Origin of the sequence: Nostoc sp. FACHB-280 (assembly GCF_014697615.1) — a bacterium.
In the GTDB taxonomy this organism is placed as follows: domain Bacteria; phylum Cyanobacteriota; class Cyanobacteriia; order Cyanobacteriales; family Nostocaceae; genus Nostoc_B.
This window is the reverse complement of sequence record NZ_JACJSD010000012.1, coordinates 1-57,671: the sequence shown is the minus strand read 5'-3', so window position 1 is coordinate 57,671 and position 57,671 is coordinate 1. Positions and strand designations below refer to the sequence as shown.

At 38.9% G+C, this 57,671-nt stretch carries 35 protein-coding genes and 2 pseudogenes (1 of these 37 running past the window's edge); 15 read left to right on the top strand and 22 right to left on the bottom strand.

All coding sequences use genetic code 11. The features are described from left to right. The 12 genes from H6G75_RS11235 to H6G75_RS11180 form a co-directional block, all read right to left on the bottom strand. Positions 1-2,013, bottom strand: the start of a protein-coding gene (locus H6G75_RS11235) for a type I polyketide synthase (RefSeq protein ID WP_190980020.1). It extends 2,514 nt beyond the left edge of the window; 2,013 of the gene's 4,527 nt are visible here — the first part of the coding sequence; the start codon lies at positions 2,011-2,013; its stop codon lies off the left edge, out of view. Between the two features lie 169 nt (positions 2,014-2,182). After that, positions 2,183-5,659, bottom strand: a complete 3,477-nt coding sequence (locus H6G75_RS11230) for a non-ribosomal peptide synthetase (RefSeq protein WP_190980019.1) — start codon at positions 5,657-5,659, stop codon at positions 2,183-2,185. Continuing rightward, positions 5,656-8,415, bottom strand: coding sequence for a non-ribosomal peptide synthetase (locus H6G75_RS11225; protein WP_190980018.1), 2,760 nt, complete (start codon positions 8,413-8,415; stop codon positions 5,656-5,658). Before H6G75_RS11225 ends, H6G75_RS11230 begins: the two co-directional genes overlap by 4 nt. Positions 8,416-8,452: 37 nt before the next feature. Continuing rightward, on the bottom strand, positions 8,453-9,709 hold the full coding sequence (gene ectB / locus H6G75_RS11220; protein ID WP_190980017.1) for a diaminobutyrate--2-oxoglutarate transaminase: 1,257 nt from the start codon (positions 9,707-9,709) through the stop codon (positions 8,453-8,455). Positions 9,710-9,786: 77 nt separating this feature from the next. Continuing rightward, a complete protein-coding gene (locus H6G75_RS11215) occupies positions 9,787-15,573 on the bottom strand; it encodes a type I polyketide synthase (protein WP_190980016.1) in 5,787 nt (1,928 codons plus the stop codon). 127 nt (positions 15,574-15,700) lie between these two features. After that, on the bottom strand, positions 15,701-16,771 hold the full coding sequence (locus tag H6G75_RS11210) for an HAD family hydrolase (RefSeq protein ID WP_190980015.1): 1,071 nt from the start codon (positions 16,769-16,771) through the stop codon (positions 15,701-15,703). A gap of 3 nt (positions 16,772-16,774) precedes the next feature. Further along, positions 16,775-17,962: an acyl-CoA dehydrogenase family protein gene (locus tag H6G75_RS11205; protein WP_242051507.1), complete on the bottom strand. Its 1,188-nt coding sequence runs from the start codon at positions 17,960-17,962 to the stop codon at positions 16,775-16,777. Between the two features lie 4 nt (positions 17,963-17,966). Beyond that, positions 17,967-18,215: an acyl carrier protein gene (locus tag H6G75_RS11200; RefSeq protein ID WP_190980014.1), complete on the bottom strand. Its 249-nt coding sequence runs from the start codon at positions 18,213-18,215 to the stop codon at positions 17,967-17,969. Between the two features lie 18 nt (positions 18,216-18,233). Then, positions 18,234-19,088 carry a 3-hydroxyacyl-CoA dehydrogenase NAD-binding domain-containing protein gene (locus H6G75_RS11195; RefSeq protein ID WP_190980013.1) on the bottom strand — a complete coding sequence of 285 codons (855 nt, stop codon included), beginning with the start codon at positions 19,086-19,088 and terminating at the stop codon, positions 18,234-18,236. A gap of 47 nt (positions 19,089-19,135) precedes the next feature. Further along, on the bottom strand, positions 19,136-20,527 hold the full coding sequence (locus tag H6G75_RS11190; RefSeq protein ID WP_190980012.1) for an acyltransferase domain-containing protein: 1,392 nt from the start codon (positions 20,525-20,527) through the stop codon (positions 19,136-19,138). 150 nt (positions 20,528-20,677) lie between these two features. Further along, on the bottom strand, positions 20,678-21,439 hold the full coding sequence (locus H6G75_RS11185) for a class I SAM-dependent methyltransferase (RefSeq protein ID WP_190980011.1): 762 nt from the start codon (positions 21,437-21,439) through the stop codon (positions 20,678-20,680). 51 nt (positions 21,440-21,490) lie between these two features. Continuing rightward, a complete protein-coding gene (locus H6G75_RS11180) occupies positions 21,491-26,905 on the bottom strand; it encodes a non-ribosomal peptide synthetase (RefSeq protein ID WP_190980010.1) in 5,415 nt (1,804 codons plus the stop codon). 1,074 nt (positions 26,906-27,979) lie between these two features. Here H6G75_RS11180 and H6G75_RS11175 point away from each other — a divergent pair. Next, positions 27,980-30,643 carry a TonB-dependent siderophore receptor gene (locus tag H6G75_RS11175; protein ID WP_190980009.1) on the top strand — a complete coding sequence of 888 codons (2,664 nt, stop codon included), beginning with the start codon at positions 27,980-27,982 and terminating at the stop codon, positions 30,641-30,643. Between the two features lie 147 nt (positions 30,644-30,790). Further along, positions 30,791-31,795 carry an iron-siderophore ABC transporter substrate-binding protein gene (locus H6G75_RS11170; RefSeq protein ID WP_190980008.1) on the top strand — a complete coding sequence of 335 codons (1,005 nt, stop codon included), beginning with the start codon at positions 30,791-30,793 and terminating at the stop codon, positions 31,793-31,795. A 21-nt stretch (positions 31,796-31,816) separates the two neighbouring features. Here the strand turns inward: H6G75_RS11170 and H6G75_RS11165 are convergent, their stop codons facing one another. Together H6G75_RS11165 and hisD are read right to left on the bottom strand one after the other, a co-directional pair. Further along, positions 31,817-32,563 carry a phosphatase PAP2 family protein gene (locus H6G75_RS11165; RefSeq protein WP_190980007.1) on the bottom strand — a complete coding sequence of 249 codons (747 nt, stop codon included), beginning with the start codon at positions 32,561-32,563 and terminating at the stop codon, positions 31,817-31,819. Positions 32,564-32,658: 95 nt separating this feature from the next. Continuing rightward, on the bottom strand, positions 32,659-33,948 hold the full coding sequence (gene hisD / locus H6G75_RS11160; protein WP_190980006.1) for a histidinol dehydrogenase: 1,290 nt from the start codon (positions 33,946-33,948) through the stop codon (positions 32,659-32,661). Positions 33,949-34,189: 241 nt separating this feature from the next. Here hisD and H6G75_RS11155 point away from each other — a divergent pair, with 241 nt between their 5' ends. Together H6G75_RS11155 and H6G75_RS11150 are read left to right on the top strand one after the other, a co-directional pair. After that, positions 34,190-34,606: a XisH family protein gene (locus tag H6G75_RS11155; RefSeq protein ID WP_190980005.1), complete on the top strand. Its 417-nt coding sequence runs from the start codon at positions 34,190-34,192 to the stop codon at positions 34,604-34,606. Then, positions 34,594-34,929, top strand: coding sequence for a XisI protein (locus tag H6G75_RS11150; protein ID WP_190980004.1), 336 nt, complete (start codon positions 34,594-34,596; stop codon positions 34,927-34,929). Before H6G75_RS11155 ends, H6G75_RS11150 begins: the two co-directional genes overlap by 13 nt. A 100-nt stretch (positions 34,930-35,029) precedes the next feature. On the opposite strand, the gene H6G75_RS11145 is transcribed toward H6G75_RS11150, so the two are convergent. Further along, positions 35,030-35,854 carry a M90 family metallopeptidase gene (locus H6G75_RS11145; protein WP_190980003.1) on the bottom strand — a complete coding sequence of 275 codons (825 nt, stop codon included), beginning with the start codon at positions 35,852-35,854 and terminating at the stop codon, positions 35,030-35,032. A 100-nt stretch (positions 35,855-35,954) separates the two neighbouring features. Between H6G75_RS11145 and H6G75_RS11140 the strand changes: the two genes are divergently transcribed. From H6G75_RS11140 to H6G75_RS11130, 3 genes are all read left to right on the top strand, one after another. Further along, positions 35,955-36,614: a Uma2 family endonuclease gene (locus H6G75_RS11140; RefSeq protein WP_190980002.1), complete on the top strand. Its 660-nt coding sequence runs from the start codon at positions 35,955-35,957 to the stop codon at positions 36,612-36,614. Positions 36,615-36,740: 126 nt separating this feature from the next. Next, positions 36,741-38,252, top strand: coding sequence for a threonine ammonia-lyase, biosynthetic (gene ilvA / locus H6G75_RS11135; protein WP_190980001.1), 1,512 nt, complete (start codon positions 36,741-36,743; stop codon positions 38,250-38,252). 124 nt (positions 38,253-38,376) lie between these two features. Continuing rightward, positions 38,377-38,748 (top strand): zinc ribbon domain-containing protein, encoded by a 372-nt coding sequence (locus H6G75_RS11130; RefSeq protein WP_190980000.1) that lies wholly within the window; start codon positions 38,377-38,379, stop codon positions 38,746-38,748. A 164-nt stretch (positions 38,749-38,912) separates the two neighbouring features. Here the strand turns inward: H6G75_RS11130 and H6G75_RS11125 are convergent, their stop codons facing one another. Then, a complete protein-coding gene (locus H6G75_RS11125; protein ID WP_190979999.1) occupies positions 38,913-39,599 on the bottom strand; it encodes an HAD family hydrolase in 687 nt (228 codons plus the stop codon). A gap of 40 nt (positions 39,600-39,639) precedes the next feature. Continuing rightward, a complete protein-coding gene (locus H6G75_RS11120; protein ID WP_313934827.1) occupies positions 39,640-40,725 on the bottom strand; it encodes a DMT family transporter in 1,086 nt (361 codons plus the stop codon). Between the two features lie 583 nt (positions 40,726-41,308). On the opposite strand from H6G75_RS11120, the gene H6G75_RS11115 reads away from it, so the two are divergent. Further along, positions 41,309-41,698: an aegerolysin family protein gene (locus H6G75_RS11115; protein WP_190979998.1), complete on the top strand. Its 390-nt coding sequence runs from the start codon at positions 41,309-41,311 to the stop codon at positions 41,696-41,698. A gap of 164 nt (positions 41,699-41,862) precedes the next feature. After that, positions 41,863-43,758: an MAC/perforin domain-containing protein gene (locus tag H6G75_RS11110; RefSeq protein ID WP_190979997.1), complete on the top strand. Its 1,896-nt coding sequence runs from the start codon at positions 41,863-41,865 to the stop codon at positions 43,756-43,758. Positions 43,759-43,827: 69 nt separating this feature from the next. Here the strand turns inward: H6G75_RS11110 and H6G75_RS11105 are convergent, their stop codons facing one another. From H6G75_RS11105 to H6G75_RS11095, 3 genes are all read right to left on the bottom strand, one after another. Further along, complete coding sequence (locus H6G75_RS11105) at positions 43,828-50,028, bottom strand: AAA family ATPase (protein WP_190979996.1); 6,201 nt, start codon at positions 50,026-50,028, stop codon at positions 43,828-43,830. Positions 50,029-50,403: 375 nt separating this feature from the next. After that, a complete protein-coding gene (locus H6G75_RS11100; RefSeq protein WP_190979995.1) occupies positions 50,404-51,186 on the bottom strand; it encodes an ABC transporter ATP-binding protein in 783 nt (260 codons plus the stop codon). Then, a complete protein-coding gene (locus H6G75_RS11095) occupies positions 51,176-52,309 on the bottom strand; it encodes a branched-chain amino acid ABC transporter permease (RefSeq protein ID WP_190979994.1) in 1,134 nt (377 codons plus the stop codon). The genes H6G75_RS11100 and H6G75_RS11095 overlap by 11 nt, the downstream gene beginning before the upstream one ends. A gap of 199 nt (positions 52,310-52,508) precedes the next feature. Between H6G75_RS11095 and H6G75_RS11090 the strand changes: the two genes are divergently transcribed. The 3 genes from H6G75_RS11090 (at position 52,509) to H6G75_RS11080 (ending at position 54,767) form a co-directional block, all read left to right on the top strand. Next, the gene (locus H6G75_RS11090) at positions 52,509-52,706 is read left to right on the top strand and encodes a hypothetical protein (protein WP_062296557.1); all 198 of its coding nucleotides are present in this window, start codon (positions 52,509-52,511) and stop codon (positions 52,704-52,706) included. Positions 52,707-52,817: 111 nt separating this feature from the next. Beyond that, entirely contained in the window at positions 52,818-53,075 is a 258-nt protein-coding gene (locus tag H6G75_RS11085; RefSeq protein ID WP_062296559.1) for a hypothetical protein, read from the top strand. A 105-nt stretch (positions 53,076-53,180) separates the two neighbouring features. After that, a complete protein-coding gene (locus H6G75_RS11080) occupies positions 53,181-54,767 on the top strand; it encodes a glucose-6-phosphate isomerase (RefSeq protein ID WP_190979993.1) in 1,587 nt (528 codons plus the stop codon). 129 nt (positions 54,768-54,896) lie between these two features. Here the strand turns inward: H6G75_RS11080 and H6G75_RS11075 are convergent, their stop codons facing one another. After that, a complete protein-coding gene (locus H6G75_RS11075) occupies positions 54,897-55,553 on the bottom strand; it encodes a Nif11-like leader peptide family natural product precursor (protein ID WP_190979992.1) in 657 nt (218 codons plus the stop codon). A 639-nt stretch (positions 55,554-56,192) separates the two neighbouring features. On the opposite strand from H6G75_RS11075, the gene H6G75_RS11070 reads away from it, so the two are divergent. The 3 genes and pseudogenes from H6G75_RS11070 (at position 56,193) to H6G75_RS11060 (ending at position 57,478) form a co-directional block, all read left to right on the top strand. After that, on the top strand, positions 56,193-56,687 hold the full coding sequence (locus H6G75_RS11070; protein ID WP_190979991.1) for a hypothetical protein: 495 nt from the start codon (positions 56,193-56,195) through the stop codon (positions 56,685-56,687). Positions 56,688-56,717: 30 nt separating this feature from the next. After that, complete coding sequence (locus H6G75_RS11065; RefSeq protein WP_190979990.1) at positions 56,718-56,972, top strand: translation initiation factor; 255 nt, start codon at positions 56,718-56,720, stop codon at positions 56,970-56,972. A 188-nt stretch (positions 56,973-57,160) separates the two neighbouring features. Continuing rightward, positions 57,161-57,478, top strand: a pseudogene (locus tag H6G75_RS11060) (hypothetical protein). Positions 57,479-57,551: 73 nt separating this feature from the next. On the opposite strand, the pseudogene H6G75_RS11055 reads toward H6G75_RS11060, so the two are convergent. Further along, positions 57,552-57,671, bottom strand: a pseudogene (locus H6G75_RS11055) (IS630 family transposase); the annotation flags it as partial.

Here is a 57,671-nt window from a genome sequence, read left to right as displayed (position 1 = left end):
TAAAGCATCTGTTAAAGACAAAACCTCAGCCAAAGTGGCGGCGACATATTCACCAATGCTGTAACCAATCATCGCCGTCGGGCGAATTCCCCAAGATATCCACAACTGAGCCACAGCATATTCAATCACAAACATGGCTGGTTGCGTCAACACAGTTTGGTTCAGCCTTTGCGTGGCAACATCAGTTGATTGCCCTCCTCGTCCCAGCATTTTCCGCAAATCTAGCCCTTTTTGGGTTTGCTGGTTGTTATTTTGATGATTTCGGTTGGGATATAAAACATCTCGCAAATCCAAACCCAACAGTGGTTGAAGCAGTTCACAACATTCATCCACACAGCCGCGAAATGTTGACTCAGTTTGGTAAAGTTCCAAAGCCATATCAACATAGTGAGTTCCCAGCCCAGAGAACATAAAAGCAACTGGACGCGGTTGAGTTTTGTGGGCGACTGGTGGGGAATTTTGCAGCGCCTTGAGTGCATCGGGAATATCTCTACACACCACAGCACGCCGATAGTCAAAAGTTCTGCGTCCAAAAAGCAATGTGTAAGCCGCATCAGCCAGGTTTAAATCAGGATGTGCTTGCAAATAATCTGCTAAATTTGTGGTTGCTTTTTCTAGTGCTGATGCTGTTTTGGTAGATAAAACCAACAACTGATACTTTCTCCCCTGCCCCCTGCCCCCTGCTCCTTGTCCTTCCAATACTGGCGCTTCTTCCAAAATCACATGGGCATTAGTTCCCCCCAACCCAAAGGAACTAACTCCCGCACGCCGGGGAAGATTGTTAGTTTGCCATTCTGTAAGTTTGGTATTGACGTAGAAAGGACTATTGGCAAAGTCAATTTCAGGGTTAGGGGCAGAATAATGTAGGCTTGGGGGTATTTGTTTGTGCTTCAGGGCGAGGACAGTTTTGATTAACCCCACCACACCTGCGGCTGTGTCTAAATGTCCAATGTTGGTTTTGACGGAACCAATGGCACAGAAATTTGTTTTTTGGGTGCTGCTGCGGAAAGCTTGGGTGAGGGCGGCAATTTCAATGGGGTCGCCTAAAGCGGTGGCTGTACCGTGAGTTTCAATGTAGGTGATAGTTTCCGGTTCAACTTCCGCGACGATTTGGGCAGTTTTGATGACCTTAGCTTGAGTATCAATGCGGGGTGCAGTGTAGCTGACTTTGAACGCCCCATCATTATTAATCGCTGAACCTTTGATGATGGCATGAATTGTATCGCGATCGCTCAACGCATCTTCCAATCGCTTTAACACCACAATTCCCACACCCTCGCCACCTACAGATCCCTGAGCATCAACATCAAAAGCACGGCAATGCCCATCAGGAGACAGTATTCCCCCTTCTGTATATAAATATCCTGCTTTTCTGTCAGCATTGATGGCAACGCCACCAGCCAAAGCCATATCACACTCACCATTGAGTAAGCTTTGACAAGCCAAGTGAACTGCTACCAACGAAGTTGAGCAAGCTGTTTGAACTGCGTAACTTGGCCCTTCTAAGTTGAGTTTATAAGAAACACGAGTAGTTAAAAAATCTTTATTCCCAGCCAGAATAAGTTGCTGTGGATCAATAGAACCAATAATATTTTGATTTAAATAAATATTTAGTAAGTAGGTGTTCATCCCAGAACCAGCATAAACACCAATCGCACCTGGATAATTTTGGGAATCATACCCGGCATTTTCTAAAGCTGACCAAGCACATTCGAGAAAAACTCTGTGTTGAGGATCGGTAATTGTAGCTTCTCTGGGATTAAAGCCAAAAAACTCGGCATCAAAATATTCTGCGTCTTCTAATATTGCTTGGGCTTTAACATAATTAGGGTCATTTAATAAAGATGAATTTATTCCGGCTGCCAAGAGTTCTTCATCAGTAAAAAATGCAACTGTTTCCTTGCCTTGCTGAAGATTTTGCCAAAACTCATCAGTATCTTTAGCTCCCGGAAATCGACCCGATAAGCCAATAATTGCTATTTCTGAACCATTTAATGATGTACTAATACTCATGATTTTAAATACTAAACAAAATTAATCACACAATAACTCTCTGAAACTCTCTTTTCTTAACTCTCTAAAACTCTCTTTCCTTCGTGTCCTACCCTGCGGGAAGCCGCTATCGCGTCTATGCGCCCTTTGCGGTTCGTTTCTTAAAATTCTTCTTCATACATGACTGGTATTAAATATTTTGAATAGACTTAAGTTTTTGTAAACGTTTTCTTTGTTGAGCCTTGCCATCAGCAATTTTTTCGGTAACAATCTCTGTAATTTCAGCCGTTATTTTTTCCGGCTCAACTTGCGTTAAATAATTAGCTAAAGAGTTAATTGTGGGATATCTAAATAAATCAAGAACCGCTAAATCTTTGGTAAATACTTCACGTAATTTGCTATGCACTTGCACCAACAGCAATGAATGACCACCGAGTTCAAAGAAATTATCATGAATACCCACATTTTCTAATTGCAAGACTGTTTGCCAAATTTCGGCAATAGTTTGTTCAACTTCAGTTTGGGGTGGTTGATAAGCTGCGGTTAATTGGGGGCGAGTTGTATCAGGTGCAGGTAACGCTTGGCGATCGACTTTACCATTTGCTGTCAGGGGGAATGCTTCTAACAAGATAAAAGCAGCAGGAATCATATAGTTGGGTAACTTCGATTCCAGAAATTGACGTAGTTGCTCAATTGCAAGTGTTTGCTCAGTTTGGGGGACTAGATAGGCGACTAGACGTTGAGATAATGCTAATACCAAGGTTTCGCGTACACCTGGATATTGGCTAATGATGGCTTCAATTTCTCCCAATTCAATGCGAAAGCCGCGAATTTTCACTTGATTGTCAATTCGTCCCAAATACTCAATCTCTCCACTAGGGAGATAACGCCCCAAGTCACCAGTTTTATAGAGACGTGCGTTTGGGCGATCGCTAAAGGGATTGTCAATAAATCTTTCGGCTGTTAATTCTGGTCGATTTAAATAACCCCGTGCTACACCCGCACCACCAACATACATCTCACCCTTGACTCCCAGCGGTACTAGTTGCTGATAGCGATCTAATAAATAGACTTGCAAGTCAGGAATAGGACGACCAATCACACTCCCTAATCCGAGTTCTAAGTCTGCTTTGGTGAGTGGACGATAGCTAACATGGACGGTTGTTTCGGTAATACCATACATATTGACTAACTGCGGCAGTTGCTCTCCATGACGCTCAAACCAAGGTCTTAAGGTCTCCAGTTGCAAGGCTTCGCCACCAAAAATCACCAATCGCAGACTTAGCTGTTGGCTATTTCCCCAAGCTGCTTCTAGTTGAATAAGTTGGGTAAAGGCGGAAGGTGTTTGATTGAGTACTGTTACTTGCTGTGTGACCAACAACTTATAAAAGTCTTCGGGGGAACGACTCAGCCAGTAAGGTACTATGACTAGTCTCCCACCATACAGCAAAGCGCCCCAGAGTTCCCAAACGGAAAAATCAAAGGCGATGGAATGGAATAATGTCCAGACATCATTTTGATTAAATTTATACCAAGCTTCTGTAGCTGTAAATAACCGCGCTACATTGTTGTGATTGACTAATACGCCCTTGGGTTTCCCTGTTGAACCGGAAGTATAGATTATATAAGCTAAGTTAGCTGTTGTACATTCACTGGCGGGGTTAGTTTTGTCTTGCTTATTTATACTGTTATTATCCGTATCTAAACAAACAAGATTAGCTTGATGTGGCGGCAAATTCTCAATCAAATGCTGCTGAGTGAGTAGTACTGACACTTGAGCATCTTGCAAGATAAAAGCTAAACGTTCTGGTGGATAGGCTGGATCTAGGGGGATATATGCACCACCAGCTTTGAGAATAGCCAAGATACCGATTACTATATGGAGCGATCGCTCTACATAAATTCCTACTAATGTTTCTGGTTTTATGCCTAAAGTTTGTAAATAATGTGCTAATTGATTAGCTTTGGCGTTGAGTTCGCTATAAGTCAACTGCTCATCTTCAAATACTACTGCTACTGCATCCGGCGTGCGTTCTACTTGCGCTTGAAATAACTCATGAAGACATTGTGTTTGAGGATATATAATTTGCGGATCATTCCACTTATATAAAAGCTGCTGACGTTCTGATGTTGTTAATAATGGTAATTCTGATAATCGTAAATCTGGGTTAGTCACAATACCTTCCAGTAAGGTTTGTAAATGTGTCACCATCCGATTAACAGTAGTGTCATGAAATAAATCAGTATTATATTCAAAAGCGCCCACTAATCCCGCTTCTGTCTCTCGCATATCCAGGGTTAAATCAAACATGGCTGTGTGTGTTTGATTTTCCAAGAAATTCAAACTTAAACCTGATAGTTCTAATTCAGACTTAGGAGCATTTTGTAGCACAAACATAACTTGAAAGAGAGGCGGATGACTCAAATTGCGTTGTGGCTGCAATTCTTCGACTAATAAATCAAAAGGTAAATCTTGGTGAGCATAAGCCGCTAAAGTTGTCTCACGCACCAGTCGCAGTAATTCTCTAAAAGTGGGATTACCAGTGAAGTTAGTCCGCAGCACCAATGTATTGACAAAAAAACCAATGAGTTGTTCAGTTTGTGGTGAGTTACGATTTGCGATCGCAGAACCAACTAAAATATCTTCTTGACTGCTATAGCGATGCAATAGTGTCTTGAACCCTGCTAACAAAGTCATGAAGAGAGTTGCATCTTCATGACGGCTAAGTGTCTTTAACGCCTCAGTTAAATCATTAGATAAAGCAAATGATTTTCGTTTACCTCGAAATGTCTGAATTGGCGGACGAGGATAATCTGTAGGTAATTGCAATATCGGAATATTGCCACCAAGTTGTTTCTTCCAATAATTAAGCAGATTTTCCCGCACTTCTCCCTGCAACCATAGACGTTGCCAAACTGCAAAATCTACATATTGAATTGGTAATTCTAGCAATGGAGAAACTTGATTTTGAGCAAAAGCTTGATAAAGTGCTGCGACTTCCTGAATCAGTATCCCCATCGACCAACCATCAGATATGATGTGATGCACAGTAAAAAGTAGTACATATTCTGTTTTTGCTAATTGCAACAGAGTACATCGCAGCAAGGGAGCTTTATCTAATTTAAAACATTGGGAAGTTTCTTGCAGAATCAGTTTTTTAACTTCTGCTTCTCGCTCTATCTGTGGTAATGCTTGTAAATTAATTATAGGTAAGTTAAACTGCAAATTCTGGTTAATAATTTGCACTGGTTGTCCTTGATGGACAGCAAAACTTGTTCTTAAAATTTCATGTCTTCGGACAATTTCATTGAGAGCATTTTCCAATGCTTTTACATTGAGCGAGCCTTGAATTTGAATAGCCGCAGATAAATTATAAACGTTACTACCTGGTTGCAATTGGTCAATAAACCAGAGTCGTTGTTGAGCAAAAGATAGGGGTAAGTTATCCTGGCGAGGAACAGAATTAATCAGACATTTTCCAGACTTTAAAGCCAAATTATTATTACCAATAAAAGTAATAATTTCGGCTTTGCGTTCTGCTAGTTCAGCTTTAATTACTGGTGTGAGCGCACCTTTAGGGGCGTTACAACGCAGACGATTTTCTTCAACCCACAGCTTAATATCGAGATGACAAAGTTCAGCTAAAAACTCTGCAATAGTTTTCATATTTCTATCTCCTCCCGCTCTAAATCGTTCGCATCGAGAGAAATTAACTGTAATTGTTGAACTGTCAGTATCTTCTCGATTCGCTCGACTAATTGCGCGACTGTAGGCGCTTCAAATAAACTGCGTAAAGGTAACTCTACTTTAAATGCTTCTCGTAACCGAGAAATAACTTGAGTCGCTAATAAAGAATGTCCACCCAAATCAAAGAAGTTATCGTGAATCCCTATCTGTTCACGCTTTAATATCTGCATCCAAATATCAGCAACTATTTCCTCGGCGGGGGTACGGGGTGCAACAAAACTAACTGCTTCATTTTGGAAATTAGCTACAGGTAATGCCCGTCGGTCGATTTTTCCACTGGGAGTCAATGGTATTGCTTCCAGAGGTAAAATTGCCGCAGGTACCATATATTCTGGTAGTCTTTCTTGGAGTAAGTTGCGTAATTCTAGGATGACTTTGCTAGTGGCTTTATCATCTTGATGAAACTCAAAATCCAGCACAATATAAGCAACTAAACGTTTATCATCGGGATTTATCTCTTGCACAATCACTACAGTTTCTTTAACAGCAGAATGTTGGCTGATCAGAGCTTCAATTTCTCCCAATTCAATGCGGAAACCTCGAATTTTTACCTGATGATCAATACGTCCGAGAAATTCAATATTTCCATTAGGTAGCCACCTCCCTAAATCCCCAGTTTTATAAATTAAATCCTTATCTATTCCTGGTAGGGGTTTAGCATTAGTCGCAAATGGATTAAGTACAAAATTGGCTTTTGTCATTTCTTCATTCTGCCAATATCCCTCAGCCACCCCATATCCAGACACACAAATTTCACCGGGAAATCCAATAGGTACGAGTTGCATTTGAGGATCAAGAATATAGATATTTAAGTTAGCTAATGGTTTACCAATGGGAACAGTACGTTGATTTTCTGGTAAAGGTTGATCAACGATAAACTGAGTAATATCATCAGCCGCCTCACTGGGGCCATAAGCATTAACTACCTTAATTTCCGGGTACATCCTCAGCCATTTGTTGATTAGTTCCACGGAAACAGATTCGCCTGTCACCATCATCCATTGCAAATAAGGTAATAATCTTGCATCTGAGGGTAGTTGAGCAATGTAATCTAATAAACTTGATAGAATAACTGGGACTAATTCAACAATAGTAATTTTTTCTGTTTGAATAATTTGGAATAGTTTTGCGGGATTACAAATGGTCTCAGTATCGATAATGACGGTTTTACCACCAATTAAAATAGGCGCTAAAAATTGCCAAACGGAAATATCAGATGAGGCGGGAGCAGTTTGCAGAAAAGCAAAATTTTCATCCAAACTCAAAGCGTCAAATTCACCATAGATATGGTTGATGGCGCTACCATGTCTAATAATTACTCCCTTGGGTAGCCCGGTGGAACCAGAGGTATAAATCATATAAGCTGGATCAGTTCCTTGGTGCTTGACCTCTAAATCTTCGAGAGGTAAGTTACCAAAATCCAGTTCATCGTAAATGTTGATAGTATGAGTTGCGGCTAATACTTGCTTATCGGATTTAATATCTAAACAAATTAAACATTCTAAAGACAGGCAATGCTCTTGAGAAGCAACTAAAATATCTAAATACGCAGCATCTGTTAATAAAATTCTAGCGGCGCTATTAGATATCATGTATTTGATTCTATCTGGTGGATATGTGCTATCTATAGGGACATAAACACCGCCAATTTTGTGTATAGCTAGTATGCCGATAAGAAAATTAATATCCCGCTCTTTAATAATGCTAACAAAATCACCTGTTTGGACTCCTAATTTTGCTAACAATATGGCTAATTGATTAGCTTTAGCGTTTAATTGTTGGTAAGTTAATCGAGTATTACCAAAAACGGCAGCAATTTTGTTTGGTGTTTGTTCTACTTGTTTGGCAAATAATTGATCTATGGTTTGATTAATGGGATATAGTTTGGTATTGTCGTTAAATGTTGTTAATAAATTGGTGCGATCGCCTGCACTTAAAATGGTAATTTTAGAAACTCGAATTAAACAATTATTGAGAACAGCATCTAAAATATTAATGTAATATTTAATAATAACTTGAATACTTTCTTCTGTAAATAACAAATCGTTATAGTAGATATTGCCAGTAATTAAATTACCATTAACTTTAAAAGCAAAAGTTAAATCATTCTTGAGTGATTTGACATCTGCTAAACAATGTATATTCTCTAATAACGCTACTACGTCAAAAATAGGACAGCGATTCTGAGTATGCGGTAAATCTAATAATTCCATCAATTCATCAAAAGCATAGTTTTGATGTGTATAGCCATTGAGTGCTATTTCTTTAACTTGGACTAGTAAATCTTTAAAAGTTAGTTGATGATCAACATTAAACCGCAGAGGAATGACTTTGGTGGGTAAATTCTCAATCTTTTTGGCTGGTTGATAAATTGGCGAGCCAACTATCACATCATTAGTATTATTATATTTTCCTAGAAAAATAATTAATCCTGCTAACAGTACTAAGTAAAGAGCAAAATGAGAATTATTGGTAAATTTAATAATTTTTTGTGATAACTCACTGGGTATAACAAAGCTTACCGTCTTTTTTGTACCTTCATAGATTGCGGGTCTGACATAATCTGCAATCAAATTAGTTTCAGGTAATTCGCCAGCAAGTTGATTCAACCAGTAAATTTTCTGAGGAAATAAATTTTCAGCAGTCAAGTTATTTTGCGTTTTATTGGCAATCATAATTTACTTCCTCACTCTAATTAAAGAATTTCCCAATTTATGCAGCGACTAAATCATTAAAAGCGGATTTGAGAATTGCACAGCCTTTTTGTAAGGTGTCCATATCAATTACCAACGGTGGCAAAATTTTAATGACAGTATCATTTCTTCCTGCTAACTCAACTATTAAGCCTAGTTCAAAACAACGGGATGTTATTTTTTTAGCAAAATCATTACCGCCAAAGTTCTTGACATCAATTCCCCAAATCATCCCAATGCCACGAATGTCTATTTTGTTGCTCATAACGGCAATTTCTTGAGTGAGAAAGTTATTTAAATATAGTTCTTTAGCTTTAACATCTTTTTCCAGGTTACTACTTTCTCTATACTCTAAAGCTGCCGTTGCTCCAATAAATGCTAATTGATTACCGCGAAAAGTACCGTTATGTTCGCCTGGTTCCCAGATATCCAATTCAGGCTTAATTAATAATAGTGACATGGGGAATCCATAGCCACTAATCGATTTAGATAGAACCACCATATCAGGCACAATATCAGCTCTTTCAAAGGAAAAGAAAGACCCCGTTCTACCACAGCCAACTTGAATATCGTCACAAATTAACAAAATATCATGGTCATTACATAACTTGCGGAGGCGCTGCATCCACTCAACAGGTGCGACAATTACACCACCTTCAGCTTGCACTGTTTCAAAAATAATTGCTGCTGGTTTTTCAATACCAGAATTAACATCATTTAAAACTGTTTCGATATATTCTATAGTGTCAAACGTTTCCATGAAGCCATAGGGATAAGGCATAAAAGTTACATGACTTGCTGTACCAATTGCCCCGGCTCGAATTCCTACATTACCACTAATAGATAGACTGCCTAAAGTCATGCCGTGATATGCTCCCATAAAGGAGAATATGCCCGGTCTTTGCTTAACTTTTCTAGCTAATTTTAAAGCTGCTTCTACAGCATTTGTACCTGTAGGGCCGCAAAATTGCAGGCGATAATCTAGTTTTTTAGAGCTTAAGACTACCTCATCAAATTTAGATAAAAACTTCTCTTTGGCAGAAGTGTACATATCTAAAGCATGAGCTATACCATCAGCATCTAAATATGAAATGACTTTTTGTTTGATATAGTCATGATTATGTCCATAGTTTAAAGCACCTGCACCCGCAAAAAAGTCTATATATTCTTCGCCTGATTCAGCATAAACAATGGAATCTTTCGCTCGATGAAATATAGCAGGGAAATTCCGGCAATAGCTTCTGACGTTGGATTCACATTTTTCAAATGTATTCATATATGGAAATCCGTGTAGGAGTTAAAAAACCACAGAATCACGAGAAATGTTAAGTAATCAAGATTTTCGCAAATGACTTATGAGGCAGAAGACCAATCAAATGATATTTCTTGTTCTAAAATTGTAGAATTTTGTTGTTGTTCTGGTGTTTCTAAGGGTAAGTTTTTAATTTGGAAATGGGGATTAGTTATTAATCCTTGCAGCAGCATTTTAATATCTTGGAGAATACCAGTAATGGTAGTAGTTTCAAATCTTCTAGAATCATAGGAAATCGCTAGTAATAGCTCTTTGTTGGGGTAGACAACCAAGTTTAGAGGATAGTTATTGCGGTAATATATCTGTTTGTGTTGAAATTCAATATTGCCTTGCCAATCTCGGATAAATTCGCTGACGGGAAAGTTTTCAACCACGACAATACTTTCAAACAAAGCGAGTTTTTGGGGAATTTCGCTCCATTTATGAATTTCAATTAATTGAGAATATTCATAATCTCGGACTTCAACTAATTGCAGTTGAAAACGCTGTAGCCATGATAAGAAAAGCTGTTCAGTATCGATGCTCACATGGATGGGTAAGGTATTAACAAACATACCCACCATTGATTCTACTCCCTGTAAATCTGCTGGTCTACCAGTGACAGTACAACCATACAATACATTGTTGCAACAAGTATAACGACTCAAAAGCACAGCCCAAATACCGTTGATAATTGTTGCTAGGGTTAGACGATGTTGAGTCGCAAATGATTGTAATGCCTGTGTAGTTGTTGCTGATAGTTGAATTATCTCCTCGCTATATCTAACTTCTTGGTTATAAGATGGCTCAATTTTGTCAATTTTTTCGATATAAGTTAGAGGAGTTGGTGCTTTTATACCTTGCAATGCTTGTCGCCAAAAATTTTCGGCTTTGGTTATATCTTGCTGCTGTAACCAATCAATATAGTCTTTAAACGGACGAGTCGGTGCAAAACTGGGTTCTTTACCTTGACAAAGTATTCCATAGGTTTCGACAAACTCTTGGAATACTAATGAACCACCCCAACCATCAATAATGAGATGATTTAAACTCCATACATATAAATACTTATCATCGGTAAAACGAATTAAATTATGACGCATTAAACATGGTTGGGAAAAGTCAAAACTTTTTTGGCGATCGCTTACAATAAAAGCGTCAAGTTGTGCTTGCTGTTCTGCTGAATTAAGATTAGTCCAATCATAGCAATTCAGAGTTACTTCTACTTGTTTATAGACAATTTGTAAGGGATGTTCTAGTTCTTCCCAATAGAACCTAGTCCGTAAAACGGGATGTCTATCCATTACTAATTGCCAAGCTTGTTTAAAAGCTTCGATATTCAAATTGCCCCGGATAGTAAAGAGATGCTGGAAAAAGTATAAAGATAATTCACTATCAAACAGACAGTGGAATAACATTCCTTTTTGTACAGGTGTGAGTTCGTAAATGTCCGCAACGTTTTCTAATAGATTGGGGTCATCACAAACTCGTTGAATTTGCAACAATAAAGACTGCTGGGAATTATCTAAATCTGGTTCGTTATTTGACGGTGATTCTGTGGCTGGAATGGTGGGAGTAATGGCTAAATCTGTAGCTAATTCAGCAATTGTTTGGTAGTGGAAAAATTGTTGAGACGTTAATTGCAACCCGGCTTGATTCGCTTTAGCCGCAATTTGAATTGTATTGATAGAATTTCCACCTAATTCAAAAAAGTTGTCGTAGATACCTATTTTGTCAATTCCGAGAATTTCTTGCCAAATCTCAGCGAGGATTTGCTCAATTTCAGTTTCGGGAGGAATGTAATCGTTACCTAAATTGGGACGAGGATGTTTAGCTTTAGCAAGATTAACGGAAGATGATTTAACATCTAAAAGCTGTAATTGTTCTTGTAAATATTGGGGTGAGTTATTTTGCTTAATTAATTCTGGTAAATCTTGGGTGGAAACAACAATATGAGGTAGGTTACTGGCAAGAATGCGATTAAATACCTCGATACCTTCTGCTGGTAAGATACCTTTTTTGATAATTTCTGCGCGTTCTTGTTGCAGTTTATCTGGTAAGACGGTTTCTACTGCAAAGCCGACTTCTTGCCAAGTGTCCCAACTGATAGATACTGTGGAGCGATCGCTGATACAATTCCGATGAGCATACGCATCTAAAAAGGCATTGGCTGCACAATAATCTATCTGGCCAAATTCACCCAAAATAGAAGTTTTGGAAGAACAAAGAACCAAGAAATCTAAATTGATATCTTTTAAAACTTCCTCTAAAATTAACGTTCCTTGGACTTTAGCAGCTAAGACACGATCAGCCATATCCCGCGTTTTCAGTTGGGTAACACCACCACCAGGAACACCAGCCGCATGAATTACACCATGAATTTGACCGAATTTTCGGAATGTTTGCTCGATAACTGCTTGCATTTGTGCTAAATCAGTTACATCAGCACTAATAACTTCAATTTCTGCTCCTAATTCTTCCAGCGATCGCACTTTTTGAATTTGGCGGCTAATAGCATCTTGGCTATCATGATTTTCTAGCCATTCTTCCCACTCTGATCGTTTTGGTAATCCTTTTCTGCTCACCAAAATCAACTTAGCTTGCAATGTCTTAGCCAAATGTTCTGCTAATACTAAACCAATACCTCCAAGTCCACCAGTAATTAAATAAACGCCACCTTTTCTTAACTTGCTCTTGCTAAGAATACTCTCTTCTAAAGGAACTGTATCGAAAGTTTGCACCCAACGGTGTGAACCACGATAGGCAACTATTTCGTTAGTTTGTGCTAGTGTTAATTCTGCTACTAATTTATCGATAATTTTGGCAGACAAAGGCGTTTGATTAGCCGATACCATGACATCAACAAGGCTACAACTAATATTTGGATATTCCTTGGGAATTACTTTACAAGGGCCTAACACTGTAGCCTTCTGGGGAGATAAATTCTCTTCACCAGTGACATCATATAAATTACTGGTGACAACCATCAGCTTTAAGGCACCCCAAATATCTTGTTTGCCAATTGCTTGGGACAGAAACAACAGGCTATAAAAGCTCAAGTTCTCATGCTGCTCATCGAGCGTAATATATTTAGGTGTAACACTCCAAAAATGGGCAATTGTATTTAGTTTCAAGTCTCGATTTTGCAGTTCTTTTAACAACAAATCATAATCACCTAGTTGTTGAGGATTGATGCAATATACTTGCTCATCAAGCTGATGAAATTCTTCACCTAAGCGCACTGTAATGACATTTTGATGTTGTTGTGTCAGTCGTTTGACAAATTCCGAACCTACTCCATAGTTATCTACAAAAACTAAGCAATTTAATTGCTGTTGGCTCAGTTCTTCTGCTGCAAAATATAGTGGTCTTGATTGCTTCCATACTGGAATATAAAACCATTCAGCAATATTTGGTTTTTTCTCTAATAATTTTCGGGAATATTTTTCAGAAGTAGATGAATCTAACTCAATCGCATAACGCTGATTTTCGATGCCATGATGAGATACTGACTCTAATGATTCTTGAGTATTTGGAGAATCCAGCCAATAACGCTGACGCTCAAAGGGATAAGTTGGTAAGGGAAGACGGTAACGGCGTTCATTAGCATAAAAACTCGACCAATCAATCTTGATTCCCAACATCCATAAGCGTCCCAATTCGTTGAGTAAAAATGCTGTTTCTGAATGCTGTGGTTCTTGTAAGTTAATTTCTAGTACAATTTGCTGTTTATCTTGCAGTAACTCAGAAATTTCTGGCTGTAAATCTGCTTCTATTTCTGTCCAATATTGGGGGTTTGTTGCTTCGGTTGGAGTAATCCAAGTTCCACTTACATGAGAGATGAAGGGAATTTGTGGTGGATAAAGTTGGACTTTTTCTAACAACTGAGGAGCAGATTTCGCCACAATTTTTAAAGCATCTTCTAGTGAAAATACTCCTGCTAAAGTTGCAGCTACATATTCTCCCACACCTTGACCAATCATGGCTTGTGGAGCAATCCCCCAAGACATCCACAGTTGCGCTAAAGCATACTCAATCACAAACAAAGCACTGTCAGGCAAGCTTGTTTGTTGCAGTTTTTCTAATGCAATTTCCTGTTCGGATGGGTTGGGATAAATTACAGAACGTAAATCTAATTCTAAATGTGGTCTTAATATTAAGCAGCACTTTTCTATATGGGCGCGAAATACTGACTCCGTTTCGTAGAGTTCTTTACCCATATCTGTATACAGTGCATCTACACCAGGAAAGATAAAAGTTACAGATGGAGTTCCTGACTCTTGAAATTGAGTGATATTTTGTTGTAAAGCTGGCTGATTCAGTTTTTGAATTGCGTCTTGGAAATCGCTACAAACTAAGATTCTTCGATGATTAAAATCTTTACGTCCGACTTGCAAAGTATAAGCGACATCTGCAAGATTAATATCAGGATTTAGCTTCAAATGTTGGCTGAGATTTTGTGTAGCAGTTGCTAATGCAGACTCAGTTTTTGCAGAGAGTAGTAACAATTGCCAAGGACGAGAAGCACTAGAAACTGGAAACGTTGGTGCTTCTTCCAAAACTAAATGAACATTTGTCCCCCCCATCCCCAAAGAACTGACACCCGCACGCCGAGGAGTCGCATTTGTTTCCCATTCTCTAAGCTTGGTGTTGACATAAAAAGGACTGTTGGCGAAATCAATTTCGGGATTAGGCTGTTCAAAGTTGAGGCTTGGTGGAATCAATTGGTGTTTTAAAGCCAAAGCCGTTTTGATTAATCCAGCAACGCCGGCGGCTGCGTCTAGATGTCCGATATTGGTTTTCACCGAACCAATAGCGCAGAAATTCTTCTTCTGGGTACTCGCACGAAAAACTTTAGTCAGCGCCGCAATTTCAATCGGATCACCTAAAGCTGTACCGCTACCGTGGGCTTCGATATAGCTGATACTTTCCGGTTCTACCTCGGCTAACATAATGGCTTCCGCGATCGCTTCGGCTTGTCCATCAACACTGGGTGCTGTATAACCAACTTTCATCGCCCCATCGTTATTGATAGCTGCACCTTTAATCACTGCATATATGCAATCTCCATCAGCGATCGCATCTTTAACTCGCTTGAGAACAACTACACCCACACCATTACCCACAGTTGTTCCCTGGGCTTTAGCATCAAAAGCATAACAATGACCATCAGGCGATAACGGCCCCCCTGGTTCATAAAAATAACCAGATTTTTGCGGTAAGCGAATCGAAACCCCACCCGCCAAAGCCATATCACATTGATAGTTTTGTAAACTTTGATAAGCGAGGGTAGTAGCAACTAAAGATGTTGAACAAGCAGTTTGAACTGTAATACTTGGCCCGGTAAGATTTAATTTATAAGAAACACGAGTTGAGAGAAATCCTTTATCATTACCAATTAATTTTTGATATGATTCTCCCGAACCTAATTGGTCGTTTTTAACATCAAAAGATAAATAATTATTTAAACTAGCACCCGCATAAACACCAATTCTGCTGTTACACTTAGTCGCATCATAACCTGCATTTTCTAAAGCAGACCAAGCACATTCTAAAAATAGACGATGTTGCGGATCTGTGATTGCCGCTTCCTTGGGATTTAAATCAAAAAATGCTGCATCAAATAAATCAATATTATCTAAAATCCCACCAACTTTCACATAATTACTATCATTTACCAACGCCGCAGGTATACCAGCAGCAATTAACTCATCATCTGTAAATAAAGATAGCGACTCTACCCCAGCTTGTAAATTCTGCCAAAAACATTCTATATCGATGGCTCCAGGAAACCGCCCCGCCATCCCAATAATCGCAACCCCCTCCATTAACTCATAATTTTCACTCATATTATTAAACCTTTATTACTTTTAATCACTTCAAATTCTTAACGAGCAATTACTCTTTTCTTATCTTTCTTCGTGTTCGTGTCCTTTGCGCTCTTTGCGGTTCGTTTAATAAAAAACTCGATATTTTTCAGTCAATCACCTGAAAATTCACATAACCAGGCACATCTTGAATCCGACTTAAATCATTTTCAAAAATTACCAAATCGCCCTGCTTCTCAACTTCTCTAAACCCGGCAAACTTATAAGATATATACATCATCCGATTGCGATCGTTTGATAAAAATTCCGCCAACAAACGCACATTATGACTCTTCGCTAAACCCATCACATGATTTAACATAATTGTCCCCACGCCCCGCGACATCACCCGACAAGACATCAGCAACAGCTTAATTGTCCATGACAAAGGTTGACATTCAATTAAAACTAAACCTATCTTGCCGTAGCTACCATATTTATCTTCCAGACTAGCAATAAGCAATTTATGATTTTCGCTGTTCCGAAAATGATTTAGTTCATCGTAGGAATAGGTATAACCAGTTGTATTCAGTTGATTAGTTCTGAGTGTTAATTCTTCTGCACGTTGTAAATCTTCTTCTTGAGCAGTAGATATGGTGAAATTCATTTGGAGAGTAGCTAAAAATTCATCAGATGTACCGACAAATTCTTTCTCCGCATTTTGTCGCTCAATATCACTCAAATACATCAATCTTCTAATGCGTGAATCTTCCGTAATAAACCGAGGATTCATTACAGGCATATCTAAAATATTGCCGATTTCTGCTGCATTGATACAGAGAACTTCCGGTAAGGAAAACTTCACTTCTTCTAGCTCAAATAACTGATCATCAATAAAGGCGATCGCATCTAATCCAATATTGAGTAAATTAGCAATTTCTTTAACTGAATCAGCTTTAGAATTCCAATTAATTTGGGGATATAAGAAATACTCTTGTAAACCAAATTCTGCTAACTTAGCTATTGCCGTATGATGTTCATTTTTACTAGCTATAGATTGTAATATACCACGTTTATCTAAAGTTTCAATCAAATTTATAATATTTTCTCTCAGAGAGACTTGATTATCCTCCAGCAAAACACCGTGCCATAGGGTATTATCTAAATCCCAAACAACACATTTAATTACTTTTTTATCTTTTTGTTTACTATTTAAAGTTGGCTCTTGAACACTAACCATAGATTAATTTCTCTCTACTAATTGCTTATCTAACCCAGTAGCCACATTTGCAAATAGATAATCTTGATAACCAGACTCAGCAATTGTAATCTCTTGAATTTGAGTACTACCTTCAATAATTTCCATAATTTTCGAGTCGCGTAAATACCTCTCCACAGGGTACTCACTACTACAACCATTTCCACCATGCAGTTGCACAGCATCATTAGCTATTTTGGTAGCAACTGTAGATGCAAAATACTTGGCAATAGAAGTCTCAATAATAGAATTGGGGTCGTTAATATCTTTGAGATAACCAGCTTGATAACATAACAACCTCGCTGCTTTGGTATTAGCTATCATCTGCGTAATCTTTTGCCGAATTAATTGATGTTCTTTCAGATACACGCCAAACTGTTTGCGTTCATTTGTATACTTAATGCAAGCTTCTAAACAAGCTTGAGCAATACCAACACATCCTGCTGCTACGCTATATCTCCCATAATCAAGAGCAGAAGCAGCAATATAAGCAAATCCAAAACCTAATCTCCCAACTAAGTTTTCCCGCGGAATTTGACAGTTATGAAAATATAATTCTGCTGACATTGAAGCTCTCACACCTAAAATGCCAGACATTGGTTTGACTGTAAATCCTGGGCTATTTTTTTCCACTAAAAAAGCAGTCGGTTTACCTTCACATTGAGTAAAAACTAAGTAGATATCTGCTATTTGTCCATAGGTAATCCATTTTTTCTGCCCATTTAAAACATAAGCATCACCAACTAATACCGCTGTGGTTTCTACACTTTTCGCATCACTACCAACATTCGGCTCAGTTAATGCAAAAGCGGCGATAATTTCTCCAGATGCAAGTTTCGGTAGCCAATATTCTTTTTGAGCTTTATTACCCCATTTACACAAAGCATGAGCTACCATGTTGTGAACTGTCAGCAAACTTCTAATAGAAGAACATCCCCGCCCAATTTCTTCGTTGAGAATACCATAGGTAATCATATCCATTGCCTGACCACCATATTCTTCGGGTAAGATAGCACCGAGAAAACCGCGTTGAGCAATTTTTTTAATTAGTTCTGGTGGAGTAAATTCTTGTCTATCCCATTTACCGGCATCAGGAAATATTTCTTGGTTAACGAAAGCTCTAAATTCAGTTTGAGCGTTTTTTTGTTGAGCAGATAGTTCTATTTTCATCATAAATTCACTGTGCAAGAACAGCAGTTTTGCGTTCCACTAAATTGGCGATAGAGTTGATAGTGCGGAAATTCTCAAACTCTAAGTCTTCGTTATCAACGGCAATCTGAAATTCTTGCTCAACAAATAAAACAAGCTGCATCGCAAACATCGAATTCACAAAACCGAGAGCGAAAATATCTTCGTCTGGTTGTAAATCATGATTACCGAAAAACTTTGACAAAAAGGTTTTAATTTTAGCTTGTACTTCTTTCATAAGTCTTGATATCCCTATTTATTGGTATACGTAAAAACCTTTACCATTTTTTCTGCCATATAACCCTGCATCTACCATTTTTTTCAGTAAAGGACATGGTCGATATTTACTATCATTAAAGTTTTCGTACAAAACTTCGATAGAAAACAAAATTGTATCTAGTCCAATTAAATCTGCGGTTTCTAAAGGCCCCATTTTGTGACCAAAACAGCCTTTAAAGATTTTATCTACGTCTTCTGCTGTCGCTACTTGGTCTTGCAACAGAAAAACAGCTTCGTTAATGGTTAACATCAACACACGGTTAGAAACAAAACCCGGTGAATCGTTGACGATGACGCATTCTTTCCCCATCTGAGTCAACATTTGTTTGGCTATTTCAATTGTTGTCTCAGAAGTATGATACCCCCGAATCATCTCTACCATTGACTTCATTGGTACAGGATTCATAAAGTGAATACCCAAGACTTGATCAGGGCGTTTAGTCAGTGAAGCTATGCGAGTAATGGGGATTGCTGATGTATTGGCAGCAAATACACAATGTGGTGGACAGATAAAATCTAATTCTGGATATATCCCTTTTTTAATATCCCATTTTTCGGTAACATTTTCAACTATAAAATCGGCATTTTCTAAAAGTTTATAGCTGGTAGAAAACTCTATTTTTTCCAGAATACTATCTGGAGTTTTTGAATTGTCGCTTTTTTTGAAAAAACTCTGCAAGCGGATATTATTTCTAATTTCGTATTTAGCTTTATCAAGAATATCCTCAGAAATATCTATCAGAATTACTTCATGGCCTGTTTGAGCGAGGTTTTGTGCAACCCCTATACCCATTACCCCCGCACCAATTACACCTACTGTTTTAATATTCATAGTTTTAACTTCCAAATTTTCGATCAAGTCTCTAGGCCACTCTACGTTTAAACAGATAAAGAAAGATAATCACGAGAATCTTGAGCATAAAATCCCGCCCAATCTATTTCCACCCCTGCTAACCACAACCTACCTAATGTTTTCAACAAGAAAGCTAAGTCTGGTTTTTTATCGTAGGAATAACGTAGAGAAGGCAAAATTAGTTGACTGACGGCGGGATTATTTTCTAAACATTGCATTGCAAAACTACCAAGAGTTTGCCCTGGGCCTACTTCCAACAAAATTGGATATTGTTGTTTCCATAACACTTGGATACCTGGAGCAAACAACACTGCTTGACACAGATGCTTTACCCAATAATCTGGATTTGTCGCCTCTGATGCTGTTATCCATGTACCCGTGACGTTGGATATATAAGGTATTTTTGGTGCTTGCAAGTTAAATGTCCTGACTAACTTGCATAAGTCAGTACTAGCACCCGTCATCATCTGAGAGTGAAAAGCATGGGAAGTTTCCAGACGACGACAAGCTAAACCTTTTTGAGTTAATTTTCGTTCTAAAACTTCTATAGCCTCGATTTCACCTGCTATTACACCCATAGATGACCCATTCACCGCCGAAAGTGAAAGTTTGTCATTGAGGAGGGGAGATATTTCTGTTAGTGACAGTGGAACTGCAAGCATCGCCCCCCTGGGCAATTTTTGAATCATCTGCGCTCTTGCAGCAATTAGTCTTAAACCCTCGTCTAAAGATAAAACCTCGGCTATGGTGGCTGCGACATATTCACCAATGCTATAGCCAATCATGGCGGCTGGATGAATACCCCAAGATATTAATAGTTTTGCTAAAGCATATTCAATGACAAAAATCGCTGGTTGAGTCAGATGAGTTTGATTGAGTAAAGAGGTTGCAGCTACTATTGTTGTATCAGTTGGTGTCTGGCTGCGACCTAACATTTTTCGCAAGTCCAACCCTTGAGAATTGTCTGAAACTAACTGCTGTTGTTGTTGTCCAAGAGGATAAATAACCTCTCGCAAATCTTGACCAAGTAGGGGTTTAAGAAATTCACAACAGTAGTCAACACAAGCACGAAATAAAGGTTCAACTTGGTACAATTCAAGAGCCATATTGACGTACTGAGTACCAAGTCCAGGAAACATAAAAGCTACAGGACGTTTTTGTGTTTCCTGGATGTTTGTTAATAATCGTCTAGGGTCAGTAAGTGCCACTATAGCATCTTCTATATCCCGACAAACAACCATTCGCCGATATTTAAACGCTTGTTGTTCGCATTGCAATTTCTGTGCAACATCCCTAAGTTTCAAGTCACGATGTTGTCTCAAATAATCTGTAAGATTGACAGTAGCAGTTTTTAGTTCTGATTCAGTTTGAGCAGAAATTACTAGTAACTGCCAAGGACGAGGAGGAATAGAACACATTATTGATAAACTCCCAAATTCTCACTTAAAATCAGCGAGAATGATTGCCGACCTTGCATGATAGAAGGATGAATAACCTCTAAAGATTTATCTCTGTTTAGCAATATCAATCTATTTAAACTTTATTTTTAGGATTGATATTTATTATTGCTAAACGGATAGCTTACGGCAGACAAAGATTACTGGACTATCATCTCCAAAATCTTTAGAATCATATTGTTCAATTTCTCTAAAACCTGCATTTAATAAAGCAGATTTAATTTCTGAGATAGAATAGTCTTTTACTAGCATATCACTATCGGAACGCTGCCAAACTGCATTGATCAATTTAAAGCCAGTGAACTTAATTTTCCTGAGTTTTTCTTCTTGGTTATGGCTATAGTATCTTTCCAAATATACATAATTATCTCTGACATCAATTTTATTAAACCATTCAATATCTGACCCCTGCTCTGGTGATGTTGTATTCCAAATTTCATCTGCAAGTGGAGTTGTAAACGCAAAAATGCCACCATTGTTTAGTGTCGCGTATACTTTTTGGAAGACATTTGTCAATTCTTCTAGCTTGAGAAGATGACAAAAAACATCAATGGAAATAACTGCATCATAAATTGCTGGCAGTTCTAATTCACGTATATCACCAAGAATAAATTTACTTTCAGGTGAGTTTGTTTGGGCGATATGCAATAATTCTTCCGAAATATCAATACCAGTGGTTTGATAGCCTCTAGTATTCAGTTGTGAGACTGTACGTCCGTTAGCACAACCAATATCGAGAATATGCGCTCCTGGAGAAAGGTTTTGTAAGATTAAGTTTTCTAAAACAAGAATTTCTAATTCTCGTTCTTTGGCGAAGGAGTTATATACGGAAGCAATAGGATTATAATTGGCAACATTCTCAACTAAATACATAAACAATTTCTCCTTGCTGATTTCTAAATAAAGGCTGGAAATGTATCCAAATTAATGACGATATTTGCCAGTTTGATTGGCTCTGAGTTGGTTATATTTATTCAGGGCTACCTTTTGCTTTTGAATGCGATCGCGTATCATATCAAAAGCAGGTTCATCCTCTGTTTGGCTTAAATATTGTGCTAGAGAATAAATAGTCGGGTTCTGGAATAGCGTCACAACTGATATATCTTGCTGTAACATGGCCCGTAGTTGATTATTTATTTTTAGCATTAATAGTGAATGTCCACCAAGGTCAAAGAAATTATCATGAATACCTACCTGTTCAAGATTGAGAGCTTCTTGCCACAGCTTGGCAATTTTTTGTTCAATTGCTGACTGGGGTGCTTGATAAGTAGTGGTTAATTTTGGTCGTGTTACTTCTGGAACTGGTAAAGCACGCCGATTTACTTTGCCATTCGGTGTCAAAGGTAAAGTATCTAACACCATAAAGGCAGAAGGAAGCATATATTCAGGTAATTTCTCTTTGAGAAAATCCCGTAATTTGTTAACAGATAATGTAGCTTGTTGATGGGGAACTAGATATGCAACTAAGCGACAATCATTTGGTGTATCTTCCCTAGCTACTACTACTGTTTCTCGTACTTGTGGGTGTTGCTCTAATAAAGCTTCAATTTCTCCTAGCTCTATCCGGAAACCACGAATTTTTACTTGGTAATCTATTCTACCTAAAAATTCTATGTTTCCATCTGAGCGATAGCGTGCTAAATCACCTGTTTTGTAAAGGCGTTTTGGTAGATGAAACTCTGAATCTAATTCAAAAGCATCAAATTTATGACAAATAAACTTGCTTTTTGTTAACTCTGGTTTATTCAAATAGCCTCTTGCTAATCCTACGCCACTAATATGTAACTCACCTGGTACTCCAATAGGAACAGGTTGTAAATGTTTATCTAGAATAAATATCTGTGTATTAGCAATTGGCCAACCGATAGGCACAATTTTTTCATTATTTGCAGATTTACAGCGCCATGCTGTCACATCAATAGATGCTTCTGTTGGGCCATAGAGGTTATACAATTCTGCTTGAAAACTCTGAAAAAATCTTTGTTGCAAATCAAAAGACAAAGCCTCTCCGCTACAAATAACCCGCTTGATACTCTGACAGTTTTGATGTCTTGGTTCCTCCAAAAAAACTTGTAACATAGAAGGAACAAAGTGAAGTGTAGTTATTTTTTGTTGTGATATAAGTTCGGCTAGATAACACGTATCTTGATGACCACCAGGTTTCGCTACAACTAAACTTGCACCAGTCAACAAAGGCCAGAAGAATTCCCAAACTGAAACATCAAAACTAAAAGGAGTTTTTTGTAAAACCCGGTCAGATAATGTTAATTGATAAGCATCTTGCATCCACAGTAAGCGATTGCTCAAACCTAAATGAGTATTCATCACTCCTTTAGGATTACCTGTAGAACCAGAAGTATAAATTACATAAGCTAAATTTTCTGGATTTAGGTCTTTCGCGGTCAGATTTTGGCAACTGTAATTGGCAAATTCTCTACTTTGGGTGTCTATACAGATCAATTTCTCTTGATATGCTGGTAAATCATTGACTAGATATGACTGGGTTAATAGCACCAATACTTGAGCATCTGTTAACATGAATGCCAAGCGTTCTTTTGGATAGGTAGGATCTAAAGGTAGGTAAGCACCACCCGCTTTGAGAATTGCTAGTAATGCAGGTACGAGTTCTAGACTGCGCTGCATACAGACACCAACAATATCGTCTGGTTTTACTCCTATTTCTTGTAAATAATTTGCTATCTGATTGGCTTGTTCATTAACCTCTTTGTAGGTTAATTGGTGATTTTCAAATATGACTGCAACAGCATTTGGTGTTTGCTCTACCTGTGCTTCAAACAGTTGATGAATACACTTATCTTGGTGGTAGTTTGTCTGAGTTTTATTCCAATCTACTAATAACTGTTGTATTTCTGGTGGCGTGAGTAATTTTAACTCTACTATGGGTTGTTGGGGATTGCTAACTATACTTTCCAATAAAGTTTGGAAATGCCTCAACATTCGGGTAATGGTATCTGGATTAAACAAATCTGTGTTATATTCACAAGTTGCAATTAACCCTGATTCACAATCCTCCATAAACAATGTCAAATCAAACTTGGATGTACTGTTGTGTCCTTCTTCATACCGAACGGATACATCAGATAGATTTAGGTTGGGTTTAGGCAGGTTCTGGAGAACAAACATCACCTGAAACAGAGGATTGTAGCTGAGGTCTCTGTTGGGTTGTAGTGCTTCTACTAATTTTTCAAAAGGTAAGTCTTGATGAACATAAGCTTCTAAAGCTGTGGCTTTCACCCGCGTTAGCAACTCCTGAAAACTCAAATCGCCAGATAGGTCTGTACGCAACACTAAAACATTGACAAACAGCCCAATTAAAGAGTTAATTTCGGTTTTGTGACGATGAGCAATGGGTGAACCAACGACAATATCAGTCTGACCTGTGTAGCGATACAGCAAGATTTTGAAGGCTGTAAGCAAGGTCATAAACAGAGTTACTTCCTGCTGAAGGCTCAAATGCTTTAGTGCTTCTGTAAGTGTGGGAGAAAGAACTAATTTGGCTTGAGCGCCTTGGAAGGTTTGTACTGGATGACGTGGATGGTCTGTAGGTAAATTTAGTACAGGTAGCTCACCCTGCAATTTTTGTTGCCAATAAGCTAATAATGATTGAAGACGATCGCAATTAATCCATTTTTGTTGCCAATAAACCACATCTTGATACTGGATGGGTAATTCCGCCAGTGGCGAGAGCTTGTTGTTGGAAAATGCTTCATAGAGTGCGGCTAGTTCTTGAATCAAAATCCCAATCGACCAACCATCGGCAATTATATGATGCAGAGTTACTAACAATTGATAATCTTTATCATTTAATTGCACTAATTTAGCACGCAATAGTGATGGCGCAGATAAGTTAAATGGCTGCTTTGCAAACTCTGTTGCTAAACTTTGTGCAGCTGAATGGCGTTGGCTTTCTGGTAGTGAGCGTAAATCTTCAATCGTCAAATTTGCTAATACAGTTTGATTGATGACTTGAGATACTTGTCCATCAATTTCTATAAAACTTGTCCGTAAGACTTCGTGTCGTTGAATAATTACGTTGAGACTTTCTCTCAAGGCTGTTAAGTTCACACCACCTTGGAGGTGAATTACTAGCGGAATATTATATGTAGGAGAGTCAGGATTAAGTTGATGGATAAACCACAATCCTTGCTGAGCAAAGGACAGGGGATGAACTGAGGTGTTTTTTGGCTGTTGGATGAGAGATATAGATGGTAGTTCAGTCGTCGTGATTTGGGTGAGGATTTTAGTCACCAGCGATCGCGGACTCATTCCTGCAAACAAGTCTGCAATGGATATTTCTACTTCTAAGTCAACCTCAACCCGGTTTTTCAACTCAAATACTTTTAAAGAATCTAGTCCGAGAGTGCTTAATGGTGCTTGGGGAGGAATATTATCTGGTGCGATCGCTAAAACATTGGCTATCTGTGCAATCAAATATTGTTCTAAAACTGTCTGACGTTCTTGTATAGCCAGTGTCAACAGTTGAGAACGCTGTAATTGAATAGACTCTTGGACAATATCACTAGCTTTTAAAATATTGCTGGCAACTATATTCAGTTCCTCATTCTCAAACTGTGCGCGAGTGGCGCGGCGTTGAATCTTACCACTAGAAGTTTTGCAAATCGTACCTGGTTTAATTAAGACAACTGCATAAACTTGTACTTCGTGTTCTTCCGTCACCGCTTGACGAATTGTATTAATTACTGTTTCTAAATTTGGTTTGGCGCGAAACTCTAATTCTTGTACAACTACCAGCTTTTCTTCGTTGTTAACTAATACAGTAAATGCGGCATTAGCACCAGGACGCAAGGATGAATGACTGCGTTCAGCCGTTAATTCTATATCTTGGGGGTACAGATTGCGACCACGAATAATAATTAAATCTTTCGCTCTCCCTGTAATAAATAACTCTCCATCCTGCAAAAAACCTAAATCTCCTGTCCGCAGGAATGGCCCTTCGTCTGTATCTGCTAAATAAGCACCGAATGTCTCTGCGGTTTCTGCTGGACGATGCCAATATCCTTGACCAACACTCAATCCAGATACCCAAATTTCCCCAATTTCATCAGGTTGACAACTCTTGAATGTGTCTGGATTGGTAATTACTACCTTCTGGTCGGGAATAATTTGACCACAACTGACAAAGTAAGATGTATCGTCCCCTCCAACCACTGATGACTCTACAACTTGATGAGATGCTAATGCAGACTTCTGCACGGCTTTGATTTTTGGTGGCGCAGCTTTCTGTACACCAGCAACCATCAAAGTTGTTTCAGCCATGCCATAACAAGGATAAAAAGCTTCTTTGCGGAAACCACACTCTGCAAAAGCCTCTGCAAACCGCTCTAATGTATCGTGTCTGATCGGTTCTGCACCATTAAACGCTACACTCCAACTACTCAAGTCAAGAGTTGCTTTTTGTTCAGGCGTGATTTTCTGCACACATAAATCATAAGCAAAATTGGGGCCGCCACTGGTTGTCCCGCGATAGTGAGAAATTGCCTGTAACCAACGATAAGGACGTTGGAGAAAAGCCGCAGGCGGCATAATAATGCAAGGGAAACCCCCATACAAAGGTTGCAATATCCCACCAATTAGACCCATATCATGGTACATCGGTAGCCAAGTCACAAACTTACTGGCTGGCGAATGCTCCATAAATTGGCGAGTTGTTTGAGCATTGTGCAGTAAGTTTCCATGACTAATCATCACACCCTTGGGTGTTCCCGTTGAGCCAGAGGTATATTGCAGAAACGCCAAACTATCTTGATCAATGTGAGGTTGTTGCCAGTTATCTTCTATTCCTGGGGCAATATTATCTGTTGTCAGCCATTGCAACGATGCTAAATCAGTCTTTTGGTGCATTAAAGACTGCACATTCGATAATATATCCGTTGTTGTCAATGCGATCGCGGCTTGTGCATCTTGAGCGATCGCCTGGATTCTCGGTGTGTTACGCTGATTTCTCGGAGGATAAGCAGTAACAGCTACAACTCCCGCATATAAACACCCGAAAAAAGCAATTAAAAAATCTAGTCCTGCCGGATAAAGTAGTAAAGCACGTTCCCCTGTTAAACCCATAGCTTGCAATTGTGCAGCTGTTCGTCTAGCAAGTCTATCCAACTCTTGATAAGTTAACCGAGCTTGTTCTGTTTCCCCATCTAGTAAAAAAGTGAAGATATCTTGATTTGCTTGGGTAGAACTTCTCCAACCCAAAAGTTCAACAACTGTTTTACAGTTACTGAGGTGAAACTCATCGTTAGTGTGGCTTGTCGCAGAGGAGACATCGCTTGCTTGAAAGCTATGAGAATATTGATTCATTTTTAGATGACTAGATGCACTTTAATACACTACTTACTTTTATCTAGGCTTTATATAGCAGTAGTCAGATATGTTAGGACAATTTGAAAGCTTAAATGCCAGGAATAGTAAGACTTTTCCTCCTGCCTTCTGCTATAAATCTGCCCAGATAAAAATAAGCAGTTAAGAACCAGCAATAAAACTGTATTTACTGCTCAAAATCCTAGACCGAATATTCAGAGCGGTAATTTCATAACAACAATCAATCACGGCGATATCCGACTCTGAGCAAACTACAAGGTTTAGCCAGGGTTAGCTCATTTTCTGGAATACCCGATTCAAGTTAACCCTACCTGGGAATCCTCCCATCTAGCACCCCCTAAGAACAGCTACCAACAAAGGTTTTCGTGCAGAACATACTCCAAGCCTGAAACTCCGCAATTAACCCCCTGAATTTAACAGAGTTAGATAAAATCACCCTGTTAGCTACAACTGCAAAGGGTTTATCTCTTGCGTGAGTCAACCACTAACAGCACTCAAAGTCTGATTTGCAAAGATTTCTTCTAAAAATAAGTCTCAATATTATTGAGATTTACTTTCACTTAACATCTATCAACTTAACGAGAATTAGTTGCTTTAGCAATAGGGTTAATATATTAATTAATTATCAATAAACTTATAAAACATCATTTTTACCTATTTGAGAAATCCCCTGTGTCTAAAGCTAGGCTACATAGTAAAAACTTGACGAATCAGCAATTAAATGCGTAGTAACATTCATCTCATAGACCACTATATATATTTATCCCAAGATTTTTGGTGGGTTGACATATCACTTAACTCTCTCTAGAGAAAGTAACTGTAGCAATTATCATGGTTTAAATCTGTGTATCAAGCAAGCATACTACATCAGCATAAGTCCCGATTTGTAACCAGATAATAGACTGCTAATTGAAATAAATTCTCTACTATCTTGTGTTTTGTATTACTTCATACTATGATTAAACTCACTGAAAGTTAGTTGACAATAACTGTCACTAGTTGCTGTTCGTCTTCGGTAACGAGCAGGTGATTTTATTAGGTATGGGGACATCAATGAAAATAGACCAATTATTTCGCAGCCTTTTGCTGACAAGTGCGATTGTTTGTTTGATTGGCACTGCCGTTAAAGCCGAGGACGTAGAAGAAGATGGAATAGTCCAACCCTTAGCTCTCAAGGGAGAACAGTTAAGAGCTAAAAAATTAACTAATAATATTCCCCAACTGAGTGAAATCAAACTACCTGGGACTAACGCCTGGATGTTGGTACAAACACCAACCACCCCTACAAATCCAGAACCCAACAGTCAGACTCAAGTTGTACCAATTACAGGAGTCAAAGCAACTCCCACAGATAAAGGTGTGGAGATCATTTTAGAGACTACTGCGGGAGAACAACTGCAAGTTGTTAATCGTAGTAGCGGTAATAATTTTATTGCAGACATTCCTAACGCTCAGTTGCGTTTACCATCGGGTGATACTTACACATTTCGCTCCGATAAACCTCTGACAGAAATTACGGAAATCACAGTTACCAATGTTGATACAAATACTGTGCGCGTGACTGTAGTGGGAGAGAAAGCAGCACCGACAGTTGAGTTGTTTGATGATAATACAGGTTTGATTTTTGCTGTAGCATCAACAACAACGGCAATGCAACCTAGCACACAGCCAGCACCAGAACAGCCAGCCAGTGAAACCCCTTCAGAAACACCATCAGCGCCGCCGGATGAACCGATTGAGTTGGTAGTAACGGGAGAACAAGATACATATCGTGTACCGGAAGCGAGTACGGTGACGCGGACGGATACACCACTGCGAGATATTCCCCAATCGATTCAGATTATTCCCCAAGAAGTGTTGCGGGATCAACGCGCTGATACTTCCACCGCGCTTTTGAATGCTCCCAGTGTGCGTAACTCCGCACCTTCTAACTTTGACTCATTGCGGTTGCGAGTGCGAGGATTTCTTAGCCAACCTACTCTTGATGGGATTAAAGAGACTAATGGTTTTGGTTCTAATGTTGGGCCTGATCTGACAGGAATCGAAAGAATCGAAGTTTTGCAAGGCCCCAACTCAGTTTTATTTGGATCAACCTCTCCAGGGGGAACAGTCAACTTTGTCACAAAACAGCCTCTACGAGATCCTTACTATTTTGTCGAAGCAACTGTAGGTAGTTTTGATTTTTATCGTGGTGAGGTGGATTTGTCTGGGCCATTGGACGAAGATAAGAAGGCTCTATATCGACTGAACGCATCTTATCGGGATCAAGGGTTTTTTACTGACCGCAGTCAAACGAGAAACTTAGTAATTGCACCTGTTTTGAGTTTGGCATTAACCGAGAATACAAATCTGGCCATTGAAGCAACTTATAAATATCTAGAGCAGGAAGACTACAATTTGGGCTTACCTGCATTGGGAACCATCTTTACAAATCCTAATGGTCAAATACCCCGGAGCCGGATTACAAATGAAGGCGACCTGGATGTGACAAATGCCAGGATTGGATATCGCTTAGAGCATAAATTTAATGAGAATTGGTCGATTAATAATACTTTTCGATATGGATACCTGAACTATGATGCTTCTGGAGTCAATATCGGTACTCGCCTTTTAGCTGATAATCGGACACTCCTGAGAACATCCAACGATTTCAATGATCGGTATCGTGACTTTAGATTGACAACGAATGTAATTGGTAAGTTTGATACGGGTTCAATCAAGCATCAATTACTATTTGGTGTCGATTTAGGTAGGCTAAACAATACCTTAAAATTTACAGGTAGATCAGGCGCATCTATTGACATCTTTAATCCTGTTTACGGTCAAGCGCGTGGAGATGTGACATTTGAGCTTGATACTAAAACAGTAACTGATGAGCTTGGGATTGTCTTACAAGATCAAGTAGCGATCGCAGATAATTTAAAGCTACTCGTCAGCGGCCGATTTGATGTCTTCACCCAAACTGACCAAGACTTTCTTGCGGGTACAGAAAGCAGTCAAACTGTTAGTGCTTGGAGTCCGCGTGTGGGCATTGTGTATCAGCCAATCCAACCGATTTCTCTGTATGCCAACTACAGTCGCTCCTTTGAGCCAGCGATTGGTAGAGCCTTTGACGGTAGGGAATTTGAACCTACAAGGGGTACACAGTATGAGGTTGGGGTAAAAGCAGATTTGAATAGTCGGCTTTCAACTACCCTAGCTTTTTATGACATTACCCAATCGAATGTTTTAACTGACGATCCCAATAATGTTGGCTTTTCGATTCAAACTGGAGAACAGCGCAGTCAAGGTCTAGAATTCAGCATTGCTGGGGAAATTTTACCGGGATGGAATGTCTTTGCTAGTTATGCCTACAACGATGCTCGTGTGACAGCAGATAATAGCATTCCCGTTGGCAGTCGCGTACTCCAGACAACTCCTCATGCTGCTAGTTTATGGACAACCTACGAAATTCAACGAGGCAATTTGCAGGGATTAGGTTTCGGTTTAGGATTGTTTTATGTGGGCGATCGCGCAGGAGATAATGGGAATACATTTGAAGTTCCTAGCTATGTAACAACTAATGCTGCTGTCTTCTACAAACAAGACGGATTCCGTGCTGCAATCAATATCAGAAACCTCTTTGACGTAGACTATTTTGAAAATTCTTTCAATCGTTTGCGAGTCTCTTATGGTGAACCATTTACAGTCCAAGGTACTATTTCTTGGACGTTTTGATAATTGAATTTGTCAGAATTCAGGAGTCAGAATGTTGAGAAATTGAGGTAAATTCTGTTCAATGTTTATTGAGATTCTGAATTATGACTCCTGAATTCTAATTATTTCTGAAGATGTTATTCATCTTGTGATATCCAGCGCCAATTTATGAAATTTATTTCACGTCACTTTATTTCCCTATTTTTGTGCGGAATTTTAACATTTACACTTGTTTGGTTTGTTAGTCAAAGTGTGACTCCAAAAGTCAGTAACTCCAACTTTCTACAAAAAAGTGTCGCATGTCGAGTAGTTCAGCATGTCAAAGGAGAAAGTTGTATTCCTCTTAACCCAAAACGAATTGTTACCTTAGATTTCAATAGTTTTGCTGCTGTTTTAGCTTTAGATATCAAGCCGATCGCAACTTGGATAACCAATGAAATCGAAAGTGATTTTGATTACTTTCAAGGAAAAGCCGATGGAGTAGAAATTATCCGCAGTTCCAGTGGTCAAATTAATTTAGAGAAACTTCTCTTGCTGCGTCCCGACTTAATTATAGTTGTATCTCAACCATTCTTTAACAGAATCTATCAATACACCTCGCAAATTGCACCTACAGTAGTTTTACCTTGGATAGAAACTAAAGGAAATTGGCAACAACATATTCAAGATGTAGCAAATGTTTTTCAAAGAACACAAACAGCTACAGAACTTATGAATAAATATAATCAAAATATTCATAAATTAAAGCAGATAATTAATCATAATCAGCAAAAAATTCGGATATCATTTGCTTATGTGGCGGCTGGAAAATTAGTGCTAACTCGGAAACAATCTTTTGCTGGCAAAATTTTGGAAGATATTGGATTATTAAATCCAATTTTCGCAGAATCAGGTGATACAGATTTAGCGATTTCGGAGGAAATTTTACCGAAGATTAACAGCGATATACTATTTATTGCGTCTCTACGCAAAGATGATAAATTTGTGATTCAGAAGCTGCAACAAAAACCTCTATGGTCAAAACTCAAATCTGTGCAGCAAAATCAAGTATATTTAGTTGATTTTTCGGTCTGGCGTGGACTGAATATTCTGGCAGCTTATGAGGTACTAGATCAGCTTTATCAATCTCTCTTAAAAATTAGCCAATTTGCTTTTAACCATTGTGTGGTTTAGTTGGTGAATAATAACTGGACTTCAATCCACTAAATTTTCCTTTTCTTCTGGAAGTAAAGTGGTTTCTGCTGTGGGTTGCACACCAGGGACAGGTACAGCTTTTACTAGATGAGGTTTAATAATTATACTCACGCCAGTTCCCCAAGCGATCGCCACCATCCAACCTGCGAGAATATCGCTAGGAAAGTGAACACCCAAATACAGGCGTGTCCAGGCAATAGTTAATATATACAAGCTACCAACAATCCACACCACCCAGCGCCAGGAACTCTGCCAAGCTAAAATTAACAAGATAATCGCCAGGGTAGTACTCGTCATAGCATGGCCGCTAGGAAACGAAAAATCTAACTCTGGGGCGAGGGATGTCCAAAAATCTGGGCGGAGACGATGCCATAATTCCTTGGCTGTGCGGTTGATAAAGGCACTTCCCAAGGCGGTGATGAGTAGGTAAACTAGCGATCGCCAGCGTTTTTGCCAGAGTAATATCAGGGCAATTGTAGTTAAAATTGGCAGAACAGTCCAAAACGACCCTAACTTAGTTAGCGTCACCGCCAGAGTATCTAACTGGGGGTTAGCTGTAGAGTGAACCGCCAACAAAATTGGCACATCCCAAGGGAAGCCAGCTTGATATTGCCAAACTTGGACTGCCAAAACTTGAAATATCTGCAATGGTAAATATACCCCAAGAAATAGGAGTAAAAGCGATCGCCAACGAGCAACCAGCAAATTCTTGATAAAAGAAACAGGTGTCCTTTTCTCTGCATCCATATCAACTTTTGTTTTTTATACGAGGGATGACCAAGCTTTTCAAGAGTGCTGAGTAAAAAGCAAAATTAATTACACTCAGCACTTTCAACTCAGCACTATTCAGGTGATTGCAAACGTACAGCCACACTCCCCGCATGGGCTGGTAAACCTTCCGCCTCAGCTAAAGTCACCGCAGCTTTACCAATTTCTTGCAACGCGGCTTGATTGCATTCTAAATAAGTAATGCGTTTGAGAAAATCGTACACACTCAAACCAGAAGCAAACCGCGCCGAACGGGAAGTTGGTAAGACATGGTTAGGGCCGCCCAAATAATCACCTATCGCTTCTGGCGTGTAGCGTCCTAAAAATAAACTGCCGGCGCATTTAATTTGACTAGCTAGTAACTGCGGGTTATCAACACATAACTCAACGTGTTCAGGAGCCAATTGATTCAGCAATGGTATACTCTCTGCCAAATCACTCACTACAATAACTGCCCCATGATTTTGCCAACTAGCAGTTGCTACTGCTTGAGTAGACAGCTTGGTCAGAACTAATTCAACGGCGGTGATAACTTGCTGGGCGAAAGTTTCTGAATCAGTAATTAAAATAGATTGGGCGCTTGGGTCATGTTCTGCTTGCGATAATAAATCCCAAGCTATCCACTCTGGGTTATTTTTATCATCAGCTACCACCAAAATTTCCGAAGGGCCAGCGATGCTGTCAATACCCACAGTTCCGAATACCTGCCGTTTGGCTTCCGCAACATAAGCATTACCAGGGCCAACAACTTTATCTACAGGTTTAATAGTTTCTGTGCCGTAGGCGAGGGCGGCTACTGCTTGCGCCCCACCAATACCATATATTTCTGTTACCCCAGCCACCTGCGCCGCCGCTAACACAGCCGGGTTAATTTCACCCCGTGGCATAGGTACTGTCATGACAATGCGTTCTACTCCGGCAATTTTGGCAGGTAAAGCATTCATCAACACCGAACTGGGATAGCTGGCGCGTCCACCAGGGACGTAAATACCAACTTGCGAGAGAGAAACCCAATTTAAACCGAGTTTTACCCCTGTTGCATCGGTGTAACCAATATCTTGGGGTAGTTGTTTTTGGTGAAAGCTGCTAATGCGTTCGGCGGCTAATTCCAGGGCGGCTTTGACATCAGCAGGACATTTGGCGGCTTGGGCGGCGATAAAATCAACACTCAGATGCAAAGATTCCGGGCTGAAATGGTCGAAACGGCTAGTATATTCCTTAACTGCGGCATCACCCCGCACTTTTACATCAGCCAGAATGCCGCGTACTGTACCACTAACATCAACCGTGGCTTCCCGGCGATTATTGACGAGTGCTTGGAACGCGGTGGAAAAATCTGTGTCAGTTGTTTTAAGTAGCTGCATGGACAATATCTTTGAAATCAGTGCAGGTTAGCAGTCAGGATATTAATTAGTGTAGAGTATGAGGCGATCGCCCGGTGGGGTTGCTGGTAAATCTTGAAAGGATTTGACTCCTGAGCTAGTTTTTGGCTAACGGAAAATAGATAAGTGATTGCAGTTTCAGTTTCATCGATAGCACAACAGGTTTAACCTAACACAGTGCATAATTTATAGATAGAATGCTTCAAAGTCCGGCAAATAGATTATGTCAGCGAAGGATAAATTTCACAATATTGTGAAATCAGCATTACAAAAAGATGGTTGGTTAATTACTGATGACCCCCTGTACATTAGCTTTGGTGGAGTGCAAATGTATATTGATTTGGGGGCTGAGAAACTAATTGCTGCTGAAAAAAATGGTCAAAAAATTGCTGTTGAAATCAAAAGTTTTATTAGTACATCAGCCATCGCTGATTTTCATACTGCCTTTGGTCAATTTCTCAACTACCGTACTGCATTGAGACAAAAACAACCAGAACGTATTTTATATTTAGCAGTTAACCTAGAAACGTACAACGATTTTTTCATGCTTCCCTTTACCCAAATGCAAATTCAAGAATATCAAGTCAAGTTGTTAATTTATGATGTTGATACTCAGGAGATCGTAAGATGGCAAAACTAGATAAATATCGGCAGTATGTTCAGCAACTCCTAACAAAATATGCCAGTTATAAACCTGCTTATGGAGATATTGAAGTAGAAACTATTTTTGACACAGAACGCAATCATTATCAAATTGTCCATATCGGTTGGGAAAATAAATGTCGTGTTTATGGCTGTTCAATGCACATCGACATCAAAAATGAAAAAATTTGGATTCAGTGGAACTCAACTGAAATAGACATAGCGGATGAATTAGTAAAAATGGGAGTACCAAAGCAAGATATTGTAGTTGGCTTTCATTCACCTTCTATGCGGAAGTTTACAGATTTCGCAGTCGGTTAAAAGATATTGGGTGTTGCTGATTAGTAAGATGATTTTGACTTCACGCAGAGACGCAGAGGCACGGAGAAAAAGAGTTTGAGAATCGCACCCGTCCAAATATCTAAACCCACTGCGCTGGATATACTTGATAATAGCGTTGCAACAACTCATAAAGCTGCGAATGTTTCTCTAACAATTGCTGTGGCTTCTCAAAAAAAGTCTCAGTCGCTACGGCAAAAAATTCGGCGGGATTAGTCGCGCCATAACTATCAATTACAGTTTTAATATCTTGTTGAATATCACTACAAAGTTGTTGATATTGTGCTGTCATTACTTGCGACCAAACAAGATAATCTGATTTGTTGGGTAAAATCGGTACCCCTTCCGCTTTACCATCTTCTTGATCTAATTGATGGGCAAATTCATGCAGCACAACATTATGTCCATCACTCCAATTTTGGGTGTCTCTTTGCACCTGTTCCCAAGATAAAATGACTTGGTCTTTTACCCAAGATTCTCCTAGTCTGGCATCGCGTCTTTCTTCTACAACATAATCACTTACAGCCACAGTTTGATTGACAAAATAAGTGCTGGGATAAATCAAAATTGAGCGCAATTTAGGAAAGTATTCGCCGCGTTCATTTAATAGGAGTAAACAAGCAACAGCCGCAATCGTAATTTTCATTTCTGCTGTGACTTGCAAGCCTTGACAGCCAATAAATTGTTTTTCTGCTAAAAAGACTTGAATATGTCCTTGTAGCCGTCGGCGTTCTTCGGAAGTCAGGCGTAAGTAAATCGGGAGATTATTTTCAATAACAGCACTCCACAGTGGTGGAAAAGGACGCTTTTTAATGCGATTTCGCCGCCGTTTAGTCAAAATGGGACTGATAAAAATTGCGGTGACAATCAATCCCAGGATGATAAAAATAATAATTGCTGCACCCATTGATTTTGTATGATGCTGTGCTACTGCTAGTTAGTATAGCGATCGCACCGCATCACCAGCCATTACACTAGACACATACCCAGATAACTTCATCCCCGCTATGTCTCTTGCTCAAGATTTCAACACTCGTCAAGACACACCAGAAGATGTTATCTTTCCCCCTGGTGACTTATATAGTGATGAGCCTCCGTTGGAAACTGAACTGCATCTACGACAGATCATCTTACTTTTGAAATGTCTGGAATGGTTGTGGCGGGACAGACAAGACTTTTACGCAGCGGCTAACCTGACAATTTACTACAGTCCTAACCAGCGCAAATCGGAAGACTTTCGCGGCCCAGATTTTTTTGTAGTCTTAGGAACGGAACGCCGAACAAGAAAAAGTTGGGTAGTTTGGCAAGAAGAGGGCAAATATCCTAACGTAATTGTCGAAATTCTATCGCCAAAAACTGCGGATACCGATAAAGGTTTAAAAAAGCAGATTTATCAAGATACTTTTCGTACCCCTGATTATTTTTGGTTCGACCCAGAGAGTTTAGAATTTGCTGGGTATCATTTGTTAGATGGAGTGTATCAACCTTTAGAACCAAACCCTCAAGGGCATTTGTGGAGTCAACAGTTAAATTTATATTTGGGAATTCATCAAGGATTATTGCGATTTTTTACACCTTCAGGCAAATTAGTTCCCACACCAGAAGAAGTTGCAGAACGTTTAGCTGCGAAATTGCGAGAATTAAATATTGACCCAGACACAATTTAGTTTTTATATCTCTACAACAAATATTTTCCAGCGAAAAGATCCGCGACTTCTCAACAATTCGGAAATCTGAGTACACAACTGCCGTAAAATTAACATCTATCCGGCATCTGCTACCCTTTGACACCCATGCTTTGTGACTACCTAGTACAAATCCTGACCGCCCGTGTGTATGATGTTGCCCAAGAAAGCCCTTTGGAATATGCCCCGAATCTTTCCCAGAGACTGAATAACAAGCTGTTATTAAAGCGGGAAGATATGCAGTCGGTGTTTTCTTTCAAGCTGCGGGGTGCATACAACAAAATGGCAAACTTACCGCCAGATTTGTTAGCACAAGGTGTCATTGCAGCTTCGGCGGGAAATCATGCCCAAGGTGTAGCTTTAGCTGCTAGTCGTTTGGGAACAACTGCGATTATTGTAATGCCTGTAACTACACCCCAAGTCAAGGTAGATGCAGTTAAAGCTAGGGGCGGACAAGTTGTTTTGCATGGCAATACTTACGATGATGCTTATGCTTATGCGCGACAATTAGAAGCCGAAAAAGGTTTAACTTTTATTCATCCTTTTGATGACCCTGATGTCATTGCTGGTCAGGGAACCATCGGGATGGAAATTTTACGACAATATCAGCAACCCATTCACGCCATTTTTGTGGCTATTGGTGGCGGTGGTTTGATTTCGGGAATTGGGGCGTATGTGAAACGGTTACGTCCAGAAATTAAAATTATTGGTGTGGAACCTGTTGATGCTGATGCCATGAACCAATCTTTAAAAGCCGGAAAACGGGTACGGCTGTCGCAAGTTGGTTTGTTTGCCGATGGGGTAGCAGTGCGGGAAGTAGGGGAAGAAACCTTCCGCCTGTGCCAAGAATATGTAGATGAAATTATTTTGGTGGATACAGATGATACCTGTGCGGCAATTAAAGATGTTTTTGAAGATACCCGTTCTATTTTAGAACCTGCGGGGGCATTGGCGATCGCAGCTGCCAAAGCCTACGTCGAACGAGAACAAATTCAAGGACAAACCTTAGTTGCTGTGGCTTGCGGTGCAAATATGAATTTTGACCGCTTGCGGTTTGTGGCTGAACGCGCTGAGTTGGGTGAACGCCGGGAAGCCATATTTGCAGTCGCCATCCCCGAAGAACAGGGGAGTCTGCGGAAGTTTTGCGAATGTATTGGTCAACGCAACTTAACTGAGTTTAATTATCGCATTGCCGATGAGAAGGAAGCCCATATTTTTGTCGGTGTGCAGATTCAAAATCGCGCCGACAAAGCCAAAATGATAGAAACCTTTGAAAACTGCGGCTTTAAAACCATCGATTTAACCGATGATGAACTCACCAAATTACACTTACGCCACATGGTAGGCGGACATTCGCCCCTCGCCCACAATGAATTACTGTATCGCTTTGAGTTTCCCGAACGTCCTGGTGCCTTGATGAAGTTTGTCGGTTCTATGAGTCCTAACTGGAATATTAGTATGTTCCACTATCGCAACAACGGCGCAGACTATGGACGCATTGTTGTGGGGATGCAAGTACCACCCCACGAAATGCAAGAATGGCAAGCTTTTCTCGATACCCTTGGTTATCAGTATTGGGATGAAAGCCAGAATTTGGCATATAAATTATTTTTGGGATAGTACTACAAGGCAAAAGTAAAAAGGCAAAAGTCAGAAGGCAAAAGTCAGAAAGAGATTTCCCTGTTTGTCACGATAAACTAAACTTTCGCTAAAATCAGGGTGTTTACTTATTTGTGGTTAAGTTGTGGCTACTGTATCTTGTCCTCGTTGCCATCAACTCGTTGAGAGTCAGGCTATTACCTGTCCTTATTGCCGAACAACACTCAAAGCTTTTGGTCATCCCGGTATTCCCTTACATCGCGCTACCGGAGACGAATATTTGTGTGATAGTTGCACCTACCACGCTGACGACACTTGCAACTTTCCCCAGCGTCCCTACGCCAAAGACTGTACCCTTTATCAAAATCTTGCCGAGTACCAGTTACAGCAAGAACAACAGCGTCAAGACAACGGTTTTTCTACAACTTTTCAAAGTTGGATAAAACGTAATCAAACTTGGCTGTTGTTACTTGGTTTATTACTCATTTGTTTATTGATAGCTTTGTCAACATCTTAATATTTTGATAAAACTAGTTTTCAAATATCAGCAATTTTCACCACAATGAGGTATATTCATCTAGCCTCTAGCCTCTAGCCTCTATCAACTTATATAGCAGTAGCTAAGTTGGTTAGGAAATCGATAAATAATCAAACTTAGACACCACAAAGTTTTTAACCATATTACCTGTCACCTGCTATACTACACTCAACCGAAAAACGCTGTATCAGCAATTTAGCGATTTCATCTGGTGAATGAACAATAAAATCTGCACCGTGAGTTGTTAATTCTTGCTCAGTTCCATAGCCGTAAGTAACGCCAATTGTTGTTAAATTATTAGCCTTAGCTCCGATGATATCGTGTTTGCGATCGCCCACCATAATTGTACTCGCAGATAACAGATTTTCTTGAACCAAAATATAGTGAATTAAATCAGCTTTCACACTCCGCGTGCCATCAAGTTCACTGCCATAAACCTTATCAAATAATGTTGATAAACCAAAATACTCAATAATTCTTGCTGCATAAATATCAGGTTTAGAAGTTGCTACAAAAGTTTGATAACCAGCCGAGCGAATTACCTTCAGAGTTTCTATAGTCTGCGGATACAGAGTATTTTCAAATAACCCAATTGTGGAAAACCGACTACGATACAGAGAAATTGCTTGTGTAAGTATTGTCTCATCTGAGGTTTGTAATAGTTGAGAAAAACTATCTTTAATTGGCGGGCCAATACACCAACTCAATTCATCAGGTTCTGGTGGTTGATAACCAAGTTCAGATAAGGCAAACTGAATACAACTAGTAATTCCTAACTTCGGGTCTGTCAATGTTCCGTCTAAATCAAACAAGATAGCCTTAGCAAGCATATTTTTTATTTATTGAGGAGATATTTCAGAGGTGCAAAACTCATGAATTACTATGTTTTTCTGCACTTAGTAACGCAATTCCCAATGTCACTACACCAATTCCTAAACTCTGAATTACAGTTAAAGTTTCGCTAATTGTTGCCCATGCAACTAAAGCTGTCAAAGCTGGACTACTAGCAGCAATAATCGAAGCTTTCGTAGCACTAATCATCTGAATTCCTAAATTATTGAAAGTATGTCCAGCAAAGCTGACAATACCCGAAAAAATACTACCAATCCACATTGGTGTCCAATCAAGTTGACTACTGGGAAGAGGCCAGAAAAGTAAGCTAACACCAGAAAGCAGCAAAGTAGAAGCAAAACTAATCCAAGTGAAGGGAACTGGATGAAATTTTTCTAAACATTTTTGGGCGATAACGCCATAGAAAGCATAAACAATTCCAGCACCCACACTTGTGATAATTCCTAAAGTAATAGCAGAACTACTATAACTATTAGAAGATGGCGGAATAGTTAGAACACTACCTACTAAAATAATACCCATTACCAGCCAACGAAAACTTGTCGGGCGATCGCCAAAAAATTTCCAAGCCAACAGTGCAGTAAACACAGGGTAAGAAAAGAACAAAGTTATGGCAATTCCCGTCGGAATCAAACCGATCGCAATGTAGAGTAAGGCAATATACACAAACATTAATACTCCACAGCCACAGGCTTGGCGCAAAACATCCATACGATGATATTTAAAGACATCTTGTAATTCTTTTAACGCTGATGGATATAACTTGAATGCTAGAGCAGCCATGAGTGGAACCACTAGCAGCATCCGCATAAACATCAGCAAAAATGAATTTGGCAAGTCTGGCTTAACGTATCCACCAAGTAAAAACAAGCCAAGTACGAGATGTTCTGAGAATAAAACTCGCACAGTCACGTTGTGAAACGCCAAAACAAAAGCAGATAAAAGAACTGTCAGGATGCCTAACACGCTCAAAAGGTTTCTAAATGACAATCTGATTGTAGTGCTGAAGCCGTTATTTTGCTTGACTAACAGCTCACCAGGCATAATTTTGAGAATTGTTCTAGGGTGCGATCGCATGTTTTCTGCATTAATTTTGATGTACACCTAGTTTTTTTTTCAGTCTAAAGTTATAATTCAGTGTCAGAAAAATCTGCATTTGTTAGCAATTTCCGAAGATAAGCTATGGGTTTTTCCGAAGATAAGAGCCTATCCGAACTTAACAGAGTTACCTCTTGTCAAAATTGACTGGTAAAAAACCTGAATTTCTCTCTATTGTTAGCTTTGACAACTTAGCAATTAATAGTCATTAACTTATTGCTTAAGAGCCTAAACTGCGATTGTCTTCATAGAATTACGCTGTTAAACTAAATTTACTTAGTAAAACAAGCATTAATTTAAAAAATCTAATTATGCCAAGTACCTTAATTAAAGTATAGTCTGATTCAAAAATTTTTGCACAAATAATTACTAATCGTTCAATTGGCTTATCTTGCTATTGATTTTTTGGTAACAATTTGGGAGTCATAATTCAGTCGCCAGAATCCTAGAAAAATCAGAAAAATTCATCAATCAAAATATCAATTATCTGGTGTTTTTTTAACTTCTACCTCCTGAATTATGATTGCTTAATTCTCACCTGTTTTGGGCTTTTAATTGAAAATATACAACAACATCAAAAATGTATATCATGGCTAGTTCACTACAGTTTCACTGTATAATTAACAGTCGTTGTGATGTGCCATTAAAGCTTAAAGAAACTTATCATCGTTTGGGAAGATGGTATCCAGAAGAAACTAATAAACCAAAAGATGTGCCAGCAAAACAAGTGATTAAAGCATTTGCTTCATCTGGTCGCACAGCTTCTTCATCAGGCACAGAAGGATATGTAATTTACCAACTGGGAAATGACCCAAATGCCTGGATAAAAATCTATTGGGATGTACCTTGGCTGACTGGCTCAAACAATAAATTTAAAGTAGAAACCTCTCATGAAGATATCATAGTTCAGCCTGATGGTTTTATTGGCTCTGGCTCAGTAGAAAATGTTCTCTTAAAAGTAGTTGATTTAAGAGATTAAGTAAAGATAGCTCACTCAGTTAATTTATAGGTCTCTATAATAAGCAATTAATCATCTAATTTTCTAGCCTATTCTTTGCTTAATTTTGACATATACACTCATAAAGCTAGTATTTAAAATTCAACTCATAATTATCAATCCCTTATTGAGGACTAAAGGTAAATATGCAACTCCAAGAATTAACAATCAATAATATTAGTCCTCTAAAAAATTGGGATTTAATTAGTAGAGGCTACAATATTCTAGAAATCGATCCATTACATTTAGTTAATAGTTCAGGTTTGAGAATGGTATTTGATTTAGAAGCTACTATTCCCATCCTAGATGGTAATGGACTTAAACCCCCTGAAGTTCTACATATTTTTGAAAGTAGTGGCTTATTAAATTCCACTACAACAGTAATTTTTTCTGCGTATGATATTCAAAAATTTTTGCATCAATGTATCAACTTTGGCGTTAGTGACCCAATAGGAGAATTATTTGCTTATAGCCGCAGTAACACCTATGAAAATATCAGTCAAGAAACGGAATATAATGAGAAAGTCTTAATTTACACTAAAGTAATCATCAATAATTATAAACTCCAGCTAGATAACACCAAGCCTAAAAAATTGAATAGCTATTTTCAAAAATTAGTTGCAGAGGTTTATCATAAATCATCGTTATTAATCCAAGAGTTTGGTACACATTATGCTCATACAGTGTTTTATGGTGGGCAAGCATATCATCAGTTAGCTTTTACAAAAGAAGACTACATCTCAATGGTCGGTAATCATATCAATGTCAAGACCGAAGCCCAAGGCACTTTTGAGATTTTAAAAGTTGGAAACTCGATTGAAAATGCTCCAAATCTACATCATAAATTTCGTGAGCAAATCGCAGATCAATGTAGTCAAATAACTTATAATGGCGGCACTTCATTCCACAGTTTTCATGACTGGGCTAAATCTGTCAAAACTGCTCCCGTACCTATAAAATTAGAATTAGTGCCTATCTATCATTTACTAACAAAAGAATATTTTCCGGAAGATGCAAATATTGAACAAAAACAAATATATCTCAAAAATGAAATAGATAAATACATCATAAATAATGGGCATAATCCATCACAATCAGTTATTCGATATGGTGATGAAATTGAAATGAGTATTGCAGCTCAAGGTCAATCTCGCTATCTTTGTCATACCGACAAAGTTAAATATACTAAGACAGAATCTGATTCGCAATGTCCTAGCAGTAATCAATTATCAAAATACAGATGGAAGATTCTTTCAACTAAGAAAGAAGATATTAATCAACCTGTCAGAAATAATGACTTAGTTGTCCTTCAAAGTCAAGTAACGAACTTTTATTTAGATGCTAAATCAGGAAAAGATGAAACTTATTTTCCAGGTGAGGGATTAACTTTTGCTAACCAAGATAATCCGCAAGTAGTCAGTGCGAAGTGGAAAATTGAGCAGATGAATCTAACTGAACGCCGAGAAGTAGTAGATGGAGACTATTTGAGGCTACAAACTCAATGGCAGAATGATGATGGTGAATATGGTTATTTGAAAGGTGAAACTAGTTTATGCACTCCTGAAGAACAAAAGGAAAGAGTGTTTTCTTTTGGCAAAGGTCGTCATCAAAGTGGCTGTTATTGGAAAGTAAATAAAGTTGGATATCATAACAAATTCACAGCCGAAACATATAACAAAAACAAAAATCATAGAATTACAAAATCATTACAGTTATACTGCACAATCAATAACCGTTGTGATTTACCATTAAAGGTTAAAGAATATCATTATGCAGAACAATGTTGCCAAAATCATGAGTCTAGCCCACCAAAAGATGTAGCAGCAAAACAGGTAATTCAAGTATTGGCTATGTCAGGTACGGAAGGTTATGTTATTTATCAACTGGGAAATGACCCAAATGCCTGGATAAAAATTTTTTGGGATCGAATCAGTGGATTTCAAATAGAAACATTCCATAAAAATATTGTTGTACAGTGTGATGGCTTTATTGGCTCTGCTTTGGTAGAAAATGTACTTCTCAAAGTATCTGATTTTCGATAGTTAGCAATTGTGTAACTGAAATTGTTAACCAAATTAATTCGGATTAAAAACTCTAAATATTTAGTTGAGTTAACTTGTATGTTTATACAATATTTGCTCTAACCAATCAGCATTAAAGACAAATTTATAAATTCGGTTATGAATTCGGAGATTTCCTTGCTGCTTAATGACTAAACCAGATAACAGCAATTCCCTTTCCTCTAGGCTATCAACTGCAACAATTTTGCCTTGATGCCAAATTTCTCGATATAGCTTTAATCGGGCAATAGTTTGTGATTCAATATTAAGCAGGCGATCGCGGATAGTTTTTAAATGCTCAGGTTCGTCTTGGGCTTCCCAATTCTCAATTACTTGGGTTTGGACTAAGTTGTCTATCCCACTGGCTTCACTACCTTGAGGAATACTGATTGAAGAATTCCGAATGAGTTTACAAAGTTTTTGGGTGAGAAAAGGCTGTCCACCTGTCCAGGCTAACACTTCTTTCAGGACATTCTGAGCATTACCGACTCGTTCTGTTAATCCTTGTAGTAAAGGTTGAGCTTCATGCAATTGAAAACCACTCAGTTGAATAGCTTGGCCAATGTTAAAGGGAGTACGTTTCTTATCTAGAATTAATTGCGAAGGGTGTGCTACTCCCAACAATACAAAAGTGAGGCGTTGATATTTTGGCAGATCAGCTCGTTTATTATAAAAATTCCGCAGTAGGATAAAGAAATCATCGATCGCAAAATTCAAGTTGAGTAGGCTATCAATTTCGTCGATAAAAATTACAATGTTTTGCTGAAGGTTTTCTAATACTATTTCATCGATAAACTTACTCAAGCGTTGCACTGGTGATAACAATTCATGTTCACGCCACCAAGTACGAATATTCACCTGAGCTAAAAGATTTAAACTGCTGGCTAACATATAAATGAAACCTGCATACCACTGTTCTAAAGTTAGCTGCTGATTTCCAATTTCCGAAATATCCATAGCTGCACAAGCAAAATTCTCTGCTTGTAGTCTTTTCATAATTTGTACTCGTAAGCTAGACTTACCCATCTGTCGAGCATTGAAAATGTAACAAAACTCTCCCTGTTTCAAAGCTTTGTAAAGATGTCTATCAGCTTGGCGGACAACATAAGTTGGCGCATCTATGGGTAAACTTCCGCCTACTTGATATTCATAAGAGAGAGTTTGTTCTGTACTCCTTAATAAAGCGTTTTCAATTACTAGTTCAGCTTGCGTAGCTTTGAGAATTTCTAAAGTTTGACTTAACTCCTTGGTGCGCTCTTGCACTTTAACTTCTAAGTTGCGGTTAGATTCTGCTAATTGCTCTGTGGCTCGTTGCAAAGCTGTATTTTTCTGAGCCAGTTCTTGGGTGAATTTAGCTCGCTCGGCTTCTGCCTGCTGACGTTGTGTGATATCTTGAAAAGCTGCGATCGCATAAATAATTTCACCTTTATTATCAAAAATTGGCGTTGCTAACACCTCCAAAGGAATAACTTGATTTCCAAGCTCCAATTCCAGATCATCAATTACAATACTTTCACCATGCAAAGCTCTGATAATTGGCTGCTTCTCCATCGGATAATGTTTAGCTGTACCTTGGAGATAAGCTTGATATATCTCAGTTAATTCCGTAGTTGTAGATTGAGCAATATTCCCTTTACCTAAAATTTTCTGTGCAGTTTGATTTGCATAATCAGCTTGTCCTTGGGTATCAACCACAAATATACCCACTGGAACAGCTTCCAAAATCTGCGTTAACTTTTTCTCACTTTCCCGCAATGCTTCTTCTGCCTGCTGACGCTCTTGAATTTCCTGCTTAAGATTTTGATAAAGTTGGGCATTTTGAATAGAAATTGCGGCTTGAGAAGATAAAATTTTCAATACTTCTAATCTTTCAGCAGTGAAAGCACCAACCGCCAAATTATTTTCCAAATACAATAAACCAAAAAGCTCACCTTGATGGATAATCGGTGTACATAATACCGACTTTGGTTGATGTTGCAGAACATAGATATCTGTCGTAAATATTCCCTCATGAACTGCATCAATTAAAATGACATCCTCTCTAGTTCTGACTACATAATTAATTAAAGAATTAGGTAACTGTTGACTAGTTTCTGCCAACAAAGATTGACATACTACTACCTTAGAAGTATCTACAGCACCTTTAGCTTGAATCAATAACTGTTCTTGCTGCTTTAAAATTAAAAAACCAGTTTGAGCGCCAGCATTCTCAATCACAATATTCATTAACTTTTCTAGTAAATTTTCTAAAATAATTTCACTAGCAAGTGTTTGGGAAGCTTTAATAATTGTTGTAGCGTCTAATACTTGTGAACTACTGCTAGTAGTAGAAGAATTAGAAGTCTGAGTTTTAGCTAATGTTGACTCTTTTTGGGAAACAAGGATTATCTGTGAATATTTTGCTTCTAAATCTTTAACTTTAGCGATTGCACCCCAGCAGATATAACTATAGTGGGCTTTGGTCATATAAGTTCTGGCGATTTCTTGTCTTCCCAAAGCTAAATAAAACTTGGCTGCTAATTCATAAGCAAGTGCTTCATCTTGGATATATCCATTATTTTTAGCCCCAGCAATAGCTAAATCATAAAGTTCCATTGCTGACAATGTTTTTCCTAAGAATCTAGCTTTTTCTGCTTCTACTAGTTGATATTTATGCAGATGATTTATTGGAGCATGTTCCGCCCAATACTTCATGATTTCTTGATTTTTTCCTACTTGCTTGATGTAGGTTCCTTGTTCATTTTTATTCCGCACTTTAGATGATAAAGTATCAGGATATTTGGCTAATAATGCTAAAGAATAAAACCAGTTGTTATATCTAAATAATACACCTGTTTGCATGAATAGACTATATTGCAATGTCAATTCTACAAACTGCAAACACTCTTCATATTTTTCAAACAGATAACAAAGCCATACTTTATAAGCATAAACATCAAATAACGGTAAAATATTTTTACTAGATTTAACAGAATTAATAAATTCTTGCTCATCTAAAATCTCCCCAGTTAATTGGGTTTTAATCACAGATTGATCACGCAAATTTGCAACTAATTGAGCGCAGATTTTAATTAAGCCTAGTTGATGCTTTTGCTCAAATTTGCTGACAAAATCAATATATTCCGATTGAGTTTGGGCAACAGTATCTAAATGTTTACCGATAAAAAAGATATGAGCGCAATAAAAGTTAGCTGCATGGCAAGCATATTCAATATCACCCACTTCTAAACCACTTTCAATTGCTTCATATATCGGATTTATAGTTGCTCGAATATGCTCTTTGTGGTGAGTCAGACTAATCGAAACTGTTAACAAAGATTGAGATTTATATTTTTTAGCATTTAATTGATCTAACAGTTGCAGAGCTAACTGCCCCATCTGATAACCTAAATTAATATCCGGCACTGACCAAGCCATTAACTGACCATAAGCCGCATAAGCAAATATACATGGAGGGGAATTGCCGTATTGTCTCGAAAGCTCAACCATTGTGTGCAGAATGGGAATTGTGATGCTGCTTTCAGCAAAACAAGCAGGAGGCCAAAGTAACATTAAAATTTCCATTGCTGCTAATTTATATTTATCAGTCATCAGTGACAGTTGAGATAACTGCTCAATATCAATTGCTGGTGGTGATTTTACTAAAGTAACACCTAGCATTTCTAACAGTTGCTGACCAATATCTAAAACAATATCTACTTGATTTTTAGCTAAATAAATTTTAATTTTTAGTTGATAAAATTTCACTCCATCAAGAAGATGACTAATTTTTTTGATGGCTTGATTACATAAGAATAAGGCTTGCTCTAGATTAATATTGATGTATTCTACCTCTGCTGTTTCTAGATAAAAATTCCAAGTTAAGGTATATTGACTTGTCCAACTATCAGGACTTAGCAGTTGTAGACCAATATTTAAGTATTTCACAGCCGCTTCATAGGCTGTAGCGGCTTTTGCTTTTTGTCCAGCTAGGAGATTTAGTTGCGCTAATTCATCTTTTTCGATTTGTGTTTGTAGTAAATCAATGCCAAAATTCAATTGATTGACTAGGGCAAATATATTATCTTTTTGGGTTTCTGGTGAAGTATTTTTAAGGAGTAGTTTCCCAATTTTTAAATGAGTAGTTTTTCTTTTAGTTTCAGGAATTAGAGAATAAGCAGCTTGTTGTACTCGGTCATGTAAGAATTTATAATTAATTTTCGTATTGCTAAATTGCCAGAGATTTGATTCTTTCTCTTCAAAAACCAAAGGTATTTTATAATTGGAAGATAAGGGCAGAATCAAACCTGCTTGCAAAGCACTCCATAAATGATTAGCGGTGATAATCTCTGAATAGTCATAGACGGCTGATAAAACTTTTAAATTAAATTGATTACCAATACAAGCTGCTAACTGCAAAAGTTTCTGTGTTTCTAATGGTAATTTACGAATATTTCTGGCAATTAATTCGACAATATTGTAGTCAGTAATACCAACAGATTGAATTTCCTGAATGTCCCAATGCCAACTATCTGTAGCTACATGATATACCAAGAGATTTTCGCTATATAGACTTTTGAGTAATTGAGTTAGAAAAAATGGATTACCTTGAGTTTTATTAAAAACCAACTCGGCTAATAACTCAATTTTGTTAGTTATATTTCCTTGATTGAGTGTATCTTCTATAATTTGTTGGACGTGAGTAATTAACAGAGGTTTGACAGTGATACTATGCACCACTGTGTGTGTTTGACGGATTTTTTGTAGCGTTTGAATTAATCTATGAGTCGGGCTAACTTCGTTATCGCGGTAAGCACCTATTAAGAATAAATATCGGCTACTTTCATCTGTCGTCAACAGTTTAATTAATTTTAAAGATGCGGAATCTGCCCATTGTAAATCATCTAAAAAAATAACTAATGGATGTTCTGCTTGACAAAAAACATTAACAAATTGTTGAAAAACGCGGTTAAATCTATTTTCGGTTTCAGTTGTACCCAGTTTAGGAGCATCTGGCTGTGAACCAACAATTAATTCTACTTCGGGAATCACATCAATCAGCACTTGGCCATTAGCACCGAAAGCTTCGCGTAATTTCTGTTTCCAAATGGCTATTTGCTGTTCATTTTCTGTTAATAGTTGACGAATTAACTCTTGAAAAGCTTGGATGAAAGCCGCATAAGGAATATCTTGTTTAAACTGGTCAAATTTACCTGCAATAAAATATCCTCTAGCTGCAACAATAGGTTTGTGAACTTCATTGACAATCGATGTTTTACCAATACCTGAATAACCAGAAACTAGCATCATTTCTGTTGCGCCTTGGCTAACTCGCCAGAAAGCATCCATCAATGTGGTAACTTCTGTTTCTCTACCGTAAAGCTTTTGCGGAATTAACAGTTGATGACCGCGATCGCGCTGACCAAGTGTAAAATCTTTAATGTCTCCACCTGCTTGCAACTGTCTAAGACAAGTTTCTAAATCGAATTTCAACCCCTCTGGACTTTGATATCTATCCTCTGCGTTTTTCGCTAACAGTTTCATCACAATATCGGACACAGCTTGTGGAATGTGCTGATATTGCTTGGGTGGGATGGGTTTTTTAGCAATGTGACAGTGAACTAACTCTAGTGGATCATGATTGGTAAATGGTAATTTACCTGTCAGCATTTCATATAAAGTCACACCCAAAGAATAAAAATCGCTACGATAGTCAATCGAGCGATTCATCCTTCCTGTTTGTTCTGGTGCGATGTAGGCTAAAGTACCTTCTAATAAGTTAGGGTTGCCAATAGCCGGCTTTTCTAAAAATAGTCGGGAAGATAAACCAAAGTCAGTTAATTTTACCTGTTCACTTCCTACGTTGATAATAATATTACTGGGCTTAATATCTTTATGAATAATTGCTGCTTTCTCTAAATCAATTAATGTTTCTGCTAAAGCGATCGCTATTTGTAAACACTCTATAACTGTTAATTGCCTAGATAGCAGAATTTGACTTAAAGCTTGACCACCAAAATCTTCTAAAATCAGCGCAAAAGCATTTTGATATTTTTCTAATTTGTAAGCTTTAACAACTCGCTCACTCACAAAATCTTTGAGGATTCTATATTCATGGCGTAAACGAGTAATTTCTTCTAAGGTAGGATATTCAGACTTAAGGAGTTTAATAATTACTGGTTGTTGTTGTCGTTTTTTCCTACCTCGATAAACAACTGTACATGTACCTTCATGAATCTTTTCAAAAATGTCATATCCTGCTATCTGAATCATGATTTTGAACAGCTTGATTATGTTGGTTAAAATAAAGACATACTACAAGCATATATCGACAAGATTTATAGCAATACGGTTTAGATAAAAATATTAACCGCCAATGTACAGCAATCAACGCCGATAAATTAAGGATTTAATTGATTGATTTAGCACCTAGCCCCGACGAATGGAATTCGCACGCCAGTGAGGGAGTCGGCAAAGCCGACAACAGTCGCCTCAAGTCGGGAAACCCGCCCACGGCGCTATCTCCCCAACGCACTGGCTCGGCTATAAAAACAAAGTCCGCCTACGCGGACTAACATGAAATCAAGGGTTATGGTGGAATATATAAGGTATTTGGTATTAGTCAGAATTGTGACTCCTAACTAAAGATTATTTACCTAAATATGCTTCTAAAACTTGGGGGTTGGATTGAATTTCGTTGGGAGTCCCATCAGCTAAATTCTGCCCTTCAGCCAATACCCAAACTCGATCGCACAAGGACATAATCACATCCATATTGTGTTCAATAATTAAAAACGTCAGACCTTCTTGGCGGTTCCAAGTGACAATGCGATCGCATATATCATCAATTAACCTCGGATTTACCCCGGCGGCTGGTTCATCCAACAAAATTAACTTGGGATTCGTCATCAACGCCCTCCCCATTTCTAACAGCTTGCGTTGTCCACCAGACAAACCCCCGGCATAGTCTTGGGCTTTATGCGCCAACCCCACAGACTCTAACAAAAACATTGCCCTCTCTTGCAATTCCTTTTCTTCTTTAGCGACTACGTGGGGTTGGAGTTGCACTTGCCAAAAACTTTCGCCTGTTTGCTTTTGCGCCGCCAACAGCATATTTTCTAACACCGACAGCCGCGAGAGAGTCCGCGCTACTTGGAAAGTCCGCACTAGTCCTTGTTGGGCAATTTGGTATGGTTGCAACTGCTGAATTTGTTCGCCATCAAAAATCACTCGTCCTTTATCTGGGCGAATAAAGTTAGAAAGTAAGTTGAATAAAGTAGTTTTACCCGCACCATTGGGGCCAATCAACCCAGTAATGCTACCTTTGAGAACTTCAATTTGTGCCTCATTCACTGCTTTGATACCGCCAAAACTTTTGCAAAGTCCAGAGGCTGCTAATAAGGGAAGTGGCGGTGATTGGTTATTTACCAAGGGTAAGTTCCTCCTTTTTCCCTAAAATACCTTGAGGTCGCCAAATCATTAGCACCATTAAAATTAAACCAATGACCATAATCCGAAATGCACCCAGCCGCGCTTCATCTAAGGGAATTATTCTGGGCAGAACTTCTCTAGTAATGGCATCGTAAGCAAAGTAAATAACTGCACCTAAAATTGTGCCGATGTTATTCCCAGAACCGCCTAAAATTACCATAATCCAAGCGTCGAAAGTTAACTGCGGCTGGAAGTTATCAGGATAAATGGCGCTTAACTGCCAAGCAAAAAACGCACCCGCCACACCTGCGATCGCACCACCTAACATCAGAGATTGAATTTTGTACCAAAAAACATTTTTACCCAAAGCTTTCGGTACTTCTTCATCTTCACGGATTGCTTTTAAAACTCGACCCCAAGGCGATCGCAATAAAATTTCTAACCGCCAAAAAACAAACGCCAACACCAACAGCGACAACAACATCAAACCTGCTTTGGGGTTGTAATTATACAAACCAATCACACCAGAAATATAAATTGCGGCTGTCAACAAACCCAAAACAATCCCCACCCCTAAACGTGATGCTAATTCTTGCTTGCTGCTGGTTTTTTTAGCAGTATCCGCCGCCAACAATCTTTGGGCTGTACGAATCCATCGCCACAATGTGAAAAAAGTTACAGCCGCCAATAAAGTCAACAACCCAATCATGATCAAGCGAACTACTAAATTAGGTGCTGTTGAGAATGGGATAACATAACTCTGCACTCCAAATGCCCCAGATACCCAAGTATCACCCACGGGTAACTCTTGGTTATTCACCACCAAGCGAATCAGTTCCCCAGTACCAATAGTGACAATCGCCAGATAATCTTCCCGCAGACGCAGAGTCGCAAAACCAATAATTAAGCCCAACAACGCCGCAGCGATCGCACCAATCACAGCCGATATGATTAAAGGAACGCCTTTTAAACTTAACAATACTGTTGTATAAGCTCCCAAGGTCATAAAAGCAATATGACCAAAGTTAATCAACCCCGTAAAACCCCATTGTAAATTCAGTCCCAGACCAAACAGGGCAAAAATTGCCGTCGAAATCGCCAAAAAAATTAAATAATCAACCATCTTTAATCAATACTCATCAGTCAATAGTTATTTTCTCTTCCCTTATCTCCCTTGTCCCCTTATCTCCCTTGTCCCCCTTGTCTCCCTTGTCCTTCACACCCCTACACCCAGTCATGCACAAGATACTACCTCTTCCCGTTCACCATTGCCAATTTTTGGGAACAATAGCCTTGACTTTTGGAACATAGTTTATTGATATATGAACTTGCTGCGTATAAGAATCCATCATTTAATTGAGCAATTGGGTGACGAAGAACTCCAAAGCGTCTGGGAGAGTGTTCACGCTTTACATTGTGACTTTTATATGCTCAAAGCCATACAAAAAGTCAAGCGATCGCAGCAACCTTGGGATATCTTGACTCAGGAAGAAGCGATACAAATTTTAATGTTTTACTGATGCAGTGATGAAAAAGGGATTAGAGGCCAGAGATTAGTCCCTAGCTGACATCTTATTCCCCTAAACCCCTACACCCCTATCCCCTTATACCCTCAAAAGAGGTGATGCCTAGTGAGTGTGGAAATGCGCTATGCCAGGTCTTTTTTAATGGATCTGAAGAGTTTAGAACCTGCTGCTTATCAGCGAGTGTATGATTTTGTGTTTTTTGAATTTGGAGAAAAGTGGCAGTTGCATGGTCTTCCTGAACTGCGACAGCTAGACCATGAAGGCATTTTTCACCGTTTTACCTTGGATGATTATTTAATTGGGATTGAGATTAGGGGAGAAATAGTCAAGTTTCTGCGAGTCATACCTATGCCAGATGTTTAGGACAGAGTATTAGCTCAACACTTAAAACTGTATAAGGCTAGGCAGGGATGCACCTGAGCTTACATTAAACTTGTCATGGAAAAACAACTTACTTGAGATTTCCCTATGGATGCAATAGCACTTTGGCAAAGATACCAAGATTGGTTATATTTCCACGAGGGATTGGGACTATACGTAGATGTAAGCCGGATGCGGTTTGATGATGCCTTCGTGGAATCATTGCGTCCGAAATTTGACAAAGCATTTGCGGATATGGCGGAATTGGAAAAGGGTGCGATCGCCAATCCCGACGAAAACCGCATGGTTGGACATTACTGGCTGCGAAACCCTGATTTAGCACCCACGCCAGAACTCACCCAAGAAATTGTCCAAACACTCGAACAAATTGAAGCCTTCGCCGACAAAATCCAAACCGGCGCAATTCATCCGCCCAAAGCTAATCGTTTCACTGATATCATCTCCATTGGTATTGGTGGTTCTGCCCTCGGCCCCGAATTTGTCGCCGAAGCCCTCGCCGCCGATTTCCCCCCCCTCAAAATTCACTTTATTGACAACACCGATCCCGCAGGTATTGACCGCGTTCTTCACCAATTACGCAACAACCTTGCCAGCACCTTAGTTTTGGTCATCTCCAAATCAGGCGGTACACCAGAACCCCGCAACGGCATGATTGAAGTTAAAAAAGCCTACGCTGGCAACAATCTCGATTTTGCCCAATATGCTGTAGCCATTACCAGTCCTGGCAGTAACTTAGATAAAGTTGCCCAGTCTGAAGGTTGGTTAGCCACATTCCCCATGTACGATTGGGTGGGCGGCCGTACCTCCGAAATGTCTACAGTGGGTTTAGTCCCAGCAGCACTGCAAGGCATTGATATACGCGCCATCCTCGATGGTGCTAAAGAAATGGATGATGCCACCCGCGTTGCTGATATTAAAAAGAATCCAGCCGCTTTATTGGCATTGTCTTGGTACTACGCTGGCAATGGTAAGGGCGAAAAAGACATGGTTGTTCTGCCTTACAAAGACAGCTTGGCACTGTTCAGCCGCTATTTACAGCAGCTAGTCATGGAATCTTTGGGTAAAGAAAAAGACTTAGACGGTAATGTTGTCCATCAAGGTATTGCCGTTTACGGTAACAAAGGTTCAACAGACCAACACGCTTACGTCCAACAATTGCGTGATGGTGTACCAAACTTCTTTGCTACTTTGATTGAAGTTTTGGAAGACCGTCAAGGTCAATCCCCAGAAATAGACCCAGGCGTGACATCTGGCGATTATCTCGCCGGTTTCCTCCAAGGAACACGCAAAGCCCTTTATGAAAATCAGCGCGATTCAATTACTATAACGATTCCTCAAGTTAATGCCCGCACAGTCGGCGCTTTAATTGCCTTGTATGACCGTGCTGTTGGTTTTTATGGCAACTTGGTAAACATTAACGCTTATCACCAACCAGGGGTAGAAGCAGGTAAAAAAGCCGCCGCCGCTATTCTGGATTTGCAAACTAAAGTAGTTACTGTTTTGCAAAGTGAAAAAACACCCCTTTCCTTGTCAGAAATTGCCGAAAAAGTGGGTGCTAAAGAAGAAGTAGAAGCAATTTACAAAATTCTGCGTCACTTACACGCCAATCAACGGGGTGTAGTGTTGCAAGGCAATTTTGCTCAACCAAACAGCTTGAAAGCTTCTGTTAGCTAATTTGTTCTAAAATTTCTCGCTCAACAACAACCAAGCATCCTGACCTGAAGTCATACCTTCAACAATCAGGATGCTTAATTATACAGCAAAGTGCTGAGTTAAAGATTTTATTCCCCCTGCCCCCTGCCTTCACACCACACTCATCAACCTTTGAGTAAAGTAGCTCTTCGGTAAAAAGCAGCGATCGAGGAAAAAGGGATTGCGGATATTTTCACTGACAAAATTATCAGACTTATGCAGATGACAGAATGGTGGTACAATTCCCCAGTCTTCTGCTAACCAAATCCAGTATCCTATTTCAATTCTGCCGTAATTTGAAGCTGTGAGAATTTCTCCCACACTGTTATTGAGAGATACTAATTCTGGCGAACATTTAACTTCAGTTAATAGCCATGCTAATTCTTCGACAGAAAAATGAAACCTATGCTCGGCTGCTATTTTAATAAACTGTTGGGGATTTTTAGCAGCTAGTAATTGTTCTTTTAAAGATGGGATTTTTTGTGCAGCATCCAACAAATCCCAAATTTGTTTTCTGGTAATCACAAACCACGCAAGTGCTTCTTGAGTCAATTTGTAACCATTTTCTTTAGCCAATAGCAGAAATGCTTCAATGCTATCGATTTTTTCTAGTTGAGTGCTGAGGAAAAAATTCTGTTCTACTAATGATAAAAAATCAATAATTTTCTGCCATGTAAAATGGTCAAACTTTGGCAGTAATTTGACTTTTTCTTTCCAATAGAAATACTTATCCTCACTCAAGAATAAATTCCAGAGTTGATAATACATAATGTTATTGGTTTTAGTTTTAATAACTGTTAGGGATAATTACCAGTGTAATAAGTATAAGTTGGGTTTATCGACAGTATTAACTCAACTAATTTCTGTAAATGAAGTTACACAGTAGCTAAGTATAAAATTTTAGTAAATTTTAGAACAAGTTATCTTTACATTTACGGAAGTTGTCATTTTTTGGGGCTAGGCGATCGCTCTTGCTCATACTTATTCACAAAGTCACTGATACAAATCACTTCCTCTGCTTCCGCTCACCGAGCGAAGTCGAGGTGATGCTTCCTCTGCTCGTCTATTTGTGTCTTGTGTAAAGTGAAACGTTATCAGTGCATATTGTAAAGCAAGGTAATTTTTTAGCTAATTATTGAAATTTTTATACGCAAAACTTAGTACTTAACTCAACATAAATTTGTATATAAATATACAAACAAACCAGCAATATATGAACTGGTCTACATCAGCAGATACACAAAACAGTTTTGATTTAGTTAACAACATATTTCTAGAGAATGAATGCAGATTCTCTCAAAAGCAGGAGTAAATACTGCAATTATTCCTGCATGATTTTAATAATGAAAATTACAAATATTTGCCAATAACACAGCCTTTATAAAATGCAAGGTGATCACAAAATAAATGAACACCATATATCAAAAACCTAAAAAAGCTCCCTTACCTGCGGCTGTATTTCTTTCCACTTTGCTATCAGTTCCTTTGTTAAGTAGCTGTGGTGATGGCTCCCGTACAGCATCACCTCCACCACCTGTAGATGACACGGTTGGTAGAAACGTCAATTATCCCACTGCTACCAACCAACCCCAAGCTAAAAGAGGATTATCTACAGGACAAAAAGTAGCCATTTTAGCAGGTGCGGCTGCGCTTTATTACCTCTATCAACAGCGCAAAAATGCCCAAGGAGCAGGGCCAAATGGTAAATATTACCTGTCTAAAAATGGGCGTGTTTACTACCGCGATAACCAAGGTCGCGCTCACTGGGTAACACCGCCACAAGAAGGAATTCGCGTTCCAGAGTCAGAAGCACAGCAATATCGAGATTTTCAAGGCTATAACGGGCGCTCTACAGGTCGTGATTTAAGAGATATTGCTCCCCAAGAAGCGCCAGCTTACTAGATTTAACCAAAAAATTTCAGGAGAATAATTATGGTAGACGGCTTTTTTCAAAGAGCGAAAGAGTTTTTCGCTGGCTCAAATAATGACGAAGTTGACCAAGATTTAGACCGCGAGGTGCGCCCAGCCAGCGAAGACCCTTATGGCGACCCCGCAGATCAGGACTATGGCAATTTTACCCCAGCCAGCCAAGACCCTTACGGCGACCCTGCTGATGAGTACAGCAATTACAGTCCAGCGAGTGAAGATCCTTATGGCGATCCGGCTGATGAATATGGACGCGAGTAATAACTAATGTCGTGACGATAGATTAAACTGGTGTTGATTTTAGGCGGTGGTAGTGATTACCATTGCCTATTTTTTTTAATTAACGAACCGCAGAGAACGCAGAGTTATTTTGATAGTAGGGATTGGGAAGAAAGAGCGATCGCCCTTACGTTTTTATAATAGGAAATGAATACATCATCCTATTAATAATGGCTGAATCAACCGCAAAACAACCCGCACGCCAAGGCCGAATATTTCCAGAACGAACTTTATCACCTGAAGAATTAGCTAGACGCAAAGCATAAGATGAAGCATTTTATCAGCGTTGTCGAGCAATTTTTGAGCGAGTGCGTCCTGAGTTGATTAAAGAACATTACGGTTGCTACATTGCAATTGAACCAAATAGTGGTGATTACTTCATTGATATTGATAAAGAAATGGCTAGTCAAAAATCACGTCAGCAGCATCCCCAAGCTATACACTTTATGTTTTGCCTAAATGAAACTGGAACTACTGGCAGAATATGATTCAGGGTAGTTTTGGACAAAATTAAATATTAATGTTTTTAATTTCGTTCCAGCAGGCATTAATACTATAGGACTAGTATTTGATTTCTGAAAAAACTCCGTACATCTGAAGAGACATAAAATCAAAGGTAGTGTTTCGGATAAACCATTCAAACATCCACTTTAAATGAGAGAATGTTGGAATTAAAGCACA

Coding starts and splice junctions, on each gene's coding strand:
- H6G75_RS11080 (WP_190979993.1), top strand. CDS start 53,181: ATGGATGCAATAGCACTTTGGCAAAGATACCAAGATTGGTTATATTTC.
- H6G75_RS11195 (WP_190980013.1), bottom strand. CDS start 19,088: ATGAATATTAAAACAGTAGGTGTAATTGGTGCGGGGGTAATGGGTATA.
- H6G75_RS11095 (WP_190979994.1), bottom strand. CDS start 52,309: ATGGTTGATTATTTAATTTTTTTGGCGATTTCGACGGCAATTTTTGCC.
- ectB (WP_190980017.1), bottom strand. CDS start 9,709: ATGAATACATTTGAAAAATGTGAATCCAACGTCAGAAGCTATTGCCGG.
- H6G75_RS11170 (WP_190980008.1), top strand. CDS start 30,791: ATGAAATTTATTTCACGTCACTTTATTTCCCTATTTTTGTGCGGAATT.
- H6G75_RS11225 (WP_190980018.1), bottom strand. CDS start 8,415: ATGATTGCCAATAAAACGCAAAATAACTTGACTGCTGAAAATTTATTT.
- H6G75_RS11150 (WP_190980004.1), top strand. CDS start 34,594: ATGGCAAAACTAGATAAATATCGGCAGTATGTTCAGCAACTCCTAACA.
- hisD (WP_190980006.1), bottom strand. CDS start 33,948: ATGCAGCTACTTAAAACAACTGACACAGATTTTTCCACCGCGTTCCAA.
- H6G75_RS11125 (WP_190979999.1), bottom strand. CDS start 39,599: ATGCTTGCTAAGGCTATCTTGTTTGATTTAGACGGAACATTGACAGAC.
- H6G75_RS11200 (WP_190980014.1), bottom strand. CDS start 18,215: ATGAAAGAAGTACAAGCTAAAATTAAAACCTTTTTGTCAAAGTTTTTC.
- H6G75_RS11210 (WP_190980015.1), bottom strand. CDS start 16,771: ATGGTTAGTGTTCAAGAGCCAACTTTAAATAGTAAACAAAAAGATAAA.
- H6G75_RS11090 (WP_062296557.1), top strand. CDS start 52,509: ATGAACTTGCTGCGTATAAGAATCCATCATTTAATTGAGCAATTGGGT.
- H6G75_RS11145 (WP_190980003.1), bottom strand. CDS start 35,854: ATGGGTGCAGCAATTATTATTTTTATCATCCTGGGATTGATTGTCACC.
- H6G75_RS11230 (WP_190980019.1), bottom strand. CDS start 5,659: ATGAAAACTATTGCAGAGTTTTTAGCTGAACTTTGTCATCTCGATATT.
- H6G75_RS11215 (WP_190980016.1), bottom strand. CDS start 15,573: ATGAGTGAAAATTATGAGTTAATGGAGGGGGTTGCGATTATTGGGATG.
- H6G75_RS11105 (WP_190979996.1), bottom strand. CDS start 50,028: ATGATTCAGATAGCAGGATATGACATTTTTGAAAAGATTCATGAAGGT.
- H6G75_RS11140 (WP_190980002.1), top strand. CDS start 35,955: ATGTCTCTTGCTCAAGATTTCAACACTCGTCAAGACACACCAGAAGAT.
- H6G75_RS11065 (WP_190979990.1), top strand. CDS start 56,718: ATGGTAGACGGCTTTTTTCAAAGAGCGAAAGAGTTTTTCGCTGGCTCA.
- ilvA (WP_190980001.1), top strand. CDS start 36,741: ATGCTTTGTGACTACCTAGTACAAATCCTGACCGCCCGTGTGTATGAT.
- H6G75_RS11165 (WP_190980007.1), bottom strand. CDS start 32,563: ATGGATGCAGAGAAAAGGACACCTGTTTCTTTTATCAAGAATTTGCTG.
- H6G75_RS11205 (WP_242051507.1), bottom strand. CDS start 17,962: ATGATGAAAATAGAACTATCTGCTCAACAAAAAAACGCTCAAACTGAA.
- H6G75_RS11155 (WP_190980005.1), top strand. CDS start 34,190: ATGTCAGCGAAGGATAAATTTCACAATATTGTGAAATCAGCATTACAA.
- H6G75_RS11190 (WP_190980012.1), bottom strand. CDS start 20,527: ATGTGTTCTATTCCTCCTCGTCCTTGGCAGTTACTAGTAATTTCTGCT.
- H6G75_RS11075 (WP_190979992.1), bottom strand. CDS start 55,553: ATGTATTATCAACTCTGGAATTTATTCTTGAGTGAGGATAAGTATTTC.
- H6G75_RS11070 (WP_190979991.1), top strand. CDS start 56,193: ATGAACACCATATATCAAAAACCTAAAAAAGCTCCCTTACCTGCGGCT.
- H6G75_RS11175 (WP_190980009.1), top strand. CDS start 27,980: ATGAAAATAGACCAATTATTTCGCAGCCTTTTGCTGACAAGTGCGATT.
- H6G75_RS11115 (WP_190979998.1), top strand. CDS start 41,309: ATGGCTAGTTCACTACAGTTTCACTGTATAATTAACAGTCGTTGTGAT.
- H6G75_RS11110 (WP_190979997.1), top strand. CDS start 41,863: ATGCAACTCCAAGAATTAACAATCAATAATATTAGTCCTCTAAAAAAT.
- H6G75_RS11180 (WP_190980010.1), bottom strand. CDS start 26,905: ATGAATCAATATTCTCATAGCTTTCAAGCAAGCGATGTCTCCTCTGCG.
- H6G75_RS11185 (WP_190980011.1), bottom strand. CDS start 21,439: ATGTATTTAGTTGAGAATGTTGCCAATTATAATCCTATTGCTTCCGTA.